The sequence below is a fragment of the Terrisporobacter petrolearius genome, assembly GCF_020748185.1.
Taxonomy (GTDB): domain Bacteria; phylum Bacillota; class Clostridia; order Peptostreptococcales; family Peptostreptococcaceae; genus Terrisporobacter; species Terrisporobacter petrolearius.
Window position 1 is genome coordinate 1 of the sequence record NZ_JAHZMO010000010.1, and the last position, 57,671, is coordinate 57,671.

The 57,671-nt window shown below is 29.0% G+C and carries 52 protein-coding genes and 3 riboswitches (1 of these 55 running past the window's edge); of the genes, 9 read left to right on the plus strand and 43 right to left on the minus strand.

Annotation, left to right across the window (positions count from 1 at the left end; all coding sequences use genetic code 11):
- Window positions 1–174 precede the first annotated feature (174 nt).
- The 12 genes from rlmD to murB all read right to left on the minus strand — a co-directional run bounded on the left by rlmD (window position 175) and on the right by murB (window position 16,110).
- On the minus strand, window positions 175–1,536 hold the full coding sequence (gene rlmD / locus K0040_RS07885) for a 23S rRNA (uracil(1939)-C(5))-methyltransferase RlmD (RefSeq protein ID WP_228108375.1): 1,362 nt from the start codon (window positions 1,534–1,536) through the stop codon (window positions 175–177).
- A gap of 74 nt (window positions 1,537–1,610) precedes the next feature.
- Window positions 1,611–2,303 (minus strand): HMG-box domain-containing protein, encoded by a 693-nt coding sequence (locus K0040_RS07890; RefSeq protein WP_228108376.1) that lies wholly within the window; start codon window positions 2,301–2,303, stop codon window positions 1,611–1,613.
- 310 nt (window positions 2,304–2,613) lie between these two features.
- On the minus strand, window positions 2,614–4,179 hold the full coding sequence (locus tag K0040_RS07895) for a sodium:neurotransmitter symporter family protein (protein ID WP_228108377.1): 1,566 nt from the start codon (window positions 4,177–4,179) through the stop codon (window positions 2,614–2,616).
- Window positions 4,180–4,479: 300 nt separating this feature from the next.
- Window positions 4,480–6,240, minus strand: coding sequence for a pyruvate kinase (gene pyk, locus K0040_RS07900; RefSeq protein WP_228108378.1), 1,761 nt, complete (start codon window positions 6,238–6,240; stop codon window positions 4,480–4,482).
- A gap of 23 nt (window positions 6,241–6,263) precedes the next feature.
- On the minus strand, window positions 6,264–7,223 hold the full coding sequence (gene pfkA, locus K0040_RS07905) for a 6-phosphofructokinase (protein ID WP_074919629.1): 960 nt from the start codon (window positions 7,221–7,223) through the stop codon (window positions 6,264–6,266).
- Window positions 7,224–7,380: 157 nt separating this feature from the next.
- Window positions 7,381–10,911 (minus strand): DNA polymerase III subunit alpha, encoded by a 3,531-nt coding sequence (locus K0040_RS07910; RefSeq protein ID WP_228108379.1) that lies wholly within the window; start codon window positions 10,909–10,911, stop codon window positions 7,381–7,383.
- An 83-nt stretch (window positions 10,912–10,994) separates the two neighbouring features.
- A complete protein-coding gene (gene whiA, locus K0040_RS07915; RefSeq protein WP_228108380.1) occupies window positions 10,995–11,969 on the minus strand; it encodes a DNA-binding protein WhiA in 975 nt (324 codons plus the stop codon).
- Window positions 11,970–11,986: 17 nt separating this feature from the next.
- On the minus strand, window positions 11,987–12,412 hold the full coding sequence (locus tag K0040_RS07920; RefSeq protein WP_074919632.1) for an NUDIX hydrolase: 426 nt from the start codon (window positions 12,410–12,412) through the stop codon (window positions 11,987–11,989).
- A 65-nt stretch (window positions 12,413–12,477) separates the two neighbouring features.
- On the minus strand, window positions 12,478–13,587 hold the full coding sequence (mgfK, locus tag K0040_RS07925; RefSeq protein ID WP_228108381.1) for a gluconeogenesis morphogenetic factor MgfK: 1,110 nt from the start codon (window positions 13,585–13,587) through the stop codon (window positions 12,478–12,480).
- Window positions 13,588–13,599: 12 nt separating this feature from the next.
- On the minus strand, window positions 13,600–14,457 hold the full coding sequence (gene rapZ, locus K0040_RS07930; protein ID WP_074919634.1) for an RNase adapter RapZ: 858 nt from the start codon (window positions 14,455–14,457) through the stop codon (window positions 13,600–13,602).
- An 18-nt stretch (window positions 14,458–14,475) separates the two neighbouring features.
- Window positions 14,476–15,192: a PHP domain-containing protein gene (locus K0040_RS07935; RefSeq protein ID WP_228108382.1), complete on the minus strand. Its 717-nt coding sequence runs from the start codon at window positions 15,190–15,192 to the stop codon at window positions 14,476–14,478.
- 3 nt (window positions 15,193–15,195) lie between these two features.
- Entirely contained in the window at window positions 15,196–16,110 is a 915-nt protein-coding gene (gene murB, locus K0040_RS07940; protein WP_228108383.1) for a UDP-N-acetylmuramate dehydrogenase, read from the minus strand.
- A gap of 530 nt (window positions 16,111–16,640) precedes the next feature.
- On the opposite strand from murB, the gene fdhF reads away from it, so the two are divergent.
- The 4 genes from fdhF (at window position 16,641) to K0040_RS07960 (ending at window position 21,348) form a co-directional block, all read left to right on the plus strand.
- Window positions 16,641–18,791 (plus strand): formate dehydrogenase subunit alpha, encoded by a 2,151-nt coding sequence (fdhF, locus tag K0040_RS07945; RefSeq protein ID WP_228108384.1) that lies wholly within the window; start codon window positions 16,641–16,643, stop codon window positions 18,789–18,791.
- 61 nt (window positions 18,792–18,852) lie between these two features.
- Entirely contained in the window at window positions 18,853–19,407 is a 555-nt protein-coding gene (locus tag K0040_RS07950; protein WP_228108385.1) for a 4Fe-4S dicluster domain-containing protein, read from the plus strand.
- 18 nt (window positions 19,408–19,425) lie between these two features.
- The gene (locus K0040_RS07955; protein ID WP_228108386.1) at window positions 19,426–20,802 is read left to right on the plus strand and encodes a [FeFe] hydrogenase, group A; all 1,377 of its coding nucleotides are present in this window, start codon (window positions 19,426–19,428) and stop codon (window positions 20,800–20,802) included.
- Entirely contained in the window at window positions 20,803–21,348 is a 546-nt protein-coding gene (locus K0040_RS07960) for a 4Fe-4S dicluster domain-containing protein (RefSeq protein WP_228108387.1), read from the plus strand.
- Between the two features lie 77 nt (window positions 21,349–21,425).
- Here K0040_RS07960 and K0040_RS07965 read toward each other — a convergent pair whose 3' ends face one another.
- Complete coding sequence (locus K0040_RS07965) at window positions 21,426–22,220, minus strand: formate/nitrite transporter family protein (RefSeq protein WP_228108388.1); 795 nt, start codon at window positions 22,218–22,220, stop codon at window positions 21,426–21,428.
- A gap of 228 nt (window positions 22,221–22,448) precedes the next feature.
- On the opposite strand from K0040_RS07965, the gene fdhD reads away from it, so the two are divergent.
- Window positions 22,449–23,246 carry a formate dehydrogenase accessory sulfurtransferase FdhD gene (fdhD, locus tag K0040_RS07970; protein ID WP_228108389.1) on the plus strand — a complete coding sequence of 266 codons (798 nt, stop codon included), beginning with the start codon at window positions 22,449–22,451 and terminating at the stop codon, window positions 23,244–23,246.
- A 173-nt stretch (window positions 23,247–23,419) separates the two neighbouring features.
- On the opposite strand, the gene K0040_RS07975 is transcribed toward fdhD, so the two are convergent.
- The 23 genes from K0040_RS07975 to K0040_RS08085 form a co-directional block, all read right to left on the minus strand.
- Window positions 23,420–25,321, minus strand: coding sequence for a molybdopterin biosynthesis protein (locus K0040_RS07975; RefSeq protein WP_228108390.1), 1,902 nt, complete (start codon window positions 25,319–25,321; stop codon window positions 23,420–23,422).
- Window positions 25,322–25,337: 16 nt separating this feature from the next.
- Window positions 25,338–26,561, minus strand: a complete 1,224-nt coding sequence (locus K0040_RS07980) for a molybdopterin molybdotransferase MoeA (RefSeq protein ID WP_228108391.1) — start codon at window positions 26,559–26,561, stop codon at window positions 25,338–25,340.
- 18 nt (window positions 26,562–26,579) lie between these two features.
- Entirely contained in the window at window positions 26,580–27,542 is a 963-nt protein-coding gene (locus K0040_RS07985) for an aldehyde ferredoxin oxidoreductase N-terminal domain-containing protein (protein ID WP_228108392.1), read from the minus strand.
- A 106-nt stretch (window positions 27,543–27,648) separates the two neighbouring features.
- Window positions 27,649–28,494 carry an ABC transporter substrate-binding protein gene (locus K0040_RS07990; protein WP_228108393.1) on the minus strand — a complete coding sequence of 282 codons (846 nt, stop codon included), beginning with the start codon at window positions 28,492–28,494 and terminating at the stop codon, window positions 27,649–27,651.
- Window positions 28,495–28,566: 72 nt separating this feature from the next.
- Window positions 28,567–29,232: an ABC transporter ATP-binding protein gene (locus tag K0040_RS07995; RefSeq protein ID WP_228108394.1), complete on the minus strand. Its 666-nt coding sequence runs from the start codon at window positions 29,230–29,232 to the stop codon at window positions 28,567–28,569.
- Window positions 29,233–29,246: 14 nt separating this feature from the next.
- Window positions 29,247–29,888, minus strand: coding sequence for an ABC transporter permease (locus K0040_RS08000; protein WP_228108395.1), 642 nt, complete (start codon window positions 29,886–29,888; stop codon window positions 29,247–29,249).
- An 89-nt stretch (window positions 29,889–29,977) separates the two neighbouring features.
- Complete coding sequence (locus K0040_RS08005) at window positions 29,978–30,319, minus strand: helix-turn-helix transcriptional regulator (RefSeq protein ID WP_228108396.1); 342 nt, start codon at window positions 30,317–30,319, stop codon at window positions 29,978–29,980.
- A 105-nt stretch (window positions 30,320–30,424) separates the two neighbouring features.
- Window positions 30,425–31,108: a HesA/MoeB/ThiF family protein gene (locus K0040_RS08010; protein ID WP_228108397.1), complete on the minus strand. Its 684-nt coding sequence runs from the start codon at window positions 31,106–31,108 to the stop codon at window positions 30,425–30,427.
- A gap of 5 nt (window positions 31,109–31,113) precedes the next feature.
- Entirely contained in the window at window positions 31,114–31,338 is a 225-nt protein-coding gene (locus K0040_RS08015) for a MoaD/ThiS family protein (RefSeq protein ID WP_206925107.1), read from the minus strand.
- Window positions 31,339–31,433: 95 nt separating this feature from the next.
- Window positions 31,434–33,269, minus strand: a complete 1,836-nt coding sequence (locus K0040_RS08020) for an aldehyde ferredoxin oxidoreductase family protein (protein ID WP_228108398.1) — start codon at window positions 33,267–33,269, stop codon at window positions 31,434–31,436.
- A gap of 168 nt (window positions 33,270–33,437) precedes the next feature.
- A riboswitch (molybdenum cofactor riboswitch) is annotated at window positions 33,438–33,554 on the minus strand.
- 108 nt (window positions 33,555–33,662) lie between these two features.
- A complete protein-coding gene (locus K0040_RS08025; RefSeq protein ID WP_228108399.1) occupies window positions 33,663–34,154 on the minus strand; it encodes a MogA/MoaB family molybdenum cofactor biosynthesis protein in 492 nt (163 codons plus the stop codon).
- 1 nt (window position 34,155) lies between these two features.
- Entirely contained in the window at window positions 34,156–34,590 is a 435-nt protein-coding gene (locus K0040_RS08030; RefSeq protein WP_228108400.1) for an MOSC domain-containing protein, read from the minus strand.
- 13 nt (window positions 34,591–34,603) lie between these two features.
- The gene (gene moaA / locus K0040_RS08035) at window positions 34,604–35,581 is read right to left on the minus strand and encodes a GTP 3',8-cyclase MoaA (protein ID WP_228108401.1); all 978 of its coding nucleotides are present in this window, start codon (window positions 35,579–35,581) and stop codon (window positions 34,604–34,606) included.
- A 48-nt stretch (window positions 35,582–35,629) separates the two neighbouring features.
- Window positions 35,630–36,130 carry a molybdopterin-guanine dinucleotide biosynthesis protein B gene (gene mobB, locus K0040_RS08040; protein ID WP_228108402.1) on the minus strand — a complete coding sequence of 167 codons (501 nt, stop codon included), beginning with the start codon at window positions 36,128–36,130 and terminating at the stop codon, window positions 35,630–35,632.
- A gap of 11 nt (window positions 36,131–36,141) precedes the next feature.
- Window positions 36,142–37,347 (minus strand): molybdopterin molybdotransferase MoeA, encoded by a 1,206-nt coding sequence (locus tag K0040_RS08045; RefSeq protein ID WP_228108403.1) that lies wholly within the window; start codon window positions 37,345–37,347, stop codon window positions 36,142–36,144.
- Between the two features lie 161 nt (window positions 37,348–37,508).
- Window positions 37,509–37,646, minus strand: a riboswitch (molybdenum cofactor riboswitch).
- A complete protein-coding gene (gene mobA, locus K0040_RS08050; RefSeq protein WP_228108404.1) occupies window positions 37,645–38,220 on the minus strand; it encodes a molybdenum cofactor guanylyltransferase in 576 nt (191 codons plus the stop codon). Its footprint overlaps the riboswitch before it by 2 nt.
- Before the next feature lie 55 nt (window positions 38,221–38,275).
- Entirely contained in the window at window positions 38,276–39,310 is a 1,035-nt protein-coding gene (locus K0040_RS08055) for a molybdopterin-binding protein (RefSeq protein WP_228108405.1), read from the minus strand.
- 278 nt (window positions 39,311–39,588) lie between these two features.
- Window positions 39,589–40,074, minus strand: a complete 486-nt coding sequence (locus tag K0040_RS08060) for a hypothetical protein (protein ID WP_228108406.1) — start codon at window positions 40,072–40,074, stop codon at window positions 39,589–39,591.
- A 446-nt stretch (window positions 40,075–40,520) separates the two neighbouring features.
- A complete protein-coding gene (locus K0040_RS08065) occupies window positions 40,521–41,213 on the minus strand; it encodes a hypothetical protein (protein WP_228108407.1) in 693 nt (230 codons plus the stop codon).
- Window positions 41,214–41,313: 100 nt separating this feature from the next.
- Window positions 41,314–42,006: a metallophosphoesterase gene (locus K0040_RS08070; protein ID WP_228108408.1), complete on the minus strand. Its 693-nt coding sequence runs from the start codon at window positions 42,004–42,006 to the stop codon at window positions 41,314–41,316.
- 56 nt (window positions 42,007–42,062) lie between these two features.
- Window positions 42,063–42,863: a GTP diphosphokinase gene (yjbM, locus tag K0040_RS08075; protein ID WP_206925097.1), complete on the minus strand. Its 801-nt coding sequence runs from the start codon at window positions 42,861–42,863 to the stop codon at window positions 42,063–42,065.
- 49 nt (window positions 42,864–42,912) lie between these two features.
- Window positions 42,913–43,824 carry an MBL fold metallo-hydrolase gene (locus tag K0040_RS08080; RefSeq protein WP_228108409.1) on the minus strand — a complete coding sequence of 304 codons (912 nt, stop codon included), beginning with the start codon at window positions 43,822–43,824 and terminating at the stop codon, window positions 42,913–42,915.
- A 21-nt stretch (window positions 43,825–43,845) separates the two neighbouring features.
- Entirely contained in the window at window positions 43,846–44,577 is a 732-nt protein-coding gene (locus K0040_RS08085; RefSeq protein ID WP_228108410.1) for a YkgJ family cysteine cluster protein, read from the minus strand.
- 90 nt (window positions 44,578–44,667) lie between these two features.
- Here K0040_RS08085 and K0040_RS08090 point away from each other — a divergent pair, with 90 nt between their 5' ends.
- The 3 genes from K0040_RS08090 to K0040_RS08100 all read left to right on the plus strand — a co-directional run bounded on the left by K0040_RS08090 (window position 44,668) and on the right by K0040_RS08100 (window position 46,947).
- Window positions 44,668–44,919, plus strand: coding sequence for a hypothetical protein (locus tag K0040_RS08090; RefSeq protein ID WP_228108411.1), 252 nt, complete (start codon window positions 44,668–44,670; stop codon window positions 44,917–44,919).
- A 406-nt stretch (window positions 44,920–45,325) separates the two neighbouring features.
- Window positions 45,326–45,655, plus strand: a complete 330-nt coding sequence (locus tag K0040_RS08095) for a hypothetical protein (RefSeq protein ID WP_228108412.1) — start codon at window positions 45,326–45,328, stop codon at window positions 45,653–45,655.
- Between the two features lie 380 nt (window positions 45,656–46,035).
- A complete protein-coding gene (locus K0040_RS08100) occupies window positions 46,036–46,947 on the plus strand; it encodes a manganese-dependent inorganic pyrophosphatase (protein ID WP_228108413.1) in 912 nt (303 codons plus the stop codon).
- A 212-nt stretch (window positions 46,948–47,159) separates the two neighbouring features.
- On the opposite strand, the gene K0040_RS08105 is transcribed toward K0040_RS08100, so the two are convergent.
- From K0040_RS08105 to K0040_RS08125, 5 genes are all read right to left on the minus strand, one after another.
- Window positions 47,160–47,684 (minus strand): peptidylprolyl isomerase, encoded by a 525-nt coding sequence (locus K0040_RS08105; RefSeq protein ID WP_228108414.1) that lies wholly within the window; start codon window positions 47,682–47,684, stop codon window positions 47,160–47,162.
- A gap of 340 nt (window positions 47,685–48,024) precedes the next feature.
- Complete coding sequence (locus K0040_RS08110; protein ID WP_228108415.1) at window positions 48,025–49,317, minus strand: M18 family aminopeptidase; 1,293 nt, start codon at window positions 49,315–49,317, stop codon at window positions 48,025–48,027.
- Between the two features lie 11 nt (window positions 49,318–49,328).
- Window positions 49,329–51,569, minus strand: a complete 2,241-nt coding sequence (gene pcrA, locus K0040_RS08115; protein ID WP_228108416.1) for a DNA helicase PcrA — start codon at window positions 51,567–51,569, stop codon at window positions 49,329–49,331.
- 315 nt (window positions 51,570–51,884) lie between these two features.
- Window positions 51,885–52,059: riboswitch (cobalamin riboswitch) on the minus strand.
- Between the two features lie 91 nt (window positions 52,060–52,150).
- The gene (locus tag K0040_RS08120; RefSeq protein WP_074919661.1) at window positions 52,151–53,938 is read right to left on the minus strand and encodes a VWA domain-containing protein; all 1,788 of its coding nucleotides are present in this window, start codon (window positions 53,936–53,938) and stop codon (window positions 52,151–52,153) included.
- Between the two features lie 18 nt (window positions 53,939–53,956).
- Window positions 53,957–54,883, minus strand: coding sequence for an AAA family ATPase (locus tag K0040_RS08125; protein ID WP_074919662.1), 927 nt, complete (start codon window positions 54,881–54,883; stop codon window positions 53,957–53,959).
- 352 nt (window positions 54,884–55,235) lie between these two features.
- On the opposite strand from K0040_RS08125, the gene K0040_RS08130 reads away from it, so the two are divergent.
- Complete coding sequence (locus tag K0040_RS08130; RefSeq protein WP_228108417.1) at window positions 55,236–56,351, plus strand: 4-hydroxybutyrate dehydrogenase; 1,116 nt, start codon at window positions 55,236–55,238, stop codon at window positions 56,349–56,351.
- Between the two features lie 43 nt (window positions 56,352–56,394).
- Here K0040_RS08130 and K0040_RS08135 read toward each other — a convergent pair whose 3' ends face one another.
- Window positions 56,395–57,003, minus strand: a complete 609-nt coding sequence (locus K0040_RS08135; RefSeq protein ID WP_074919664.1) for a histidine phosphatase family protein — start codon at window positions 57,001–57,003, stop codon at window positions 56,395–56,397.
- Between the two features lie 9 nt (window positions 57,004–57,012).
- On the minus strand, window positions 57,013–57,671 hold the 3' portion of the coding sequence (gene cobS, locus K0040_RS08140) for an adenosylcobinamide-GDP ribazoletransferase (protein ID WP_074919665.1). It continues 109 nt past the right edge of the window; 659 of the gene's 768 nt are visible here — the last part of the coding sequence; its start codon lies beyond the right edge, outside the window — the gene reads right to left on this strand; the stop codon is at window positions 57,013–57,015.

The following is a 57,671-nucleotide window of genomic DNA, read 5'->3' on the forward strand; positions in this document are numbered from 1 at the left end:
TTCTAACCATAGTATCATACCTCATCTTTTTAAGTTCCTTTCCTTAATGGTATCACACTCTATAATCAAAAAAGTGCATAAGCTGACAACAATCTTGTCAACTTACACACTTTATTTTACATTCCCTACATTACTATATAAAAATAAAAAGTAGAGAAATTAATTTCTCTACTTTTATTTTTTCTTAACTATAAGAGCTACATTTTCGATATGAACACTATGAGGGAACATATCTACTGGTTGAACCTCTAAACATTTATATCCTCTTTCATCTAAATAATTTAAATCTCTCGCTAAAGTTGATGGACTACATGAAACATAAACTACTCTGTCTGGTTCCATAGATAAAATTGTATCTAATACCTTTTCATCACAACCTTTTCTAGGTGGATCAACAACTACTACATTAGCACGTTTCCCTTGTTTATACATCTTTGGAACGACCTCTTCAGCTTTTCCCACATAGAATTCCACATTATCTAAATTATTTATCTTTGCATTTATCTTTGCATCTTTTATTGCTTCTTCTACAATCTCTATTCCATACACTTTTTTAGCTTTTTGTGCTAAGAATAACGAAATAGTTCCGATTCCACAGTATATATCAAATACTGTATCATTTTCTCCTAAGCTCGCATATTCTAATGCTTTATTATATAGTACTTCTGTTTGAACAGGATTAACTTGGAAGAATGATAATGGTGATATTTCAAATACTAAATCTCCTATATTATCATTAATTTTTCCATCTCCATAAATTACTCTATTTTCACTTCCTAATATTACATTAGTTTTTTCTCTATTTACGTTAACTACTAAAGTTTTGAATCCTGGGATATTTTCTTTTAAAACAGATGCTAATTCATTTAAGTATGGTAATTTTCTTCCGTTGGCAACTAATACTACCATAACTTCTTTAGTAGTAAAACCTACCTTTGTTACTAAATGTCTTAAAACTCCTGTATGAGTTTTTTCATCATATATACTAACTTTATAAGCTCTTATATAAGTTTTAATTATTTTAATTATTTTATCATTTACATTGTGTTGTATAATACATTGGTCTGTAGGTATAATATCATGGCTCTTCTTTTTATAAAAACCAATTACAGGCACTCCATCTACTTTTTGAATAGGAAATTGAGCCTTATTTCTATATCTAAAAGGTTCTTCCATTCCTAAAGCATTATGAATTACCACATCATCAAGTTTTCCAATTCTACTTATAACTTGTTTAACTTCATTAGTTTTTACATTAAGTTGCTCTTTGTAATCTAATTCTTGAATTTGACATCCACCACATTCTTTAAGCTCTTTGCTACATTTTCTTTCAACCCTATATGGTGATGGTTCCAGTATTTCAACTATTTCTCCAACGGCATAGTTCTTTTTTGATTTAGTTATCTTAACCTTAATCTTGTCTTTTACTAATCCGCCATCTACAAAAACCGTAAATCCTTCGAATTTACCAATTCCAACTCCACCTTGACCTATATCAACTATCTCTACAACGTACATCTTATCTTTTGACAACATAGGTTTTCCTCCGAACAATTAAATTTAGACTTCAAACATTTATTTTATCAAAAAAATAAGGACTATTAAAGTCCTTATATAAATAAATCTCTATTTTTTAATCCTAGATAAAATTGTGTACATGCAAGTATAAATAAAATAACTCCTCCTATAGAGCCTATGTACACTAGCTTTTCTGCTAAACCTTGTGATAATCCACTACTTACAATTTTGCCAACATAATAATTAAAGTTTTGCATTGCTTGGTATCCATATCTCATCCATGTAACTGCTGTCATAATTCCCATAGGAACTATACTCATACTCATATAAAATCCATTTATCGATCTTTGTTTACTACCTTTAACTCCCAATACAATTGGTACTAAAAATAATAAGGGTAACATATATCCATAAAATTGAGGCGTTAAAGCTAAAAATAATGCTGCAGTTAAATAAAATGCTAATAAATAATTTTTTAATACATTTGTTTCACCTTTAAAGTCTCTCAAAGATGCTTTTAAATATCTTATATATATTGGCAAATCATTTTCAATACCTTGAACATCTCTACCCATTCTCATATCCTTAATTAATTCTTTACCTTTTCCATTAAGCTGATTATATTGTTTACTAAAATATTCCGGTACTTCTACCTGCTCATATTCAGATTTTAACTTTTCTAAATCAGACAAATATTTTTGTCTTTTTCTTTCTTTTATACCCTTGAACTTCTTCGTTTCAGAGATTAATTGGCTAATTGTCATAACTACTAACCCTGTACTCATACAAGCACCCCCCTTTATATTTATGATACTATATAGGCATTATTACTTCTATATTTTTATAATATTATTTATAAGTTCTTTATTATATATCCTCATTATTTATATAAAGAACCCTACGTTTTGTAGGGTTCTTTTTATTTTAACTACTTTTTACTATTAAAAATCTATTTTCCGTGGCTTACTATCTTATTTAATGCCATTCCAGCAAAACCTAATATAATAACCCAAACTATTAACATAAAAACCCAAGCAAATCCTGTCATTATATTCACCATCCTTTAAAATTAATCTGTAATAAGATTAAAATTTATTAAGCTTCTACTTTATTATTTTGTATTTCAGAAGTATATTTAGATTTAATAGATTTATATGTTTGTATAAACCCAACTACCAATATACATACTACTACGGCTCTAGCAAGATTTACCCAAACAACAAACTGCTCATTACCAGCCATATAAGACGGTATTGCTTTAAAGTTACCAGCTAATGCATAGTCTTTAGTAAATATAGCTAAGAATACTATTATAGAAACTGGTGTTAAGAATTGGTGGAATAATCTAAAGAACCATTTTGGAACTTTCCATAACCCACCTTTATTTATTTCTTCTAATGCAGGGTCTTTAACTAACCAAGCTACAACTATAACTTCTATTAATCCAAGAACGATTAATAAGTAGTTACCTATCCAGTTATCAACTTCTGTGAAGTAGAACAAGTTAGCAGTTCCTGTCATTATTGATTCTAATGCTATTGGAGTACCAACTATTAAATATGCTACGAATATAATAATAGCGCCTTTCTTTCTTTGTATTCCCATATCTTCTTCTAGCAACGCAACTAAGTAGTTATACATTGCTATAGCTGAAGTAAATCCAGCAAAGAATAATAAGAAGAACCAAACAGCACCAAATATTCTACCACCAGTCATATCAGCAAATACATTTGGCAATGCCATAAATGCAAGCCCTATACTACCTTTTATCCCTTCTGGTCCAAGGAAAGCATAAGAAATAGGTATAACAGAAGTACCAGCAAGTATAACTTCAGCAAATTCATTTAATGATACTGTAGCAACAGAAGCAGCTACTATATCTTCATCTGCTTGCAAGTAAGATGCATAGTTGCAAATAATACCCATTCCTAAAGATAATGTGAAGAATATTTGACCTGTTGCAGTTACTACTGAAGCAGAAGTTAATTTACTCAAATCTGGATTCCATACAAAGTTTAATCCATTCATTGATGACCAATCAGGATTAACTGGTGCACCTAATGTTACAGCTCTTATAACTAATATGATACCAAATATATATATTGTTGGCATCATTACTTTAGCCCAAGCTTCTATACCTTCAGACACACCTTTCATAACTGCCCATCCAAGTAATGCTAATGATATTACCCAGAATATCAACATCTTAGGATCAGTTATATAATTTACAAAGAATGTAGGACCATCCACACCTACATAACCACCTGTTAGTGATTGTACTGCGTATCCTAGTGACCAACCTATTATATGAGTATAATAAGAGTTAACTAATAATGTAACTCCAAATGCTATAGCTCCTGCAAGAGCTCCAAGTATAATTGCAGTTTTTGGCTTTACAGCTTTTTTAGCTTGTAAATAAATCATTGGACCTACCGTTCCATGTCCATGTGCTCCACCATAACGCCCTATACTCCACTCTATTAACATTACAGGTATACCTATAACTATTAGAGCAAAGAAATATGGTATCATAAATGCGCCACCACCATTTGTAGCAGCTATATACGGGAATCTCCAGAAATTCCCTAATCCAACAGCATTTCCTGCCATTGCTAAGATAAGACCTATCTTAGAACCCCATTGTTCTCTGTTTTCTGCCATTTAATACTCCCTCCTTTTTATTTTTAATATGACGGAAAATAAAACCCAAAAGAAATAATCAGATTAAACCCCTTGTTTTGTCAATATATTCACATTTTTGTAAATATTCTGATTATTCATTTTATAAAAATAACCACTAAGACTTTAGTATTATCTGAGTGGTCATTTTATATAATAGTACCATCATTTACTAGAACATGCAATCATTCTCTTCGAATTATTTTTAGTCATATAAATCATGTTTTAATAAAATATTAATGTACTATATTAAAATATATTAATCATTTTCTTATTTTATTCTTATAAAACTCTACTTGAACCTCTGTATACAGCTCCTCTTGTAGTATCAACTGTTATTATTTCCCCATCTTCAACATTTGATAATATATTAGTAGCAGATACAATAACTGGTTTTCCTAAGTTTATTCCAACTATTGCAGCATGAGAAGTCATTCCACCATCTTCTGTTACAATTGCAGCAGCTTTTTCTATATATGGATTCATTTCTTTATCAGTCATACTAGTAACTAATATATCTCCTTCGTTGAAATTCTCACAAGATTCTCCACTTTTTACTATACGTACGTTACCTTCAATTGTAGTTCTTCCTATACCTATACCTTGGCATATTTCTTCACTTACAACATGCACTTTTATTAAATTAGTTGTTCCACTTACTCCAGTTGGAACTCCAGCAGTTATAACAACTAACTCTCCATCGTGGATAAACCCTTCATTTTTACTTGCTTCTATTGAGTTATCTATAAGATCATCTGTATTTCCTGCTTGTTGACAGTTTACTGTATAAACACCCCAACTTAATGATAACTGTCTACTAGTTCTTTCATTTGGAGTAGCAGCTATAATCGGAGTATTTGGTCTAAATTTAGAAACCATTCTAGCTGTATGTCCTGAAGATGTTGATGTAACTATTCCTGAAGCAGTTAAACTTTTAGCTGTTGTGCAAGTAGCATAACTTATTGCATCTGTAACATTTGTATTGTTTAATCCTTTGCTTCTTAAGATATTATCATAATCTAAAGTTTCTTCTATTCTTTTTGCTATTGTAGCCATTGTTTTAACTGCTTCTACTGGATATTTACCTGCAGCAGTTTCTCCAGATAACATTATTGCATCTGTTCCATCGTAGATAGCATTTGCAACGTCAGTTACTTCAGCTCTTGTAGGTCTTGGGTTTCTTATCATAGAATCAAGCATTTGAGTAGCTGTTATAACTGGTTTTCCTAATTCATTACATTTTTTGATCATTTCTTTTTGTACTATTGGCATCTCTTCAGTTGGTATTTCAACTCCCAAGTCACCTCTAGCAACCATTAAACCATCAGAAACTTGTAGTATTTCATCTAAATTATCCACACCTTCTTGGTTTTCTATTTTTGATATTATTTGTATATAAGTGGCATCGTTATTTTCTAGAACTTCCCTTATAGCAAGAACATCAGATGCTTTTCTAACAAATGACGCTGCTATAAAATCTATCCCTTGAGTTATACCAAATTCTATATCTGATATATCCTTAGGAGTTAATGCTGGTAAGTTTATTTTTACCCCGGGAACGTTTACGCCCTTGTGGTTTTTAACAATACCTGAGTTTTCAACTATACAGTGAATTTCTTCCCCAACAACTTCTTCAACTCTTAATCCAACAAGGCCATCATCTATTAATATTAAGTCACCTTTTACAACGTCATCAGCTAATCCTTTGTAACTAACTGTACAGATTTCTTTTGTCCCCATAACATCTGCCATAGTTATTGTAAATTTACTTCCTTCTTCAAGGAAAACTTCTGGATCTGCAAAGTTTCCAGTTCTTATTTCTGGACCTTTAGTATCAAGTAATATTGCAACTGGTTTGTTAAGTCTTTCTCTAACTTTTTTTACCGCATCCATTCTTTCCTTATGTTCTTCATGAGAACCATGAGAAAAGTTAAATCTACAAACATTAAGACCATTTTCCATTAATTTAGTTAATGTTTCTTCACTTTGAGAAGCTGGTCCTAAAGTACAAACTATTTTTGTTTTTTTAGCACTCTTAAGCATTATATTATATCCTCCTAAATGTATTATATAGATAGTATTTGAGCCATTTGATAACTTTGTTTGTCAAAATCTCTTTTCATAGCTAAAGCTTCATGTATTTCCATATCTATTATCTTATCATCTCTTATTCCTACTACCCTAGCAGATTTACCATCTAGAAGTAATTCAACTGCTTTTACTCCTAATCTACTTGCTAATAAACGATCTGAAACTGTTGGACTTCCACCCCTTTGAACATGTCCTAATACTGTTACTCTAAGGTCAACACCAGTTCTTTCAACTATTTCTTTTCCAATATCATTAGCGTTTCCAACACCTTCTGCTAATACTATTATGCTGTGTCTCTTACCTCTTTTTTTAGTAGTTTCTAATCTTAAGCATATGTCTTCTATTTTATAATCTATTTCTGGAACTATTATTGTTTCAGCACCACCAGCTAACCCAGAATATAAGGCTAAATCTCCACAATGTCTTCCCATAACTTCAACTATATTAACTCTTTCATGAGAAGAAGAAGTATCTCTTATTTTACTTATAGCATCTACTATAGTGTTTAATGTTGTATCGAAACCTATTGTATAATCTGTGTAAGCTAAATCATTATCAATTGTTCCTGGTATACCTATAGCTGGAAAACCTAAATCACTAAGTTTTTGAGCTCCATTGAAAGAACCATCTCCACCTATTACAACTAAACAATCTATTCCATATTTCTTAAGGATTTTAACTGCTTTTTGTCTACCTTCTTCAGTTTTAAACTCTTCACATCTTGATGATTTAAGTATTGTTCCACCTCTGTGTATAATGTCTCCAACTGATGATAAATTCATTTCAACTAAGTCAGATTCAATAAGACCTTTGTATCCTCTATTAATACCATAAACTTTGCATCCATAATATATGGCTGATCTAACTACAGCTCTAATAGCTGCATTCATTCCTGGTGCATCCCCACCACTAGTCAATATTCCTATTGTCTTCATAGTACTACCTCCTAATAATCCTAAGTCCTTAGAGTTGTAATTTTTTACTCCCTAGGTATATATGTTTTTATTAATTTTACAAAAACATTTTCACCTGTATATATTGTGTATTATATCACAAATTTCCACCTGTTTTTATATAAAACATCAATTTGTGCTAATTTTTAACCTTAACGTTTTCCATGCCTAATAGTTTTCGTAATTCGAATTGTAATTCAGAGTTTATACTCACTTCCATATCAGTCCACTTAAATATTCTTCGAGGATGTTCTGTGCATATGTAAACACCTTCTTTTCCCTTATGTTGAAGTAATATTTTTTCTATAGAACTGATAATTTGTTGATTTTTTACATTATCTACCTTTATAAAAATACCTGTAGCTTGTGGCTTTTTATTTTTTGTGTATACATTATTTCGATTGTTAATTTTAAAATTATCATGATCACTTATATCTTTAATTTCTCTAGCTATAAGTTTTGCATTTTCTTCCTCTTTTATACTAAGCTTACCTTTTATATAAATAATATTATCCTCATTTAAGATAGTATTATATTGTTTTAAAACTTGAGGAAATACAATAACTTCAATAGTACCATATAAGTCTTCCAACTCTAAAAATGCCATAATGTCATTTCTTTTAGTTGTTTGTATCCTCTTGTTAACAATCATTCCACCTAAAATAACTTCTTTTTCATCTAAATTCAAGTATGCTTCCATGTCTTCTTTTAAAGCATTGATTCTTCCATTATCTATAGATGTGTTATTTTTTAATTCTTTTTCATATTCTCCAAGAGGATGACCACTAACATACATTCCTAAAACTTCTTTTTCCAATGCTAGTCTTTCTCTCTCTTCAAATTCATTTACCTTAGGTATTGAACTAACTTCATGTTCAACTTCTACAATTTCTTCTCCCATTTGAAGACCATCAAACAGAGAAATTTGTCCTTTGACATTTTTCTTTCTATCCATAGATACGCTTTCTAATAATTTTTCGTATCCCATCATTAAACTAGCTCTATTATCACTAATATTGTCAAAAGCTCCACATTTAATTAAACTTTCTAATACCCTTTTATTCAAATCTTTTGAATCTAATCTTTTTACTAAATCAGCAAAATCTTTAAAGTCTCCATTTGCTTCTCTTTCTTTTATAATGTTGTTAATTACATTTATTCCAACATTTTTAACAGCTGCTAAACCAAATCTTATATCATGTCCTTCAACGGAAAATTTCCCAAAACTTTTATTTATATCTGGTTTTAATATTTCTATTTCTAAAGCACTACATTCTCTTATATATTCAACAACTTTATCTGTGTTGCCCATAACACTAGTAATTAATGCTGCCATAAATTCTACTGGATAATATGCTTTTAAATACGCTGTTTCATAAGAGATAACTCCATAAGCGGCTGCATGAGATTTATTAAATGCGTATTTTGCAAAATCTATCATGTCATCAAATATTTTATTTGCTATATCCTCTGGAACGCCATTTCTTACACATCCTTGTATTTCTAAATTCCCATTTTCATCTCCTTTTCCGTGTATGAAGTACTGTCTTTCTTCTTCCATTACATCCATTTTCTTTTTGCCCATAGCTCTTCTAACTAAATCGCTACGACCATAACTATACCCTGCTAAATCCCTAACAACTTGCATAACTTGCTCTTGGTAAACTAAACAACCATAAGAAACTTCCATTATAGGTCTTAAACTTTCATGTATATATGTTATTTTATCTGGGTTATGCTTATTTTCTATATATGTTGGAATAGAATCCATGGGACCTGGTCTGTATAAAGATATACCAGCAACAATATCTTCAAAGTTATTTGGCTTAAGCTGTTTCATGAAACTTCTCATACCTGAGCTTTCCAATTGGAATACTCCTAATGTGTTTCCTGAAGAAAGTAACTCATAAACCTTTGGATCATCATAGTCCATTGAAGAAAAATCTATTCTTTTTTTATATTTATTTTCTATTAAATCAAGGGCATCTCTTATAACTGTAAGAGTTCTAAGCCCCAAAAAGTCCATTTTTAAAAGACCTAACTCCTCTAAAGTAGTCATTGTGAACTGAGTACTCACAGACTCTTGATGCTTGTATAATGGTACGTATTCATCTACAGGATTTTTTGAGATAACTACTCCTGCTGCATGGGTAGATGCATGACGTAACATTCCTTCCATCTGCTTTGAAATATCTATTACTTCTTTAGTTTCCCCATCTTGCTCGTATAAATTTCTTAGTTCTGGATTAACTTCCAATGCTTTATCTATTGTCATTCCTAAATCAAAAGGAATTTCTTTTGCTATTTTGTCAACTTTGTTATAAGGAATATCTAATACTCTACCAACGTCTCTAATAGCTGCTTTTGCTTTCATAGTTCCAAAAGTTATAATCTGAGCAACATGATCATCTCCATATTTTCTCTTAACATAATCTATAACTTCTTCTCTTCTTTCATAGCAAAAATCTATATCTATATCGGGCATAGATACACGTTCTGGGTTCAAGAAACGTTCAAATAGCAATGAATATTTAATTGGATCTATATCAGTTATTCTCAAAGTATATGCAACTATAGAACCTGCTGCACTACCTCTTCCTGGACCAACCATTATATTATTTTCTTTTGCATAATTTATGAAATCCCAAGTAATTAAAAAGTATTCTATATATCCCATTTTTGAAATTACATCAACTTCATAATTTAATCTATCTATTGCTTCCTGTGTAGGATTATTATATCTTTCCTCTAATCCTTTAAAGCATAGCTCTCTTAAGTAACTTTCTGTTGTATAACCTTCTGGTACATCGTATTTTGGTAAATGATAAGTATTAAAATCAAATTCAACATTACATCTTTCTGCAATTTTAACCGTGTTATCTAAAGCCTCTATTGCATAAGGGAAAAGTTCTTCCATTTCTTCTCTTGACTTTAAATAAAATTCATCACTTCCAAATTTCATTCTACTTGGATCATTTAAAGTTTTGCCCATTTGTATACACATAAGTACATCATGAGTTTTTGAATCTTCCTTATTTACATAATGCAGGTCGTTTGTTGCAACAAGAGGTATGCCCGTTTCTTTTGATAATTTAACTAACCCTGCATTTACTTCTTTTTGTTCTGGCAAATTGTGGTCTTGTATTTCTAAATAAAAATTATTTTCTCCAAATATGTCTCTATATAATAAAGCAAATCTTTTGGCTTCTTCATAGTTTCTATTCAAAATATTATTTGATACATCTCCTGCTAAACAAGCCGATAATGCTATAATTCCTTCGCTATGTTTTCTTAATTCTTCTATATCCACCCTTGGCTTGTAATAAAATCCTTCAACGTAAGATGTTGAAACTAATTTTATTAAATTTTTATATCCTGTCATATTTTCAGCTAATAAAACTAAATGACCGTACTTTTTATCATAGTTTGGGTCTTTATCCCTTAAGCCACGAGATGCTGTGTATACTTCACATCCTATAACTGGCTTTATTCCTGCTTTTTTTGCTTTTTTATAAAAATCTATAGCTCCAAACATACAACCATGATCTGTTATAGCAATAGCTTTCATATTTAGCTCTTTTGCTCGCCCTATTAGTTTATCTAGTCTAGAAAATCCATCTAGTAAACTGTACTCCGTATGCACATGAAGATGAATAAAATCTTTATTCATTATCTCACCTCCTAAATTTATAAACTTATTTTATCATATTATCGAATAAAAAAAGAGGCTATATATTATAACCCCCTTAATAATTAATTTTCATTATTATGTCCACTATCAAACTCTTTACTTCTCAACTCATTAGCTATTTCTTCTAATTTTTTTAATCTGTGATTTACACCCGATTTACTAATTGGAGGAGTTAATAATTCTCCCAACTCTTTTAATGTTAAATCTTCATTCTCGACTCTTAATAATGCAATTTGCTGCAAGCTTTGGGGTAATTTACTTATACCCATTTTTCGTTCAATTAATTTTATATTTTCTACTTGTCTTACTGCCGCATTTACTGTCTTGGAAAGATTAGCTGTTTCACAGTTTACTATTCTATTTACATTATTTCTCATTTGTTTTAATATTTTTGTATTTTGAAGACTTAAAAGAGCTTGAAAACCGCCTATAAGACTTAGCAAATCTGATATTTGCTCACTTTCTTTCAAATATACAACATAAGAATTTTTTCTACATACTATTTTTGAATTTAAACCTAATGAGTTTATTAAATTCATTAAAGATTCTGCAAATTCTTCGTTACTAACAACAAATTCTAGATGATAATTTTTTTCTGGATCACTTATTGAGCCTCCACCTAGAAATGCTCCTCTAAGAAATGCCTTTTTACATTCCTCATCTTCATATACCCAAGATGGTATTGTGTGAGAAGGTAAAAAATCTTCATTTTTGTCTAATACGCCTAAAGTCTTCATTAACTCTTCAGATCCCATATCACTTTTTACAGTTAGCACATAGCTATTATTTCTCTTTAACATTTGATTTTTATTAACTATAATAGTTGTATTTATATTAAAATCAGATTTTAATATTTTAAAAACTTTTCTAGCTACTGAATTTAATTCTGTAGAAATTTTCAAGTTAATTTTTTTATACCCAGCAATTTGTATAGTACCAGCTAGTTTCGCTATTCCCGATAACTCAGCTTTTTTATAACATAAGCTTTCCGGCATTAATCTTGCCAGTTCATTTTTTGTTTCTGTAGAAAAAGACATACATACCACCTATTATCTTAGCTCTTCTTTAATCTTTTTTTTATTTCTTTTAAAGCCACCTTTATAATTTCTTTCTCATCATCATATTTTGCTAAATCAACAACCCTATCTATATGAATAAACTTAGCATCCACAAATCCTTCTTCTTTTTGTGGTACTGTGTCCATATTTTTAGACTGCATCAAATACCAAAATACAGTTTTATGAACAGCTCTATTTTCATCCCAATTTTCTTTGAAAGTATAATGTATCTCTCCAAGATATTTTAAGGTTTCGGCTTTTACTCCTGTTTCTTCTGACACTTCTCTTAATGCAGCTTCTTCGTTATTTTCGCCTTCTTCTACTTTTCCTTTTGGCAAAACCCAATCACCGTTAAACTTTCTTAGTAGAAGAATAGCATTTCCAAATAACACCACCCCACCGGCACTAATCTCTTCTCTCATAGATGTTCACTCCTTAAAACTAACATAATAATAAGGATTTCTACATAAAAATCTAAAATCCTTTTTTACCTTGCCCTGTCATAATCATGACTTAGTGCCAAATTATTAATTACTTCACATATAGAATCTGCGTGATGTCTAATATAGTCATTTTTAATTTCTATCAAATCTCCCTCGACTATTTTAATACCCATATTCTTTAATGCGATTCTTTGCCTTTTATCTAATAACACCTGATTTGCTCCGTCTTTTTTATATTTTTCAAATTGACTATCAGGTATTATTTCATCGTTAGCTATAACATAGTCAATCAAGTTCTCTTTTGTATGTTTATTTATAGCTTTAATGTGGTCTAATACATCATATCCATCAGTTTCGCCTGGTTGAGTCATTACATTAGGAATATATATTTTTGTAGCCTTGCTTCCCTTTATAGCTTCAACCACACCTTCCACTAATAAATTTGGTATTATACTAGTATATAAACTTCCTGGACCCATTATAATGTAATCAGCTTCGTAAATAGAATTAATCACTTCATTTAAAGGCTTTGCGTCTTTAGGCTCCAGGTATACTTCTTCAATTTTACTTTTTTGCTTTCTGACTTCCCTAGGAATTTTAGATTCCCCTTTTATTATATTTCCATTATTTAGTTTGGCAATTAAGTCTATACTTTCCAGTGTAACTGGTAAAACCCTGCCTGTTATATTAAAAATTTCACTTAATTTATAAACAGCCGTTTCAAAATTACCATATTGACCATTCATAGCTGCCAAAAAAAGATTTCCAAAGCTCTGTCCTTTTAGGCCACCTTCTTCAAATCTATATTGCATTACTTCTTGCATAGTAGGTTCAGTATTAGCTAGAGCTAGCAAACAGTTTCTAATGTCTCCTGGTGGTAACATTCCTAAGTCTGATCTTAAAACTCCTGATCCTCCGCCATCGTCTGCAACAGTAACAACAGCTGTAATATTAGGTGTAATCTTTTTAAGACCTCTTAGAAAGATTGACTGACCTGTACCTCCACCAATAACCACTACATGAGCCTTCTCAACTTCAATAGTCTTTCTTGTAGTATCTTTTTTTACTTGTTTTTTTGCTTTTATAAAAAAAGCTATCCCTAGAACTAAGGTTACCATGCCTAGAATATCTATAATATAAGCCAAATATTTCATAGCTGCCTCCGCCTATCTTAGCATAAAATCTCTATGCTTCTTAACTACTCTGTATCCTTGTTTTATTAATTCATCACTTATTAAGTTAGATATTGTTACAGATCTATGTCTTCCACCTGTGCAACCTATACTTATAACTAAATGATGTTTTCCTTCTTCTATATATTGAGGTACTAAAAAATTAATCATGTCTAATAATTTTTCATAAAACTGATGACTTATATCAGAGTTCATTACATAATCTCTAACATCTTGTTCTTCACCTGTTTTACTTCTTAGCTCATCAATATAATAAGGATTCGGTAAAAATCTCACATCAAAAACTAAATCTGAATCTGAAGGTATTCCATGTTTAAATCCAAATGAAACCACAGATATAGTTAAATTATTATTAACCTCTCCATTTGCATAAATTTTACTTATTTCTTCTTTAAGGTCTTTAGGTTTCATATTAGAAGTATCTATTATACAATCAGCAATTTCTTTTAATGGCTCTAAAATTGCTCTTTCCATCTTTATACCTTCTGGTATCTGTCTATTAATTGATAAAGGATGATTTCTTCTAGTCATTTTGTATCTTTTTAATAAAATATCATCCGCACAATCTAAATATAGTACTTCAAAAGGATATTGATCCTTTCTTAAAGTGTTTAAACTTTCGTGTAACGCTTCAAAAAATTTTCTTCCTCTTACATCTATTCCTAATGCTACTTTATCTATAGTTGAGTTAGATTGATAGCATAATTCAGCAAACTTAGGAATTAAAGTAGGGGGTAAATTGTCTACACAATAAAATCCCATATCCTCTAGCGCTCTCATTGCTTCACTTTTTCCAGATCCAGAAAGTCCAGTAACTATTATAAATTTCATTTATAAACTCCCTTTTTATTAAAATTTAATATTTTCTATCAGTGATAAATCAATCTTTGCTTCTTTAATAGTGTTTAATGCTAAGTCAAAGTTACCAACATTTTGTGGAACATGAGCATCAGAACCTACTATAAAAGTATTTCCTATATGCTCAATTTTTTTTAGTTGCTCTACATTTAAAAATTTATGACTACTGTTTATCTCTAATCTAGTATTTGTTTCTTTTGCAACTTTTGCAATTTCCTCTATATATACATCACCCTTGTCTCCTGGGTGAGTAATGACAAATATATCATTATTTCTCATAGCATTAATTATGGCTAAAGTATTGTATTCTTTTGACTTATTTGTTTTAAAAACATAATTATTAGCATGATTAAGTAGACCTTTTACGCTTGTTGGCTTTGATCCAAAGTGATATCCAGCCATGACATAATCTAAAACTTTTCCTATTTTATCATCATAATCAATGTTTCCTTTATCATCTAATATATTACTTTCCACTCCCAATAATATTTTTATTTTGTCTTTATATTTTTCATTGAGAAAATCTATTTCTTCCCTCATTTTAAATATATCATTCTTCTTAATGCCATAGGTTAAGTGATCATAGCTATGATCTGAAATTCCAAGAATTTCAATTCCTTTTGAAATAGCTACTTTCACATTTTCTTCTATTGTTCCTTTACCATGACTGTATATGGTATGTGTATGATAATCAGCTAGAATTTTCATTTATTAATCCTCTCCTAGAATCTTCACTTCTTCCTCTAACATTATACCAAATTTTGCATTTACTGTGCTTTTAACTATAAACATTAAGTCTAATATGTCTTTTGCATTAGCATCTCCAGGATTTATAACAAAACCACAATGTTTCTCTGAAACTTGTGCTCCTCTTAAGCTAAGCCCTCTAAGTCCACAGTCATCAATTAGTTTTGCTGCAAAATACCCTTCTGGTCTTTTAAATGTACTTCCTGCACTTGGGAAGTTTAGAGGTTGTTTAGTTGATCTTCTATTTGCATAGTCTGACATAGTTTCTTTTATTTCATCAGCATTACCTGGTTGTAATTCTATTACAGCAGATAAAGCTATATAATCATTAGTTGTTAATATACTTCTTCTATACTCAAATTTCATTTCTTCATTAGATAGCTCAAATATATTACCTTCTCTATCCATAAGCCTTACAGCTTTTACAATTTGTTTCATTTCTCCACCATAAGCTCCTGCATTCATGGCTAATGCTCCACCTAAAGTTCCTGGTATTCCAGCTGCAAATTCAAATCCTGTTAAAGAACTTTTAAGAGCATTTCTACCTAATATAGATAACAAAGCACCACTTTGTGCCTTTATTATATTTCCTTCTATTTCATAATTATTGAAGTTATCTAACAACTCTATAACTATTCCTCTTATTCCACCATCTTTTACAAGAAGATTTGAACCATTACCTATAACTATGAAAGGTATGCTTTCTTCCTTGGCAAATTTTATTACCTTACTTAATTCTTCCTCAGTCTTAGGTTTAAGTAAGAAATCTGCTGGCCCCCCCACTCTAAAAGATATATGTTTTTTCATTGGCTCATCTACCTTTATACTTTCTTCATCTAATATATTCAATAATTGTTTATATATAAATTCCTTGTTCATTATATTTTCCTCCCAAATCATACACTTTATTAATTAATAATCAAATTTATATTGTAAATATTTTTCATACTTTCAAATTATACGTTTTATCCTTACTTTTAGTATATGCTTTTACTCAAAAAAGGATAAATTTTAATCATAAAATGATTTTACCACATATTTTTATAATATTTAATGAAAATTTCTCAAATCATTAGACCTATACAAATGTGTTAATTATCTATTACATATGTATTTTAATTTCATAAAAATGTAAATTTATGAAGTAACTTAATTCTATAAATACAAAACTATTATATCTTAACTCAAGTTGAATATGAAAATAAGAGGTGATATAATAAAATTAGTATATTTTAACATTTTTATACCTAAGACTAATTGACTAATAATTTTTAATTCAATTTTTATAATAAGTCTTCATCATCATTGTATTTAATATTTAAGCTTGCTCATTTGCTCAATATTTCTCTTAATATTGAGCAAATATTATATTTATCAGTAAAGTATTTTAAAATAAGGGGGATAAACTCATGGAAAAAGAAGTTTTAACCACTTGTCCTTACTGTGGCGCTGGATGTCAATTTTACTTAGTAGTTGATGAAGAAAAAAATCAAATCATAAGAAGCAAACCTGCCCAAGGAAGAACAAATGAAGGTACATTATGCCTTAAAGGTCATTATGGATGGGATTTCCTAAATGACCCGCAAATTTTAACTCCAAGACTTACTAAACCTTTAATCAGAAAAAATGGAACTTTAGAAGAAGTTGAATGGGACGAAGCAATATCTTATACAGCTTCTCGACTAAATGAAATCAAAGAAAAATATGGTCCAGATTCAATAATGGGTACTGGTTCTGCCAGAGGTCCAGGAAATGAAGCTAACTACATTATGCAAAAATTTATGAGAGCTGCAATAGGTACTAATAATATTGACCACTGTGCCCGTGTTTGACATGCCCCATCTGTAGCCGGTTTGGCTTACTCATTAGGTAGTGGTGCTATGTCTAACTCTATACCCGAAATTGAAAATGCAAATTTATTACTTGTATTTGGATATAACGGTGCAGATTCTCACCCTATAGTTGCAAGAAGAATAGTTAGAGCAAAAGAAAAGGGAGCTAAAATAATAACTGTTGACCCTAGGGTTACAGAAACTGCAAGAATTTCTGATATGCATTTAGCTTTAAAAGGTGGGACTAATATGATTTTAGTTAATGCCTTCGGTAATGTTTTAATAAATGAAAATCTATATGACAAAGACTTCGTAGCAAATCATACTGACAATTTTGAAGAATATAAGAAAATTGTTGAACCTTATACTCCTGAATATGCAGAAAAATACACTAATATACCAGCTGACGCCATCAGACAAGCCATGAGAGAATATGCCAAGGCAAAAGATTCTATGATTCTATACGGCATGGGCGTTTGCCAATTCTCACAAGCTGTTGATGTAGTTAAAGGTTTGGCTTCTTTAGCTTTACTTACAGGCAACTTAGGAAGACCTAATGTTGGTATTGGACCAGTTCGTGGTCAAAACAATGTTCAAGGTGCTTGTGATATGGGTGCTCTTCCAGATGTATATCCAGGATATCAAAAAGTTACTAATCCTCAAATCAGAGAAAAATTTGAAAAAGCTTGGGGTGTTACTCTTCCATCTGAAATAGGTGTTAAAATTACAGAAGTTCCTCATGCTGTTTTAGAAGAAAAGAAAATAAAAGCTTACTATATATTTGGTGAAGACCCAGTTCAAAGTGATCCAGACGCTTCTGAGGTAAGAGAAACTTTAGATGCTTGTGAATTTGTTGTTGTACAAGATATCTTCATGAACAAAACTGCTCTTCATGCTGATGTTATTTTACCTGCCACATCTTGGGGAGAACACAATGGTGTTTATTCTTGTGCCGACAGAGGCTTCCAAAGAATTAGAAAAGCTGTTGAGCCTAAAGGTGATGTAAAAACTGACTGGGATATAATTTGTAGAATCTCTACTGCCATGGGATATCCTATGCAATATAATAATACGAAAGAAATTTGGGATGAGATGAGAAGTTTAACTCCTAGTTTCTTTGGTGCAACTTATGAAAAAATAGAAAAACTAGGTTGTGTTCAATGGCCATGCAGAAGTGAATCTGATGAAGATAAAGGTTCTGTATTCCTTCATAAAGATGGCAATTTCTCTACTGATAATGGTAGAGGTAAATTGTTTGCAACTGAATGGAGACCTCCTTATGAAATTGAAGATGATGAATATCCTTTCAGTTTATCAACTGTAAGAGAAGTAGGTCACTATTCTGTTAGAACAATGACTGGTAACTGTAGAACTCTTTCTCAACTAGAAGATGAACCTGGTTATTTACAGATAAATTATAAAGATGCACAAAAACTTAATCTTGAAGATAACGAAATAATCAGAGTAAGTTCTAGAAGAGGTAGCGTATTAACAAGAGCCCTAGTAACAGATAGAGTTCAAGAAGGAGCTACTTATATGACGTACCAATGGTGGGTAGGTGCTTGTAACGAACTTACAATAGCTAGTCTTGACCCTATTTCTAAAACTCCAGAATACAAGTACTGTGCTGTTAAAGTAGAAAGAATAGAAGATCAAAACTATGCCGAAGAATGCGTTAAAAATGCTTATAAAGATTTAAGAATCAAAATGGGTGTTAAAAGTATCTAATCAAGGAGACATTCAATCTAATTTTTGATGAATTAATTATATTAAAGAAAGGTGAAATAGTATGAAAAATAAATTAGGTTCATTTGTAATTGCTGACTCTAATAAATGTACTGGTTGTAGAGCTTGTGAAGTAGCTTGCTTTACTACTCATAATCAAAAAAGTAACTCTATAAGCTATACAGTTGGCACTGTAGAAATTCCTATAATTCCAAGACTTTACTTAGTTAAAGACGAAGATATTTGTATGCCTATACAATGCAGACATTGTGAGGATGCTCCTTGTTTAAATACTTGCGCTGTAAAAGCAATATCAAGAATTAATGGTATGGTAGTTGTTGATGATGATAAATGTATAGGATGTAAAACTTGTTTACTGGCCTGTCCTTTTGGAGCTATCGACTTATTAACTCAGTTTAAAGATAAAAAGACTGTTGAACAAATTGCAATAAATGAAAGCAAAAAAATAGCTTATAAATGTGATTTATGCAAAGATAATGATAAAATAGCTTGCATAAATGCATGCCCTAATGAAGCTTTAAGACTTGTTACTCCTCTTGAAGATAAAAAAGAGAAAAACATAAAAGCTGCTTTGAATTTATTGTCAGCTACTAAATAGGATAAGGGGGATAAAAGTATGATAGTTAGTATAGATAAAGATTTATGCACAGGATGTCAAGAATGCGTAAAAGTATGTCCTGCTTTTGCAATTGAAGGAGATACTGGTAAACCACAAGAAATAAACGAAGATCGCTGCGTAGTCTGTGGTCAATGTGTTCAAGTTTGTAAGTCCTATGCATCTATTATTGACCACGGTGAAGAACTTATAGAAAGTAAAAAATCTGAAAGAAAATTACCTAATGCAATTAATGAACCTCTATTTGCTGCTAATAATGTTTGTGATGTTGATAGAGTAAAAGAAGCTTTAAAAGACCCTAGTAAAATAACTATAGTTCAATGTGCTCCTGCTGTTAGAGTTGCTCTTGGTGAAGACTTTGGAATGGAATTAGGATCTTTAACTCCAGGCAAAATGGCTGCTGCATTAAAAGCTCTTAAGTTTGATAAAGTTTATGATACAAACTTTGCAGCAGATTTGACTATTATGGAAGAAGGAAATGAGTTGATCAAAAGAGTTACAACAGGCGGAACTCTACCAATGTTCACATCTTGTTGTCCAGCTTGGGTTAAATTTTTAGAAGATAATTATCCTGAATTAACAGACCATCTATCTACTTGCAAATCACCACAGCAAATGGCTGGTGCTGTTTTCAAAACTTATGGCGCTGAAATTAATAATATTGATGCAAAAGATATTTATAGTATTTCTATTATGCCTTGTACATGTAAGAAATTTGAATGTGATAGACCTGAGATGAAATCTAGTGGATATAGAGACGTAGATGTAGTTTTAACTACTAGAGAATTAGCTTACTTAATAAAAGATGCTAACATAGATTTTGATACACTTGAAGAAAGTGCTTTTGAGAGTCCTTTAGGAGTATATACTGGTGCCGGTACTATATTCGGTGTTACTGGTGGTGTTATGGAAGCTGCTCTTCGTACTGGCTATGAAGTTATAACTGGAGAAAAAATACCTAGTATAGATTTGCCTGCTGTTAGAGGCTCAGAAGGTTTTAGAACTGCTCAAATAAAAGTGGGAGACTTAACCCTAAAAGTTGGTATTGTTACAGGTCTTAAAAATGTAGTTCCTGTTTTAGAAGACTTAAAATCAGGCAAATTAAGTTTAGACTTTATAGAGGTTATGACTTGTCCAGTTGGATGTGTAAGTGGTGGTGGACAACCTAAGTTATTATTAGAAGAATATAGAGAATTAGCTTATAATAACAGAACTGAAGCTACTTATGTTCATGATAAAAATTTACCACTAAGAAAATCACATGAGAATCCTGAAATAGCTAAGATATATGAAGAGTTCTTAAAAGAACCTTTAGGAAGTGTGTCTCATCATTTATTACATACTAAATATTGTGTAGGAAAGGAAGTGGCTAAATAAATGAATTATTTTGTTATAGCCGACCCACTAAAATGCATTGGTTGCAGAACTTGTATGGTAGCTTGTGTTGTTGAACATAGCAAAGAAAATATATTCTATCAAGACCCAAAGGATATAAATTTTAACCCTAAATTAGAAGTTGTAAAAAATGCTCAAGTTAGTGCTCCTATACAATGTAGACATTGTGAAGATGCCCCTTGTGCAAAAGCCTGTCCTCACAATGCTCTTACTAAAGAAGGTAATTCTATAGTTGTTAACGAAGAAAAATGTATAGGATGTAAAAACTGTATGCTTGCCTGTCCTTTTGGCGCTATTAACTTAAATGATACAGAAAAAGGAAAACTTATTAACTTAGAAAATATTCCAACTGATAAATTATTCTGTATAGAGAAAATGGTAGCCAATAAGTGTGATCTTTGTGGAAATTCAGAAGAAGGTCCTGCTTGTATAAAAGTATGTCCTACTTCTGCATTTAGAATTTTAACAGAAGAAGATTTGTCTACGTCTATAAAAAATAAAAGAAAATCTGCTACTGTAAGGCTATAATTTCATTATTTTTTAATAAAAAATACTACCTTTTATTATACTAAAGGTAGTATTTTTATTTATAATTATATTCTCTATTATGATTCTTGTTTAGAAACCTTAGGTTCTTCTTTTAAATATGCATAATTATACAAGAAAGGTATTATTATACCTCCCCCAATTATGTTTCCAATTGTTACAAATACTAAATTTTTTATTAATGCCGCCATAGTAACTTTAGCACCTAGTAACATTCCCATTGGAATAAAGAACATATTTGCCACGCTATGCTCAAATCCACATAGTACAAATAACATTATTGGGAACCAACAAGCAAATATTTTTGATACTATATCTTGAGCAGCTGTTGCAAGCCATACACCCAAAACAACTAAAATATTACATAAAATTCCTCTAAGTATTAATGTTGCAACATCCAAGGACGCTTTTCCCTCAGCTATCGCTATGGCTTTTGTGCCTGCATCTCCTCCTAAAACTCCTCCATAAAATACTATTAGTGCTAAAATTAAAGAGCCAACTAGGTTTGCTACCCACACTATGCTCCAATTTCTTAACATTTGTGATATTGTTATTTTTTTATTCATAACAGCCAATGTCATTAAGTTGTTACCAGTAAATAATTCTGCGCCTCCAATAACTACTAACATAAGTCCAACGGGAAAGACAAAAGCTCCCGCAAATTTAGCCAAACCTGGATCTATATTCCCTAGAGTTTGGCTTATTATTGTATTAGCTAATCCTCCGAATGCAATATACATACCTGCCAAAATTCCTAAATAAATCATTGGCGATGTTTTTAAGTTAGCTTTTCCCACGCCAACATTTATCATCGTATTAGCTATTTCCTTGGGTGTCAAAAATCTCTTCTCCATAAAATTAACCCCCTTATTACAAGTTTATTACCTTTACATTAATTATAGCAATTTTTTAACGAAATATTTAGTTTTCTAACATGTATACATTATTCTTAATGCTAAAATAAATATTTTATTCGCCTATAAAGAAATTAAAACTGATACAATTAAAGTATCCAATAGGTGGCTCAATATAAATCTTATCTACATTCACTCACACCATATTTTTTTATTAGGAGGTTTTTAATGTCAAATTTAAGTAAAGAAATTGAAAATTATTTAGCAAATTACAAGTATGATTATTCTTTTGAATTTCCATTAATAAAAGTTAATAATCTAGAAAGTGTTAATTATCAAGACACCATAGTCGCAGAATTCCCTCTAGGGATAGTTGTTAATGGCAAATATGAAAATACATTTTTATGTTCACCATTTAAATTAAAAGAATTAGTTGTTGGATATCTATGTTCTAGAAATTTAATTAGCTGTAAAGAAGATATTTTAAATCTTAAAATAAATCATGATGAAAAAATTGCTTATGTAGATATTGATGATTCTAACTTTAATAATGATGAAAGCATTCTTTATCTAAATGAATATGATTTTTTAAAAGCTAATCCTATTTGTGATGATAATTTAACAATTACTGTTAGTGATATATATAAAACTATGGAAACTAATTTAAACTTATCTCAATTATTTAAAAACACTGCTGGTGTTCATTGTGTTGGTATTTATGAAAATAATAAACTAGTAATTGCTTGTGAAGATGTAGCTAGACATAATGCTATGGATAAGGTTATAGGACATTGTATATTAAATGATATTCCATTAGATAATAAAATTATATTTGTCAGTGGTAGACTTTCTTTTGAGATGATAAAAAAAGCAGCAAGAGTTAAAGTTCCTGTTGTTGTTGCTAAATCTGCTACCACAAGTTTAGTAATAGAGACAGCGCAAAAGCTAAATATTACTTTGGTTGGATTTGTACGAGGTACAAAAATGAATATTTACACTAATCCCCATAGAATATTATTCAAATAAAAAAATAAAGAAAGACTGTATTTATATAAAAACACAGTCTTTCTTCACTTTTTAGTGTAATCGTAAATACTACATAATGTTGATATCTTTTCATACATTTAAAAATAAATAATTTATTTTTAAGTGTATGATTTGTAATTACTTTATATGTATTTTTATAAATGGTTATATTATTATTTTATTCGCACTATTTCTCCCATATTTTTTAAATTATAGCCACCTAAATTTTCAACTCTCTTTCTAAAAGATTCTTTATTTATTGTACTTAACAAATGCTCTATATATTGACTTTCTAACATATCCTCTCTCAACAATAAATCATAATTTTCCTCACAAATTGGTATAAAGTCTAAATCAAAAATATGAGCTGCCGAATATACTCCTAATCCACAGTCTGCATCTCCATTATCTATAGCTTTTGCTAAAGACATATGAGTAAATTCTTCTCTTTCATATCCATTTATATCACTTTTCTTAATATTATCTTTCTTAATAAGATAATCAAATAAAATTCTTGTTCCAGAGCCTTTTTGTCTGTTTATGTATCTCACATTAACTAAATCTTTTATTGATTTAATATTTAGTGGGTTACCTTTTTTAACTATTAAACCTTGTGTTCTTTTTACTAATTTTATTAAGACTACATTTTGGTCTATATATTTATTTATAAAAGGTATGTTGTAAGTTTCACTTTCTACATCAAATAAATGTATTGGTGATATATGACTTTCTCCTTTTTTTATTGATAATAAACCTTGGAAACTGCCCACATGAGTAGAGCTTAAGTTAAGTTTACCAAAAGATTCTTTAATCAATTCATCGTTTATAATGTCCATAACTATATCATGACTTCCTATTGATATAATAGTGTTATTAATTTTACTTATATCTTTTAATAACTCTATTTCTACCTTTTCACCTTCGTCAATTCCTTCAACATTTTGAGGTACTCTAATAACCCCGTCTGCATTTACCAAAGTAGTTATAGTACCTGCACCTCTTTTTATTGGTGTTGCCACATATTGATTATTTATTAATCCTAATTTTACTCTAACAAATTCTTCATATTTTAAAGTACTCATAACTCTTTTACTAAGTGTTGCTTCTATTATTTCTTTTTTAGCGACTTCCTTATATATGGACTTTCTAATTACAGGTTTTACGATATTTTCCATAACAACCCAAGCAGAAACTGGATACCCCGGTATTCCTACTACAGCTTTATTATTTATTTTACCTAAAATAGCCGGTTTTCCTGGTTTTATTGCTAAACCATGAATGCAGACTTCTCCAAGTTCTTGTATTATATCATAAGTAAAATCTTCTCTTCCTTGAGATGAGCCAGCATTAATAAGAACCATATCACATTCATCTAATGCTTTTAATACACTATTTTTTATTTTTTCATAATTATCTTCTACTATTGGGTATATTACTGGAGCTGCTTCATACTCTAATACTAAACCTTCAAATAATCTAGAATTAAACTCTATAATATCTCCAATTTTAGGAGTTGTGTGTCTGTCTATTAACTCAGTTCCTGTAGGAATTATTCCAACCTTAAATTCCTTAAAAACTTGTATTTTATCTATTTTGCCACTTATCATAGAACCAATATCTTGAGGTCTTATTGTATGAAAAGATGGAATAATCATTTCTTTTTCTACAACATCTTCACCTAGGCATCTTACATGTTGCCAAGGTATAGTTGGTTTAATTATTTTCACACTATTTTCTTCTTTTTCAAGTAAATCTTCAACCATAATTACTGCATCAAATTCCTTTGGTATAGGATCACCTGTATCAACTACCATATAGTCTTTACTTTCTTCCAATGTAATCATATTTTGTTCATTAGCTAAAAAAGTTGACTCTGCTTTTACTGCTATTCCATCCATTGCTGAGCAATTATAAAAAGGTGCTGATAGGTTTGCATAAATTGCTTCACTACTCATTCTATTAAGTGATTTTTCTACATCAATATACTCTGTTTCTCTAAGTTTATTAATATCTAAAAACTCACAATACTTTTCAATTCCTTCTTGTAAAGGTATATTTGACAAATATTTTCCCATGATATTCTCCCCTTAATTAAAATAAATTCACTTTTACAATTTCACCCTTATGTATACCTTCTAATTCTCTATCTATCTTTAAATATCCATCACAATATGCAAAATGTTTAATCACACTTGATTTTGCAAATATTGGTATGCATATTAATTTTCCATTTTCTTCTTTTATATCTACAGCTATATATTCTTCTCTTCCTTTTGATTTATGATAATTATAAGCAAACTCACATAAAATAAATTTATTATCTTTTTTCACATTAAATAAAGATAATATGAAAGGTTTAACTATGGCTTCTACTACAAATCCACACGAAAGTGGATGACCTGGAAGACCTAATACTAATTTATCATTAACACTTGCTACTATTGTGGGTTTTCCTGGCTTTATAGCTATACCTTCTATTAATACTTTGCTATTTGAGAATGATTGTATTGCTCTTATGGTTTCATCTTTTTTCCCTACAGAGCTACCTCCTGATATTAAGACCATATCACATTCATTAATGGCCTTATCCATTAGTTTTATTATTTCTTCTAAGTTATCTTTAGCTGGAGGATATATTATTGGTTCACATGAAATTTTACTTAGCTGTCCATAAAGCATATAAGAATTAATATCTTTTATCTTTGCATCTCTTATTTCTTCATTTGGATATAATATTTCATCGCCTGTAGAAATTATGCCTACAACTACTTTTCTATATACTGGTATACGACTTATATTTGCTCCTGCTAATACGCCTATATCTCTTTCATTAATAAGATGTCCTCTTTCATAAATTATTTCTTTTTCTTTTATGTCTTCACCTATTTCCACAATTTTATCATTTAGTGATACACCTTTTTCAATTAAAACAGTATCTTCTCCTAGTTTTTCAGCATACTCTATCATAACTACGCCTTCAGCATTAGCTGGTACCATTCCTCCAGTAGGAACATAGACTGCTTCTTCTAGGTCTAATACTTTATCACATATTTCTCCCATATAACTTTCACCTATTAAATTCAATGGTACTGGATTCGATTCACTTGCTAAAAAAACATCTTTTGCTAGTACTGCATATCCATCTACTAAAGATTTTCTAAAATGTGGAACATTAATCTCTGATTTTATATCTTGGCTAATATATCTATTTACACTATTTAAAATACTAACTTCTTCCTCTCTTAATTTAAACGAAAAGTTATCTTTCATTACATTAAGTGCCTCTTTGGTGCTTACTACATCAAATAGCTTCATATTCATCCCCCTTAAATTTTAACTTTCAGCTAACTCAATCAATTCTTGTAATTCATCCCTTGTTAATATATCTTTATTTATTAAAAATCTACAAAATCCTAATTGATCAAATATATTTTCTTCATTTTTACTTTTATTTTTTAAATTAGGCTGTACTTTATATTGACTTGGATTTTTTATCATCTTATGGGCTAAGTTATAAATATCTTCTTCTTCAAAAAAATTGGCAAATGTAATACTATCCATACCATACTCATTACATAAATCATCAATTTCTTCAGCTTTTTTCTTGTCTATTCCTTTTTTAATGAGTTTTTTTATTGATGTACTTTCACAATTTATATTGCATCCATAACAACTATTTTCATCTGAAAAATATGAAGTTAAATCATCTTTATTTAATCTATCATTTATTTTCCTATTAATATTATTTAAAATAATTTCGTCCTTAAATTTTAAAACTTCCCCTTTTTTTACTACAATAGCTTTAAGATTTTTATCTCCCATAATTTTGCCTAGGCCATCTTTACCACAAGATTTTTTTTCGCCAAACATTATTTTTGAAAAGTCTAGTTTACAAGCTCCCGCTGTAGATATGCTACATACCTCTATATCATCTTCTCCTAGCATTTTTTTTATAGTTTCTTTACTATCCTTATAGTTCATAAAAAAAATATCTTTAGCATCATAAATTTCAACAAAATCCTTGTTAATATAAATAAATACAGGTGAGTATGATTTACCTTTAATCTTCACAAGATCATAATTATTACATTTTAAATAATGAGAAAAAAATCCACCGGCTTTTGATTTTATGTCATTTGAAAAAACTTCAATTCTATTCACACCTATAATATTATATCCACTTAATAAAGATGTAGAAAAACTTAAATCATCCTTTTCACTTGTTTCTCCATGATTGTTTATATACTTTACATTCGTTTCTTTACTTTCTAAATCTACTATTAACTGTCTTCTCAAATAATCCACCTCTACAAATATTTATTATAAATATAATATTCTACTTTTATTAAAAAAACCCTGTCTTTAAATGTAGAAATTTAAAGACAGGGCTCTTATTTATATATTATTCAAATACAAAGAATAAAGGTTCACCATATTTTTTCACACCATACTCTTTTATTTGATTTTGTACATCTTCTGACTTATAGTACTCAACTAATTTATTTGTTATCTCCTCTTTTTCTTTATCTAAATCGCTTATTGTTACTATGCTATAAATATTTTTCAAGCTATTATCTGCATCTTTCACTACTTCTAAATCTAAATTTTCTCTAGTTGCTAAGAAAGTACCTATATCAGTTAAGCAATATGCTTTCATTTCACTTGCCATTTGTAAAGTGGCTGCCATTCCTTTACCTACTTCATTGTAGTTTTTAAAGTTATTTTTTGTTCCACTTTCTTTCCATAAACTTTTTTCTTTAGTATGAGTTCCTGATTCATCCCCTCTTGACACAAATGCTAAATTATTATCACTTATGTATTTAAATGCTTCTGATGCACTTAATTTAGATATTTTTTTGTTATTTGAATCATCCTTTGGACCTACTATTATAAAATAGTTATACATTATTTCAGTTCTGTCTATTCCATATCCTGCTTTTATAAATTCCTCTTCTTTTTGCTTAGCATGAACAAATAGTATATCTGCATCCTTTGACTTTCCAAGCTCTAAAGCTTCCCCTGTACCTTTTGCAACAACATTTACTTTTACCCCATTTTCTTTTTCAAATCCTTTTAATGTTTCCGCTAAAAATCCTGTATCATCTAAACTTGTTGTTGTTACTAATGTTATTTCTTTTACTGTAGATACTTCTTCTTTGTTTGTATCATCAGTACTTGTAGAAGAACATCCTACCATAAACATAGAAATCATCGTGGCTGCTATAATACTTACTATTCCTCTCTTCATTAAAAATCCCCCTTAAACAAAAAATTTTATCTATAGAAAAATCATAAAAATTTATCTATCCGAACAATTTAATTACAAGATTCTCTTAAAAAATTCTACAGAGTTATATATTCCCACCAAATCTAAATTTTCCATAAATATAATTTTCTCTCCAATTTTTCTTGCTTGTATAAAGTCATGTGTAACTAATACAACAGCTCGATTTTCTTGTTTCAATAATTTAATTTTCTTTTCTACAAGTTCCCTTGTTTCAAAATCTAAACTTGCCATAGGTTCATCTAATAAAATATAGTCTTTATTTAATAATAAAGTCCTTATAAATTGTGCTTTTGCTTGTTCACCCCCGGAGAGTTTTTTAATATCTGTTTTTAGTTTATTCTCCAATTTAAACTCACTTATTAATTTATTTAGTTGGTTCTTATCTAGTAAATTTTTATTTTGGCTATATTTATAAATATAATCAAAATTTTCTTGTAAGGTTCCTCTTAAAAAACAAACTTTTTGAGGATTATATGATATGTAGCTTTGACATACTTCCGAGGAGAAGCCCTTTGACTCTATATCTATTTCTCCATTATCATAATTCGTAAGATTGTATAGTATTTTTAATAAAGTACTTTTACCACTTCCATTATGACCTATTATAGTATAAATATATCCTTTTTTAATTTCTAAATTATTTATTCTTAATGGTTTTTGATATTTTATTTTTTTCTCTATATTTTTTATTTTAATCATAAACCCACTCCAAGCTATTCATCTCTTTGTAATCTTCTAATAAAATAAGTAGACAAAAATGAAATAGATATTAGTATTGCTGCAATCATTAAAGATTCATCAAAATTACCCATTGATGTAGACTGCGCTATATATGTTGTCATCACTCTAGTTTTGCCTCTTACATTTCCTCCTACTAACATTACTGCTCCCACTTCTGATATCCCTCTACTAAAAGTAGCTATAATCACAGTTATGATATTATACTTTATTTCTCTGATAAATATAATAATCGTGTCTTTTTTACTCGCCTGAAGTATCTTACATGTATCTAATATATCCTCCCCAAATTTTTTTAAGAAGTCTAGAGTTAAACTCATACAAATTGGAATTAATAAAAAAACTTGAGCTATTATCATAGCTTTTGATGTAAATAGTAATTGGAATTCTCCTAAAGGACCTCTTCGTGATAACAGCAAAAATACAATTAATCCCATAATAACTGGCGGAGTACTCATTAATGAATTTACTACTGTTATAACTGCCTTCTTAAAAGCAAAATTATTCAAATATATCAATATACTTAGAAATACACCTATAATAATAGCTATACATGTTGCTGTTACTGTAACATATAAGGATCTAATTACAATTTCAATTACTTCCATCATTTCCATTGGGATACCCTCTCCTGATTATAAATAGTACTAATATAATTATAACACTATATTTTCGCTCTCCCAACAATTGCATACATTTTTTACCATTAACTCCTACATGACTTCATATATTCCAAAGGAGTTATTCCATAGATTTTTATAAAATTTTTATTTAAGTGACTTAAATCATAAAATCCATATTTATCTACTAAAGTATTAATATCTATTCCAATATACAGGTCATTTTTTACCCCTTCAACTTTACAATCTAATATGTACCTATAAGGAGTTACACCCACTTCTTTTTTAAATATTCGTAAAAAATAAAATTTAGATAAGTGTATATACTGACAGATTTCATCTATTGTCAATTTCTTATTTATGTTATTATTTATGTACCCAATAGATTTGGTAATATATGGATTACTATATGTTTCAACATCTAACATAATTTAAATTTATACTCCTTTCTTTATTAGACTGAAAGTTGCTAAATTCGTTAATATTTTCTATATTGTAAAATAACCTTAGTTTTTATATAGTACAAATATTAATTACTTTTCTAAATTAATAATATTAAACTCATTATATAAAAGATCTACAACAAGCATTTGATTTTGTAAAATATCACCTTTGGATAATAAAATTTTAATAACCTCACTAACTTGGATAGATGCTATATTTGCAGGAGTAAAAGAAGGATTCCCTAATTTTTTTTCTATACCTATGGAATTATTTCTATATATCCTGTTTAATGTATCATCTCCAGGCATAATCGTACATATTTGCCCAAACCATCCTGCGATAGCTCCATGAACTAAAGGAATTTTTAGTTTTTTACAATATTCTTGCAATAGTAACCTACTTTCTATACTGTCTAATGCATCAACTACTACATGATGATCCGAAATTATATTAATTCCATTATTTTCATTAAAACCATCTTCAATTACCTTTACTTTAACATTATGATTTATACTATTAATCCTTGTTTTAGCTTCTAACACTTTACTATGCCCTAAATTTTTTTCATTGGATATAATCTGCCTATTTAAGTTGCTTTCATCGAAAACATCCATATCTACAACTGTCAAATTTCCAATACCTATTCTCGCTAACATTTCAATTATATACCCACCAAGACCACCACAACCAACAATACAAACTTTAAAATATTTTAACTTTTCATTTTCTTCAACCGTCAACGTAGAAATATTTCTTGAGTATCTTTTTTCCATTTATTTTAACCTCCTCCAACAGGTGGAAATAATGAAATAATATCTCCATCATTTAGTAACCTATCACTTGCTCCATCTCTACCGTTTAAAAGCATAATGGCTACTTCTTTTTCATCTATATTCAGTAGATTAATAATATCTAAAATACTTGTATTTTCGATAATCGTAATCTTTTGCTTTTTTTCTCTTCCTTCTCTAAAAGTTGCAAATAACCTTACTTCGACCTCCATCTATTCATCTCCTTAAACAGTAATAACCCCTAACACAATTAGGGGTTATTACCTTAAATTATAGTCCAAGTCTGTCAATTTATAATATTAAAAAACTAGCAAGTTGCTCCAGCTTCAATATTACCAATATATTCGTCTAGTCCTAACTTCTTAAGTGTATCTTCAGTAGGAACTCCATCTTCATCCCAACCTCTCACACTATAGTACTCAGGTAATAATATATCTAATTCATGTATTTCACCTTTTGTTGGACCAGCTACCACAGGATCTTTTAATAATCTCTCTGGTAATGTGTCTTGAGATTTATCTATTCCTGCTTTTATGTTAAATATTTTTTCTAATGTCCATATTCTATCTCCTGCTTCTAATAAAGTTTCTGGAGTATATATATCACCACAAACAGCATTATACATTTCTGTATAATCATTTAATCCCAGTCCGAATGTTGTAAATATACATAGTCCCATAGAATCTATTACTGCAGTTAAATCATGGAAAACTTTAGCATAAGCTGGTTTTCCTTCTAATTCTAATCTATCTAATTTTTCTGGTACACCTAATATTTCTGGATTTATCATATATCCTTTAATATGACATCCACCTCTATTGTTTACTGCATAAGTTATACCATGACCTTTAACTCCTCTTGGGTCATAAGCTGGTAATTCTTGCTTCTTAACTGTCATTGCATATTGAGTAGCATTATAGCTTTCACATAATCTATATGAGCCTTCTGCTAACTTATCTCCAAATCCTTCTCTAAGACCCATTTTCTTAGTCCAGCCCACCATAGCATCTACGTCTCCCCATTTTAGAGATAGCCCGTCAGCTACTAATTCTTCATCTTTTATATATCCTCTTTGATACAGTTCCATTGCAGCAGCTATTGTAGCACCTGCTGATATTGTATCTAATCCATATTCGTTACAAAGCTCATTTGCTTCATTTATAGCATCTAAATCATAAATATCACAATCTGAACCAAATGACCATAGAGTTTCATACTCTGGTCCTCCTACCTCTCTTCCGTCTTTTAATCTTACCCATCTACCACAAGCTATCGGACATCTATGACAAGGATTTTTCTTAACTAAGCAGTTTTGTGTCATAGCCTCACCACTTATTAAATCAGCTTTTTCAGCATATGATTCTTGGAAGTTTCTAACTGGATGTATACCACTTTCGTTAATTATATTAACTAGAATAGCTGTACCATAAGTAGGTAAACCTCCGCCAGCAACTGGGTCATTTTTTAATATGTTTACTTTATCGGAATTAACTTTCTTGACTAATTCTGCATCAGCCACATCTACTTTTTTACTACCTTTGACAACAACTGCTTTTACATTTTTAGAACCCATAACAGCTCCAACTCCACCTCTGCCTGCTGCTCTATCAACATCATTCATTATAGCTGCCATAGGTGATAATTTTTCTCCTGCTGGCCCTATACACATTACATTTGTCCCAGGATGAACTTCAGTTAATGCATTTGTTACTTCTGAGGATACCATTCCCCAGTATTTTGAAGCATCTTTAATTTCTACTGTTTCATCATCTATATATAAGTAAACTGGTTTTTCTGATTTACCTTCCATTATTATCATATCGTACCCAGTTGATTTAAACTTAACTCCCCACTTACCACCTGAATTTGATATAGCTATTGTGCCTGTTAAAGGTGCTTTTGTTACAACCATGTATCTTCCCGAAGTTGGCATTGGTGAACCAGTTAAAGGTCCTGTAGCTATAATTAATTTATTTTCTTCACTTAGTGGATCTACTCTAGGGTCTACCTCATCAATAAAAGTTTTTACTCCTAATCCTCTAGCTCCGATATACTTTTGAGCTAGTTCTAAGTTTAACTCCTCCGTCTTTACTTCTTGATTAGAAAAATTAATTCTTAGTACTTTTCCAACATATCCATTCATAGTGTTATCCCCCTTAAACTTAATTAATAATTTTTTAAACCAGCTGTGATTTCAATATGTTACTTACTAAAAACATAAAATAAAAAACCATCATCCAAAAAGTATTATAATACTTCTTAAATGATGGTTATTTCCATACAAATAAGTTCTATTTGGAAAATAGACAGTATTATAATTCTACTATCTCCTTTCCATTGGGAGGCATAAAAATTTCTAATTATACCCTACTGTTTTACTAACCATAGTTAATCCTTAGGTTTGGTAAAATCGGAGAACTTTATATTCACTTTATACTTTAAATGTAGTATATATATTTCAAATTGTCAATAAATTTTGAATCTTTATCAAATATTTTCCCATGCATTATTATCACAATGCTAACATATTCAAAATTTATTTTGTTCCACATTCACTAGCTGATCCTTTTAATATATCAATCCCATGATTTAAAGCTGGCATTATACACTCCATACTTTCCTTTACAGCTTTTGGACTTCCTGGCATATTAATTATTAAAGTTTCTTTTCTTATAACTGATACACCTCTAGTAAGCATAGCTTTTTTTGTAAATTGCATACTATAACTTCTTATAGCTTCTGGTATACCTGGTACAATTTTTTCTGCTATATCTAGTGTTGCTTCAGGAGTGTTGTCTCTTTTAGAAAAACCGGTTCCTCCAGTGGTTAAAATTAAATCTACAATATTTTCATCGCATAATTGTTTCATCTCACTTGAAATCATATCTTTATCATCAGGCAAAACCTTATAATAAACTACTTTGTATCCAAAGCTAGACACTATTTCTTTTATTTTTGGACCACTTTCGTCTACTCTTTCTCCCTTAGATCCTTTATCACTCGCTGTTATTATTCCGACTCTATACATATTATTCTCCCTTAATTACAATTTCATCGCCTGGTTTTATTGTTCCGCCATGCAAAACTCTTGCAAATATACCTTCTCTTGGCATTATGCAGTCGCCCATTTTCTTAAATATCTCACATCCATTGTGACATTTCTTACCTATCTGAGTAATTTCTAAAACTACGTCATTACATTTAAATATTGTTCCAACTGGAATATTCTTAAGATCATACCCTTCCACGACTAAGTTTTCTCCAAAAGCTCCTGACTCTACACCAGCACCTAGTGCATTAAATGCCACAACCTTTTCATACGATAATAAACTTACTTGTCTATGCCATTTTCCAGCATGAGCATCATCTTGTAATCCAAAATCTTCAATGAATATTCCTTCATCTACACTCTTCTTTTGTACTCCTTTTTTTTCACTCAAACATACAGCAATAATTTTTCCCATTGTTAATCTCTCCTTATCCCCCAATTTGTACCATATTTTTATTATCTATATTTTCTAAATTGCTATCATGATAAAAGTTATGTCCTAATGGCTTATTTCTTATGGCATGATATATCATGTTTTCCAACTCTTTATCTGTAATATCACTTCTTATTGGTGCTTTTAAATCTATACCTTTATTATAATGCAAGCATAATTTTAAAAATCCATTAGCTGTAAGCCTTACTCTATTACAAGTTTCGCAAAATTCATTGCTAATAGCACTAATTAAACCTATGTATCCTTTAAATTCATCATTTTTATAATATATTGCTGGACCATTTCCTCTCTTCTCTTTTACTTTTTTAAATGAACCATATTTATCTTCCAACAGACCTAATATTATTTCATTTGATATTCCTGTATAGCTTTTACCATAACCTATGGGCATTAGTTCAATAAACCTTACGTCTATATTGTCATTTTTAGAGTACTCTGCAATTTTAACTATCTCATCTAAGTTATGTTCTTTTATAGCTAAACAATTTATTTTTACCCTTATACCTAGGCCAATAAGCTTGTTTATGGCCATAAATACATTTTCATACTTATCACGTCTTGTTATCTTAAAAAATTTATCTCTATTTAAAGTATCCAAACTTACATTAACCGCATCTATTCCTGCTTCATACAATTGATCTGCCATTTCGTATAATAGTACACCATTTGTAGTTATAGTAACTTCATCGATTCCATCTATTTTCTTTATTTCTTTAATTAAATTAATTATATCTTTTCTTACTAAAGGTTCTCCTCCCGTAATTTTAATCTTTTTAATCCCTAAATTTGCAATACATTTACAAATTCTAATAATTTCATCATATGATAAAATTTCTTCATGAGAAATATTTTCTATCCCTTCTTCTGGCATACAATAAACACACCTAAGATTACATCTGTCTGTTACTGATATTCTCATATATTCTATTTTTCTATTTAGTTTATCTATCATAAACATCCCCCATTTATAGATTAAAATATTTATTTATAAATTCATTTACTACCCATAGTTATTCATATAGTCTAATATTTTTTCAGTTATTAAATCTATATTATTTAGATCTATTAAGTTATAATTTCCATCTATAACATTTAAATCTGATAATATTCCTATTAAGTTTTTCTCATTACATACAGGTTTATTTGAATTATATTTTCTTACAATTTCTAATTTAGGATAGTTAGAAGATTTAAATCCTTCTAAAAATATAATGTCCGCTTCTGGAAACATCTTGATAAAAAAAGTTTCCTCTACAGATTTTTCTTCCTTTATTACCATAAATCTATTATTTGAAAATATAGCAGTACCAAACGCTCCAGCCTTTTTGTGTTTATATGTATCTGTTCCAACTTCATCTCCTTGAAAATCATGTCCATCATGCTTAATTGTTGCAACCTTATAACCTTTATCACAGAACTTCGGTATAAGCTGCGTAATTAATGTAGTTTTACCAGAATTTTTACATCCGCAAATAGCAATTAAAAATGGTTTATTAGTCATATTAGCCTCTCCTATATAAGTATAATATCTACTTCATCTCCTTTTAGAAGTTGTTTCGTTCCAGGTTCTATATCTATTAAACAGTTACATCCTAACATAGAAGCCATCATACCCGGAGAATGTCCACCTTTGGGAAGACATACTTTATTATTTTTATAAATCCCTCTTACAATTCTCCTTCCTTTACTTTCTTTTAAAAAATTATCTTTCATAATAGATTTTATCCTTATCTGCTTTAAATCTTCATCTCCACTTAATTTATATATTAGTTCTTTTCCCATTATTTCGAAAGTAGCTATGGCTGCAAAAGGATTTCCTGACAAAGAAAGTATTGGTTTATTTTTGTAAATAGAATATATTGCAGGTGTTCCTGGTTTCATTCTTACTCTCCAAAACAACCTTTCGGCATTTATTTTCTTTATAACTTCATGCATTATATCCTTTTTACCAACAGATACGCCTCCTGTAGTTATTATCACATCTACTTTATCTATCAAATTATTTATTTCTTTACTTACCTGACAGACTTCATCTTCTATAATTTTAGAACTAACTATTTCACATCCAAAGTCCATAAGTCTCATCGAAATAGTTATTCTATTACTATCATAAATTTTACCTTTAAATAATGGTTTCCCTGAGCTAATAATTTCATCTCCGGTGCTGATTATTCCTATTCTAGGTTTTCTTTTTACTAATACTTCTGTAATTCCCATAGTAGCTAGTAGACCAATATGTATGTATGTTAATTTTTCACCTTTAGAAATTAACTTGCTTCCCTTTTTTACATCCTCACCAGCAAAACAATAATTTTCATATTTTTTTAGTTCATCATAAATTTCCACTTCTTCCATACTGTAATTAGTATTCTCTTGTCTAATTACACAATCTGCTCCTTCTGGAATTTCTGCACCTGTCATTATTCTAATTGCTTCTTTTTTTTGTATTTCAGTATTTATATTTTCTCCAGCAAAAATCTCATCTACAACACGTAATTTAATAGGATTTTTTTTGCTTGCACCTACAGTATCCTCTGACCTCAGTGCATATCCATCAAGAGGTGACCTATTAAAAGGTGGTTGATTTATGGGAGCATAAATATCTTCTCCTATTATCCTCTCTCTACATTCTTCTATCTTTATTAACTCTGTATTATTTATTTGATTTACTGACTCTTCTATAACTTGCAAAGCAAACTCTAACTCAATATTTTCCATAGATAATCTCCTTCTGATACAAATTAAAATTTATATAATTTACTTATAACTTATAATACAACACATTATGTTTAAAGATTTTTATACAACTAAAAAAACTATGTCCTCTTGTTATTAAAAAGAAAACATAGTTAAACAGAGCTAAAGCTATAAATATATCCTTAACTAAAAATAAATTCTCTTTTCAAACAATGGAAGGCTAGCATGTTTCCATACTAACCCGAGATAAATATAATTTACCTGGCTAGATATCATAGATTGTTATCCTTAGATGTGTTAGCTTGAGAATATTAAATTTTATTTATTATAATATCTAATTAACTGGTCATATTCCTCTGGTGTATTAATATTTTTAAAAACATCATCTGATAGGTTTGTATTTTCTAATGGTATCTCAACAAAATTACTATTACGAATTAATTTTAAAGGTTTATACTCCTTGCTATTTATCAGTTCCTCCATAAAATGAATAACATTTTTTGAATATATAGCTCCTAAAGGGTATAATAATCTATCCTTAGAAAAAAGTACAATATCTACATTTTTTCTCATATTTAACCGTAATTCATTTATTAAATCCTTATTTATAAATGGCATATCACATGCTGTTATAAATAAATAATCTTCTTTGCATTTTTTAAGAGATGAATACATTCCTCCTATAGGACCAATATCATCATAAGTATCTACTATGACTGATAATCCCATTTCTTCATATTTTTTAATTTCTTCTGAAGAAAATCTTTTGTTAACTGATAAATATATAGTAGAAAAATCGTCTAGGACACTTACTATTCGTTCTAAAAATGTTTCCTCATCTATTTTTAAAAGTCCTTTTATATTACCTCCCATACGTGTATTTTGTCCACCCATAAGTATTAAGGCCCCTATGTTCACAGTATCACCTCTATATTTCTATTATAAATTTCTATATTCCTTTACCGAATCCACAATTTGGATAGTTGCAAACATCACAATTTAAACATAAACCACCTATACCTAATCTGCTTAAGTCATTCTTAGTAATTATTTCATCTGCCATAATACGAGGCAAAATTAAATCAAATATAGTTCTTTTTGCATACATAACGCATCCTGGAAGGCCAATAATCGGTATTAATTTATCAACATTTTTATAATAGGACACTAACATCATTGCCCCTGGTAGCACTGGTGCCCCATAACTAATAATATCTGCACCTGTGTCTTTTATTGCTTTAGGTGTTTTATCATCAGGATCAACACTCATTCCTCCTGTACATAAAACCATATCTGCACCTTTTTCAATAAATTCTAAAATTGCATTTGTTATATTTTTAGGATCATCATTCACAATAGCTTGTCCAAGTACTTCCACATCAAACTCTTCTACCTTTTCAGCTATTACAGGTCCAAAAGTATCTTTTATTCTCCCATAAAATACCTCATTACCTGTCGTTACAATTCCAACTTTTTTATGTACAAAAGGCTTAATACTAAGTATAGGTCCATCACAGCATAATTCTTTTGCTTTTTTCATTTTTTCTTCTTCTATTATTAATGGTATTATTCTTGTTCCAGCTAATTTATCTCCTTTTTTAACAGGAAAATTTTGATGTCTTGTTGCTATCATCATTTCACCAAGAGCATTTACTTCTCTAAGTTTATCAACATTTATTTTAAACAAACCATCTATACTTGCAGAAAGTTCTATTTTTCCTTCTTTTACATCTGATTCTTCCATATATTCATTTTTGCATATATCTTTTAATATAATTGCTGCCTCATTCTCATGAAGCATTCCCTCTTTCTTCTCCCAAACATATAAATGATCTTTACCTAAAGATAATAAAGTGTCTATATCCTCTTCTTTTACCACATGTCCTTTTTTAAAAGCGACTCCCTTTACCTTATCCTTAACTATTTGAGTTATATCATGGCATAAAACATGGCCTACAGCATCTTTAGTGTTTATCTCCTTCATTAATTCTCATTCCCCTCTATAAATTTATAACCCCTCTGTTAATTCCTATTTTTACGTATAAAAAAAGACAGATTGTTAATTCATATTTTATATATACTAAGCAGAATATATAGAATATTTATAATCTGTCTAAATTTTACTTTTCTAAAAGTGTCTTTTAGGTTCTTGTTAAAATAATCTTTCTAAATAAATTGTAATTATTACAATTTTCATTGTCAATTTAATAATTTAAGTTTGTAAAAATAATCTAAAATATTAGATAAAAACTATCATTTATATTAACAGTAGTATTTAGATGCCCCTGCTAATTGTCTTTTTGAAATAATTTTAGCCAAATTCTCTAAAACAGCAATAGTTGTTTCTTTAAAGCTGACAACAAATACAAACTTAAAGTCTGTAAATTCATCGTTAATGCTGTAAATATCACAACAGCATCTTATATTATCTACTAGATATATTTCTTGCAGTTCCGCCTCAATTTCATCAGTAGTATCTTTTAGGAAGGCTCTGACATCTTCAAAGAATAATTCGAAAAATGATTCATCTATTTCACCAGCAGATTCTTCAATAAGTTGTTTTGCTAACTCTTTTGAAAATATACTTTCAGCAAGCTTACAGTCAAATACCATTATACCTTTTTCATTTATAGTATTTGATATATCCTGTACAAAATCTATATCTTGTCTGATTTCTAATATGTCTTTAACTTCCCTACTATTAACATTAAACTTACCTTTTTTATTCTTTAATTTAAGTTGTATCATAATCTTCGCCTCCTTTTCTAATAATTAAAACTTGATTACATACTATTAATTATCTTTTAGATGTCCCAATTTTTAATCTTAGCTCTATTGTCATATTTTATGTCTTTATTATAATTATACCATTACCCATTCTTAAATTAACTGTAAGTTATTTTAAAAATTAGTTTTTACAAGCACATAATATTTTTAACCATTTTACCTTATCTATTTTATCATTACTCTCTAACATATCTATTTATATGTTAGCAAATAATCCTATATTTATGAAAAAATAATTATATCATATAAATAAGTATAAATCAAAAGGACAGTAATAACTATCTTATTCTGCGTAAAAATTAAATACTATTAATCAAATATACATTGCTACTATATTATTTAATACATTTAATGTGTTATTTTACAAAAAACCTATGATTATATATAAATAACCATAGGTTTTTTAATTACTCTTCTTTAATTGTTTCTTTTAATTCATTAATCTTATTTTTAAAACTTGTAATTTCCTTATCTGATAACTTTAGATACTCAGTTATCTTATTGATATAAATAGGGTTTTTTGTGTCTATTAAGTTTGATGAGCTTTCCATTGCTAAAGTTCTTAGTTCATAAGTTTTTCTAACATTTACTTTTGCTCTGTCTAAAATTTGAGTATATTCATCTTTAGATAAGGTTGGTACTTTCATATTATCGTATATTTCTACCACATCTTCACACATTTCTTTTGCATAAACCACATCGTCTTTTATTTGTGTTAAATTCTCCAACCCTTTTTGCAAATTATTAGTGTAAGGAAGACATTCTCTCATAGGTATTAAAGCAATTCTTTCAATTGAATAAATATCTTTCTTAAATTCGTCTATTTTTTGCAAATCTGATTTTTTTATATCTTGTTTATTATAAATAGTTTGTATATTATGTTGATCTAAATAAGTTTCTAACACTAAGTCATCTTCAAAGTCTAAAGTATCTTCTAAAACCCTAAGACCACTTAAATATATATTTGTGATTACCATTGTTGTCGATAAAACAATATAAATACTTCCATAAATACAGGCTCTTTTAAAACTTTTATAATTTTTAAATAGCACTGTAAGTGGTATAAGATATAAAAGTATGAATACTAATATCCATCTCATTTATTAACACTCCTTTTTAAATTAAGTAAAATTGCCAATATTAACCACTTAATTTATTTCTTGACATTATGTTTTATAGTATTTACATTTTTCTAATTTCTTACTCCATTATTTTTATTGGTTTAAAATCTATATAATCACTTGAAGCCAATATATACTCCACATTATTTCTTTCTCCTTTTAGACCCATTTCAAAGGACTCTGTTCCATGAAGGTGACCATATACAACTTTTTTAACCCTGTACTCTTCAAAAATCTTTGTGAACTCTGATTCTTCTAGTTTGTCATTAGTCGGTGGATAATGAGTTATAACTATTAACTCTTCACAACCATCTTTTATAGCTGCTTCTAAGGACATTTTCAATCTTAGTTGTTCTCTTTTATATATTTTTTCATCATTGTCATCAAATTTCACTTCATTGGGGCAAAGCCATCCCCTAGTACCACAAATTCCAATATTTTCGTATTTGTAATAACTATTTTGTAAAAAAGTAATTTTTTTATAAGCTGATTTTAATTTACTTAGTGATGACCACCAAAAATCGTGATTTCCTTTGATAAAAATTTTCTTACCTGGTAAATTATCAATTATATCTAAATCTTCCTTTGCCTCTTCCATATTCATAGCCCAAGAAGTATCCCCTAATACTAGTACTGTGTCGTCTTCTTTTATAATTTCTTTCCAATTGTCTATTATTTTATTTTGGTGATTGTCCCAGTTATCTCCAAATATATCCATAGGTTTATTTACCGATGTGGAGAAATGTAGATCACCTATTGCATATAAACTCATACTTTCATCCTTCCTTATTTTAAAAAGCTGCCTTAAATTAATTAAGACAGCCCCCACTAATCATTTCTTTTTTTATTTTTATAATACTGTAGTATTTCTCCTATTTCTTCTTTCAATGCTACAATTTCTTTAATATCTCTTTGACTATCTATTCTATCAAGCCTTCTTTGATAGTTTATAGCTCTACTAATTTCCCCTAAATCATATAGCTCTTGTATCTTTCCTAAAACTTCTCTAATTGTAAGTGACTTTGCTTGATACATAACTTGAGCTTTCATTATTTCTTCTCGAATTTCGCTCATTTCTTGGTCTAATAAAAATGCAGCATCTGCAGCTCTTCTAAGTCTATTGGCTACATCTTCCGGTATGTAATGTTCATATTTATATTTTAAAGAATGCTCTATAGTTGCCCAAAAGTTCATGGCTAACGTTCTTATTTGAATCTCGCATAATATTTCTTTATACCCTGCTATAGAGTTAATCGGATAATTAATTATAACATGATAACTTCTATATCCACTATCTTTAAAGTTAGTAATATAATCTTTTTCGTATACTACAGTCATGTCAGTTCTTGATTTTATCAAATCTACTAAAGTATATATGTCTTCTACAAACTGACACATAATTCTTATCCCAGCTATATCTTCAATTTCTCTTTCAATATCTTCAGCTTCTAATCTGTTGGCTTTAGATATTATGGATGATATTTTTTTTGTCCTACCTGTAACAAATTCTATAGGAGAATACTCACCCTTTGTAAGAAACTCTTTTCTTATATTTTTAAATTTTATTTTTAGTTCTTCAACCGCATGTTCGTAAGGAGCTAATACTTCATCCCATTTTTCATACTTCATATTATTCACCCTTTATACTAGTTTCAAATCATATATATTTTAACATAATTTATGCTTTTTTAGAATAATAAAGCATTTCTCCCAGCTCTATACTATAATTTATCTGATTTAAATCACATAAATAACTAATTATAGATACTATACTACTTCTAAAAAAGTGATACTCCGTATAATTGCAACTTAAATTATTATTAATTATTATATTTTTTAATATATCATCTATAGTCATAGGTAATTTTAACAAGTCTTTCACCTGACTCACATATTTATTAATTGCATTTCTATGAGCATCTATAATACTTTGGCTATCTGATTTTGAATAAATTTCTTTGCCATGACCTAAAATCATAAATTCAAAATCCATGTTTTCTATTCTATCAATAGAATTTAAATATTCTTCTACATCATATAATAGAAGTAATTCGAATTTATTTAATATGTGAATTCCTACAAACAAATCTCCTACAAATAAAACCTTATCTTGCGTTAAAATTCCAATACTTCCTTCACTATGTCCTTTTAGTTTAATTATCTCAATTTTTTTATTATTTAATACTAGATTACCTTCTTCAATTGTATCATCCACTTTAGTTGAATTGTTTTTTTCTTCAGATACTTTAAATTTCCAAAATTTATTAGCCTTTCCCCCCACAGTATAATCTGCAAATTTCCTAGGATTGTCTATAAATATCTTAGCTTCTGAAGATGATAATATTTGGATATTATTGTCAAATTCTTTCAGTTTGCTACATCCACCATAATGATCCCCATGCTCATGGGTATTAATAATATATTTTATATTCATATTATTTGCCTTTAGCAGGTCCATCATCTTACTTGGCCTTATTCCTCCAAGACCTGGGTCTATTATCAAGGCCTTATTATCATCTAATTTAATTACACCTGTATTTGTTCCCCCCTTAATGTAATAAGTGTTTCCATTTATATTTGTTAATTTCACTTATCCCACCTGCCAATTCTTTTATTTGATTAGTATTCTTTTCAGTCTACTTATTGTTCTTTTTGATGTATCTCTTTCCTTAGAAATCCTTACTTTAATATTATAAGACATGTTTTGGTCTAATAGTGAGTCAATAAAGTATTCTACAACCCCTCTATCTCTAAATTCTATATCAATCACTCCCTTTGAAAAAAGCCTAGAGTCTAACACCATTATATTATCAGCAAAATTTAATCTTTCACTTTTAGACAAATATCTATTTTCTGGCATAAATTCTTCACAATATTTTATTTTGTAATTTACTACTTCATCACTTATATTAATACCATATTTAACTTTCATAATATTTTTGTACTGTTTATTTTTATCTGTCACATCTTTTAGATTTTTATTATAATCTTCTTTTTTCCAATGACCAAATAGCCTACAATTTAATGGTCTTACTTCATAAATTTCACATCTATTATTTCCATCTTTGAAAGGACAACTTTTCTTTTCTATAAACTCTAAAAAATAATAATCTATTATTTTATCAAGAGATTTTTTTCTTAGTTCATTCTTATCTTGTAAATAGTTAAATATATTTAAAAATTCTATTAAATTAATTCCAACAGATTCCATACAGCAGTTTCCACAGCCTGTACAATCACCCTTTGGTAAAGTATCATATATATTATTAAGCTTTTCAAATAGTTGATTTTTTTTAGCATAATCTATGCTTTTTAAAGTATCTTTATTATTTATACTAGCCATTGTACATTCTCCTTGTTATAATTATTAGGTTAATACAAAAACTTATTATATCACATTTATTACTATAAATTGTAGGAGGTATCTTACTAAATGAACAGATATACAAAAATTATTAATATGATGGAAAGTTATTTCACTAAGGATTTTGATAAGGCTAAAAAAGGAATAACTAAAACCAGAGAAGTAAAAGAAGAAACTGTTAAAAAAGCTTTCTTAAAAGGAAACACTGAAGTTTTAGTTATATTTGAAGATTCTGGACGTGAAATACTTATTGATGATTTTTCTTCAGATGAAGATATAAAAAAATATTTAGGAGCTTCTTTCATAAATCCTAAAAGATAATCAAAATTCCGAAAGTTATCATACTTTCGGAATTTTGATTTTTAATTGGAAAAACAAAATTATGTGGAATATCAATATGAATAACAGATTATCCATATAATTAAATGGATTTTTTTATTTTTCATGTATAAATTTTCATTTCAAAGACAATAATATTAATGTAATTTAAATATTTAACTCAATCTCCCCCAATATAAGCTTTCATTTCCCCAGTGGAAGCTACGTTTTTTGCTAAATAGAGAAGAATAAATTTATTCTTCTCTATTTTTTTATTAAAACCGGTTTATGTTATTATTTTAGCAATCATTAAGTATATAAATTAAATTTTTGTTGATAACTTATGATAATATAATTTATATTGTATACTAAGCATATGAATATAAATACTTATTTGAGAGGTGAAACAATGATTAAAATAGGAAAATTAAAATTAGATAGTGATTTCGATTACAGAATAATAAGAGAAGAAGATAATGATGTAGATTTGTATATAGATATAAATTATAGATGTGTAGATATAAATGTTGGTGAATCAGAAATGTTTAACTCTAGAATTCAATTCCCATATGTTAGATCTATTCTTCTAAGAATCAATAAAGAAGACCACTTAATGACAGTGCATCTTATGAGAGATATAGATTTATTTTCTGCTTTTGCAAACTTTGAAGTAGATTTTTCTAATAGCATTTTTAAAATTAAAAACCTTCAAGAGAAAGTTATTATAAGTAAAAATTAAGGGGAAAAAATTAAGGGGGCCTTAACAGGCCCCTATTTTTATTTATTTCTTTATTTATAATTCAATTGTAATACCAAAATTTTCTCATGTCAAGAAATTTTCTGAATATTTTAAATTTTTTGTTTATATGTATTATTTTTTTATATATATTGATAAATTTTTAACGTTAATATTTAATAATTTATCAATTATTTGTTATTACATCTATAATAATCGACAATAATAAAATTATCATCTATTAAGATTATTGTCAGTGTTAACAAGATTTTGATATAATTATTGTTATATAAAATAATATCACATATTAATTTCCATATGTGATGTTAATAAAAATACAATAAATTAATTACTATTCGTAATTTATGAGAGGAGTTTTATATATGAGTTTATTTGTTTTTGGACATAAAAGTCCTGACACTGATTCAATATGCTCAGCAATATCATTAGCATATTTAAAAAAACAATTAGGTACTGAGGCTAAAGCTTATGCTTTAGAGGAGCCTAGAAAAGAAGCTAAGTTTGTTTTAGACTATTTTAAAGTAGATGCACCGGAGGTATTACCAGTTGGAGCAATAAAAGGACAAGACGTTGCTTTAGTAGATCACAACGAAGTTGCTCAGACTGCTGATGAAATAACAGAAGCTAATTTAGTAGAAGTAATAGATCACCACAAAATAGGATGCCTTTCTACTGATCTTCCAATATCCGTAAGAATGATGCCTGTTGGATGTACTTGTACAATAATATACAGTTTATATAAAGAAAATAATGTGAAAATACCTTATGAAATAGCTGGATTATTATTATCTGCAATATTATCAGATACTTTAATATTCAAATCTCCAACTACTACTGAAAAAGACAAGGAAGCTGCTTTAGCATTAGCTGAAATAGCTAAGGTTGACTACGAAAAATATGGAATGGAAATGTTTAAAGCAGGTACTTCATTAGAAGGATTCTCCATAGAAGAAATAGTAAATATGGACTTTAAAGAATTCGATATGAGCGGTAAAAAGGTTGGTATAGGACAAGTTATGACTTTAGATATAGATGCAGTTTTATCTAAAAAAGAAGAATTTTTAACTTATATAAATGCAACTAAGTTTGATCTGTTAGTGCTTGCTATAACTGATATAATAAACGAAGGTTCTTACTTAATATACAAAGGTGAAGATAAAATAATATCTGAAGCTTTCAATGTAAATGCTACTCAAGGTGTATTTGCTGAAGGTGTTGTTTCAAGAAAGAAACAATTAGTACCTAAGTTAACTGATGCAGTTAATAATATGTAATCCAAGTATATAAAAATACAATTTATTAAAAGCAAAAAATGACACAGATTAATCTGTGTCATTTTTTATTTTTAAATCATTATCTCGTAATAATATTATTACAACGGTTTATTTCTTCTGGTGTTTGTGTTTTGTTTTTAGGATTTACTTTAAATATTGTAAATCATGTAACACAAGTTGTAAATAGTATTTATTTCTATTTTTTACATTTATTACATTTTTTCTACTTCTGGATAATCAACTCCGAACTTTTCAACTGTCATAGTTTTTATCATTTGATCGGCTTTAGGTTTATCTCCTCTATCAACTGGAGTATCTGCTATTTCATCTACTACATCCATTCCTTCTATTACTCTACCAAATCCAGCATATTGTCCATCTAAGTGTGGAGAGTTTTTGTGCATGATGAAGAATTGAGAACCTGCACTATTAGGCATCATAGTTCTTGCCATAGAAATTACTCCTCTATCATGTCTTAAATTGTTAGCAAATCCGTTGCTGTTAAATTCACCTTTTATTGAGTATCCTGGTCCACCCATTCCAGTTCCTTGTGGGCATCCACCTTGAATCATGAATCCTCTTATTACCCTGTGGAATATAATTCCATCATAATAATGATTATCTATTAAGCTTATAAAGTTATTTACTGTGTTGGGAGCTATATTAGGATATAACTCAACTTTTATAGTTTTTCCACTTTCCATTTCTATAGTTACTATAGGATTTTTATTTTCCATATTTATACCTTCTTTCTTTGGTTGTTATGTATTTTCATATATTATTATATACTAAGTTATAAAAGAATAACTACTCTATTATTATTTTATCATATTTAAAACAGTTTAATTAATGTTTCTGTGGATATCTCTGCATTTTTATCCACAATATCCACACCTATTAAATTTCAAAGTTTCCTACTATATTGCAAAGTTTTTATTTATATATAAAATTAAAACATTACGTTTTATTGCCATTTTATCCACACAGTTATCCACTTATCTACAACTTATTAACATTTTATTCAGTCTTTATCCACATTTTTATCTGAAATTTACAGAATTTTTCACCATTATTCTTTTATATCTGATAAAATTCGACAAAGGTCTTATATATATTAAAATGGTCTTCTACACTTCCAAGTTCTCTTACTGAATGCATAGATAATATTGGACTACCAATATCCACAGAATTAATATCTAAATGTGTCGATGAAATTGGCCCAATTGTTGATCCACCTCTTTCATCAGATCGGTTCACAAATTGTTGATATTTAACTCCACATTTTTCGCATATATTTTTATATACTCCTGATGAGAAAGCATCACTTGTGTAGGCTTGATTTGCACTAATTTTTATTACAGGCCCACCACCCATAATAGGCTTGTTTGTTGGATCATGCTTTTCAACAAGATTTGGGTGAAGAGCATGAGCTAAATCTGCAGATATCATAAAAGATGAATAAATAGCTGAAAAGAATTCTTCTCTATCTTTGCCTAAACTTATGCAAATTCGTTCCAGTAGGTTTAGTAACATATTAGAGTCAGCTCCTTGCTTCGTAGAACTGCCTACCTCTTCATTGTCAAATATGGAAGCTATATTTATACCATTTTTTCCTTTTGAATCTATTAATCCATGTAAACTTGCATGAGCCATAGACAAATTATCAAGCCTAGAAGATGATATAAATTCTTCACTTGGTCCAATTATACTTCCTTTTTCATATTCATATAAATACAAATCAAAATCAAGAATTTCCTTTTTATCCACATTTAATTCTCTACTTATTTCATTTAATAGAAAATCATCTTTTTCTAGTGTATCATTGATTAATCCAACTAAAGGTAATGTATCTTTTTGCTTATTAAACTTATATCCATCATTTATACTTCCGTTCATATGAATAGCTATATTTGGTATTATACAAACTGGTCGATTTATATTTATTATCTCTTCTCTTGGGTATAATACATTTTCTGATTTTAATACTACTCTGCCTGCAATAGACAATGGTCTATCAAACCAAGTACTTAGTATAGCCCCGCCATAACCTTCAGTATTTAATTTCAAATATGCATTCTCCACTGTCATCTCTGCTTTAGGTTTAATTCTAAAAGTTGGTGAGTCACTGTGAGATCCTATTATTCTAAATCCATCTTGCATGTTGTCAGAGTTTATTACAAGGGCTGTTAATGAGGATGAATTTTTTGTTATAAAATACTTTCCACCAACTTTAAGTTTCCATTTCTCATTCATTTTCAATTCATTAAATCCATTTTTTAATAATAAATCTTTGCTAGTCTCAACTGCATTAAATGCAGTTGGACTATCATAAATATAATCTATTAAATTCTCAGCAAATTGTTTTTTCATAGCTCCTCCTATTAAACTAAATCTAAAGTCGTGTATTCTTTATTTATAGTTTTTATACCTTGGTTATCAAAAGCTATAGTCACATCTGGGCCTTTTAAAGCTACTACTGTTCCCAAGCCAAACTTTGGATGATGCACTTTAGCTCCAAGTTTTAAGTCATCTATATTACTTTCATTTGATGTATTTTTTATAGTAGCATTTGCTTTTTTAGCAACTTCAACCTTATTCATATTATTCATTTTATATTTTTGAGTATATTTATCAAGAATATTATAATTTGCCTTAGAGAAAGATAATTCTTTTTGGTCTTTATTTAATCTTTCTATACAATCACCTGGTAATTCCTCTATAAATCTAGATGCAATTGAAGGATTAGTTCTTCCATATAAAGTTCTCTTTCTTGTTAAAGTTAAAAATAATTCTTCCTTTGCCCTAGTTATTCCAACATAGCAAAGCCTTCTTTCTTCTTCTATATCACTATCTCTCATTGATTGTATCGCTCTAGCAATTGGGAATATTTTTTCCTCCATTCCCGCTAAAAATACTACTGGGAACTCAAGACCTTTTGATGAATGTATTGTCATTAAAGAGACTCTATCTTCAGATTCTTCCTCGCTATCTGGTTCAGCACTAAGAGCTATTCCTGTTAAAAATCCTTCTAAACTCTTATCATCGCTTGAACTTTCAAATTCTAAAGCTACTGATATAAGTTCTTCTAAGTTTTCTAATCGATCTTCTCCTTCGTTATTTTTTTCTTTTAGTAATTCATCTTTGTATCCTGTTACATCCAATACTTTTTCAATAACTTGACTGACACTATATACATCTGTAAAACTTCTTAATGTAGACATTAAATCTACAAATTCACTTATACTAGCCCTAGCTTTTCTTGATATATCAGAATTATCTTCTATATCAATTAATACAGAATAAATACTCTCTTCTTTTAAGCTGGCTCTATCTTCTATTTTTTCTATAGTTCTAAGGCCTATTCCCCTTCTAGGAACGTTTATTATTCTTTTTAAAGATATATCATCTTGAGGGTTTTGTATTACTCTAAGATAAGCTATAATATCTTTTATTTCTTTTCTTTCATAAAATTTAATACCACCATAAATATTATATGGTATTCCTGACCTATTTAATGCATCTTCCACAGAACGAGCTTGTGCATTGGCTCTATATAAAACTGCAAAGTCTTTATAATACCTATCTTCATATCTTTTCATATATGATATAGTATTTACTATAAAATCACCTTCATCAATTTCATTTTCTGACAATTGGATTTTTATTAGCTGTCCTTCTTTTTTATCACTCCAAAGTCTTTTTCTTTTTCTTTCTGTATTATTTGCAATAACATGGTTAGCTGCATCTAGTATTACTTGTGTTGATCTATAGTTTTGCTCAAGCTTTACTATTTTAACATTGTCATAATCCCTTTCAAATTCTAGGATATTTCTTATGTCAGCTCCTCTCCAACCATAAATACTTTGATCATCATCTCCAACAACACAAATATTTTGGTGTTGTTTTGCTAATAATTTTATTAATTCATATTGTGCTTTACTTGTGTCTTGGTACTCATCTACCATTATGTATCTAAATTTATTCCTATAAAAATCTAACACATCTGGACATTCTTTAAACAGTTCGACTGTTTTCATTATTAAGTCATCAAAATCTAAGGCACTATTTCTTTTTAAACGATCTTGATACAGTGCATAAATTTCTCCTACCTTTGTTTTAGATATGTCACCTTCATTTAATTTTAAGAATCTTTTAGGAGAATACAATTTATCCTTTGCATTAGATATGCAACTTAATACATATTTAGGATCAAATGCTTTATCACTAATATCTAATTCTCTCATACAGTCCTTAATTAAAGTAACTTGGTCTGGACTATCATAAATTACGAAACTTCTATTATAGCCTATTTTATTTATACTTTTTCTAAGAATACGAACACAACAAGAATGGAATGTTGTAATCCACATTTCCTTAGTGTCTGTTCCTTCTAAAGTTTCTTCTACTCTTTCTCGCATCTCATTTGCAGCTTTGTTTGTAAATGTTATAGCTAAAATATTTTCAGCTTTAACATCTTTATCTTCCATAAGATAACCGATTCTAGTAGTTAAAACTCTCGTCTTTCCCGATCCAGCTCCAGCAAGTATTAAAACAGGTCCCTCTGTATTTTCTACCGCTTCTCTCTGAGCTGGATTTAATTTTTCTATTATATCTGAAATCATATCTATCCTCCTATAATGCTCATATAAATATATTTTAATCTAATTCTATTTTTTCTTCAAACTCCATAATACTATAATAATTCCCATGAATAAAATATAAAATACTTAACCTGTAAATTATCATAAAAAAAGACCTTAGGATTTTGGAGAATCCTAAGGTATAGGTTAAGGGTTATTCTATTTTCAAACTATTTTGAAATAAAATAGGTTGAGGGCTTATTCAAGTTCATAAGAACTAAAAAGTGCCTAACTTCAAGTTAGGCACAATATCTTCAAATAAAAATTTTTATTAAGATATTTCTCCTACCCCGAAGAAATCACTTTATATTGTAGGCAGGTCTCCTGGCTTTGCTTCATTCTACTCCTTTCCCTTCCCATGTTTCCACAGTGGTTAAAAGTTTCGTCCACATTACAGTAGCGGGGGCTGCAAAGGTATCTCACCTTTTTCCCTATTAATCTTAGTTTAAGAACCTAAAATACTTTAATTAATTTAATTTTTTAACTAAGATAAGTATAGCACATACAAAAGAATATTTGTTAATTTTTAACAATTATTTTATTTCATATTTTGCTAAAATATCTTAATTTTTTATTATTTTTTTCAAATACATAGCAACTATATCAGAAAATCTTTCTATATCCTTAGTGTAAATAAAATCCTGACCATAAATTATTTTTTCTGCTTCTAAATCTTTTTCTTTCCCAGTGAAAACCCCTAATACAAGTATTCCCTGTTTTCTCGCCTTTCGAACTTCTAAAGCCGTATCTTTTACTGCTATCATTCCTTTATAAGAAGCCTCTCCTCTTAAACTTCTTGATCTATCTTTTCCTATTTTCACATCATTGGGTTTCCCATCACTAAGTATTATAAGTATTTTATTTTCTTCTTCTCTTTCTAATAAAGAATCACTTGCTGCCTTTATTGCTAGTCCATCTCTATTATTTCCTGCTGCAAAATACTCAAATATATTTTCACAAGAATTAATATTATCATTATAATCTCTATATCTTTTTAATATAGTATAATCTAAAAAACTTAAATATCCCATAACTCTGTTGGGAATTCCAACTGATGTAAGAGCAGTAGCAATTATATATGCCTGTATTGCCACATTAAACTGGTTTCTACTTTGTGAACCACTGGCATCAAGTAATATATCTATAACATACTTTCCTTTTTCATTTCTTATATCCTTATAAAAAACTTTTGAATTGTTGCTTCTTCCTATTCTCCAAGCTCTATTGGCACAAATAGTTCCTCCGTCGGAATAAATTCTATCAATAGCACTTTCTTCTATTAATATTCTTGATATGCTTTCTTTTAATTTATTAATACTTCTTTTATGTAGTTTAATATTATTTCTATATTTGTATAAATTGTTTTCTTTTTGTCTCGTAACATATTTTAACTGAAAAACATTGTTACATTCACTACGTAATACTCCATCCGTAAAATGAACCCTACACCCTTCATGAACATCTCTACAATGTTTAGTTTCAATTTTCCTTATTTCACTTTCACTTAGAAATGCTTTACCATAGTAATATTCTACTTTATCATATATTTTTTGAGCCATAACTTCATCCACATATATAACTCTATTTGAGGATTTTCCTAGATCTCCACTACCCATTTCTCCTAAGTTTTCAACCAGCATGGTATTACTTATATTATTAATTTCACTTTCTATGGTTTCTATTTCCTCATCCATATATAACTCCTCATACATAAAATCTGAGAAAGTATCAAAGTCCACATTTACATTTTTTATATCTTGTTCATTTCCTTGTGAAATTTCTCTTTGAGAGTTTATTATAAACTCAAAATAAGTTAAATAAATTTCATCTAATCTTTTTAAGATATTCATCAAATCATCGTTACAATCAATAGATTTTATATCTTTCATTATTCTTCTTGTCAAACCATCCACTGCAGGGTGTCTGTTCATAGCTTGAAGAATAAATGTATATCTTAATGTCTGTAATATATCTTCTTTGTTAATTTTACTATAATTAACAAGAATGTCTTTGTATGCTTTACTTCTTATTTCTTCAACTCCTGGTCTTTCATTTATTACTTTATCTTCTACTACAGAATTAAGCACAAGTTCTATCAAAGTGTATAAAATATCTTTATCGTAGGATTTTTTTATTCTACTGATTATATATTTTTTGATTATATCCCAATCTAAGTACTTTCTTCTTGCTCCAGCGATTATACCAAAATACAAAGAAACATCTTTGGATGAATAATCTTTTTCACTTGAGTCTATGTCTTCCTCGTACATACCAGAAACTGTCCATGCCAAATTATTTACTCTATTTTCAAATTCGTAGTTATTATATATCCAATTAGTATTTGCACTCATTTTATCACCTACTTCAGGTTATTTTAACTTAGGAAATATATCTTTACTTTCCCATTTCTCTGGTATTCTTGTCCTAATAATATCATCCACAATTTCTTTTTCATAAATATCAAAAGTCTTTCCTGTAAGACCCATATTAATAGCAAGGGTTGGTCTAAGCCCTCTTTTAATAGTTTTTAGAGCACCTATTAATCCTCTTAAATCAATTGCCTTTGTAGATATCTCTCCATTTTGAGATTTTAATTGTAAATCTAAAAAAATTCCTGCAAATTGATTTAATTTTTCTTCATCAGTACAAGGAAATTCTCTTTTCAAAATCATCATTAATTTATCTTCATTTACTGCTGGAATATCTATTACTAAAAATCTAGAAACTAAGGCCTCGTTTAATTCTTTTGTACCTGCATATTCATAGTTCATAGTACCTATAAATCTAGTTGCTGGATGAAGGTTTATTCTTTCATATCCTGGTACATCTATTACTCTTCTGTAATCTAGTGCAGAATGAACAACAACTATTGCGTCATTTTTAGCCATATTTATTTCATCAAAAACACCAAATCCACCATGAATGGCACATTCATATACAGATCCTCTTCTAAGTTTCACTTCATTATCTATAAAAGTATCTGTTCCAATTAGTGATGAACTATCTGTGTTTATATGGAAGGAAGTGTTCCACTGAGGCCTTCCAAATATCTCTGATAAATTATCCGAAAGTAAGTTTTTCCCCGTAGCCTTAGGCCCAGATAATAATATATTTTCTTCTTCTAAAATAGCAGATATACACATGGACAAAATATCTTCACCAATATAAAACGCCGGCGATTTTGTAACCCTGTGCTCTACTTCTTTATCAACTTTAAATTCTTTTCTAAAATGTTGTACATCCCCTATAAGAGACTCACTTACCCCTTGAATTCTTAAGTTTTCTATTATATCCATAATAATCTCCTTTTGTAAGTAATACTTCTTATTATTATATCCTTTAATTTTACACTTAATAAAAGTATAGTCTATTTGTTTAAAATTCAGTAATATTTTTAGCACTTAATAATAATAAAAAAGAGTTGCAAGATATTTTTGGGTTTATCTTTTTCAACTCTTTAATTATATATTTATATTGCTATTTCTTAATTATCCACCAAATCAATAATTATAGTTGATTAATTATAAAACCCAACAATTAACTTTTTATTTACACATATCTTTCACAAATAATACTACTAAATATATTATGATATAATTATCATAATACGATTCATAATAAAAATTGAATTATTAGAAAGGATTACATATGAAAAGCTTTAAATTATCTCCAGAAATACTTACTTTTAATAAGTGTGAAGAATTTTGTTTAAAATTCAATATAAATAAAAATGACTTAATAATAACAAATGAATATATTTACAAACCATTTTTCGAAAATTTTATTGAAGATGCTAATGTAGTATACAGAAGAGACTTCGGTAGTGGAGAACCTACTGATATAATGGTTGAAAAAATATATGCTCAAGTTAAAGAGACTGATTATAAAAGAGTTATAGGAATTGGTGGAGGAAGTATTTTAGATGTTGCAAAACTTTTTGCTTTAGAAAAACTTTCACCTGTTTGTGATTTATTTGAAAAGAAATTTGAACCTGTCAAAAATAAAGAACTAATACTTATTCCTACGACTTGTGGTACTGGTAGCGAGGTTACTAATATATCTGTACTTCATTTAAACTCTATAAACAGCAAATTGGGTCTTGCTCATGATTCAATTCTAGCAGACTATGCAGTGTTAATCCCTGAGCTATTAAAGGTTTTACCTTTTAAAGTTTTTGCTGCAAGCTCAATAGATGCTCTTATTCATGCAATCGAGTCTTTTGTATCTCCAAAAGCCTCTATTTTTACAGAAATGTACTCTATAGAAGCTATAAAAATGATTATTAATGGATTTAAAAATATTGTTGATAATGGAAGAGATCATTTGAATAATCTTCTAGATGACTTCTTAATCGCTAGCACTTACGCTGGTATAGCTTTTGGTAATGCCGGTTGTGGAGCTGTTCATGCAATGAGTTATCCTTTAGGTTCAATTTACCACGTTCCTCATGGAGAATCTAATTATGTTTGTTTTACAGAAATTTTTAAAACATACGAAAAATTAAATCCAAGTGGAAAAATCCAAAAACTCAATAATATTTTAACCGAAATTCTTAATTGTTCTGAGAAAGAAGTCTTTGAAGAATTGGATAATCTACTTTATAAAATACTTCCAAAGAAATCTTTAAAAGGCTATGGTGTCACAGAGGAAGATTTAGTATCTTTTACTGAAAATGTTCTTATTAACCAAGGTAGATTAATGGCAAATGCCTACACTCCCTTAAGTAAAGATATTGTTTATAATATTTATAAATCTTTATACTAATAATAAAGAGAACCTACTATCAAATTAGGTTCTCTTCTTAATTTTACATATTCATATATGATGTATCATTTAATTTATTAATTACCGCAAAGTTATTATCTACTTCTATCTCTGTTATAGACCCATTATCTATTTTAAAATTCCAATGATATTTATAATCATTACATATAAGATAAGAAATTATATTCCTAATTGTACCTCCATGAGAGCAAATTAATACTGTTGAATTATCATTATCATTTATAATTTTACTCATTTCATTTTTTACTCTTGTAAAGGTATCTTTCAAGCTCTCACCATTAGGATACTTATATTCAAATCCTTCTTTTATCATTTTTTCAACTTCTTCAGGATATTTTTCTTCAATTACTTTAAATGATAGTCCCTCAAAGTCACCAAAATTTATTTCATTCAATAGACTAGTCTCTTCAGTTTGAATGTTTTTAATCTCAGCCAATTTTTTCATTGTATCTTTTGTTCTAGACAAAGGTGTAGTGTATATTTTATCTATATCTTCATCTTTTAAATACTCTGCAATCTTATTTGCTTGTGACCTTCCTTTTTCACTTAATATACTATCTTTAAATCCTGACAAAGCTCCACCTTCATTACAAACAGTTATACCATGTCTTACCAAAATTAACTTTATCATTTCATCACCTTAAATTAGAATAGCTATATAGGAAAATAATAAAAATATTAATTCTCCTAACTCAATAGTACATCCCAATATATCTCCTGTTACACCATCAATTTTCTTATAAATATGATTTTTAAATAAATAATCAAATAACATTACTATCACAATTGATAATAATAATTTTATTATATTTAAAGTAGTTGATAAAAATAAGAATTTAGTAATAACTACAAGAATAGCAACAGTATATAATATTGCTGTTATAAACATACCTTTAGTTGCTTTACCAATAAATACATTTCCCATGCCTACTTTTCTTGGTGTCACAGTTTTATAAAGCATAACTATAACTCCCAAACGAGATATCATAGGCATAAATATAACTAAGCACATAAGGTTGCTATTTATAGCAGAATTCAATAATCCTATTTTTATTAATACTAAAAATAATATAGCTAGAAGAGAGTTAGTTCCCAATCTGGAATCCTTCATTATCTCCAACATTCTCTCTTTATCTCTGTTACTATATATGGCATCAAATGTATCTCCCAAGCCATCAATATGTAGACCACCCGTTAAAATAACTTCACCTGCTACAATTATTATAGATGTTATAAATGGATCAAATATTTGAATTGACAAACTTCCTATACTAAAAGAAATCAACCCTATTACAAATC

Bases quoted from the DNA above. Each gene is read 5' to 3' on its own strand.
- rlmD (WP_228108375.1), bottom strand. From the start codon at position 1,536: ATGTTGTCAAAAGATAAGATGTACGTTGTAGAGATAGTTGATATAGGT.
- K0040_RS07890 (WP_228108376.1), bottom strand. From the start codon at position 2,303: ATGAGTACAGGGTTAGTAGTTATGACAATTAGCCAATTAATCTCTGAA.
- K0040_RS07895 (WP_228108377.1), bottom strand. From the start codon at position 4,179: ATGGCAGAAAACAGAGAACAATGGGGTTCTAAGATAGGTCTTATCTTA.
- pyk (WP_228108378.1), bottom strand. From the start codon at position 6,240: ATGCTTAAGAGTGCTAAAAAAACAAAAATAGTTTGTACTTTAGGACCA.
- pfkA (WP_074919629.1), bottom strand. From the start codon at position 7,223: ATGAAGACAATAGGAATATTGACTAGTGGTGGGGATGCACCAGGAATG.
- K0040_RS07910 (WP_228108379.1), bottom strand. From the start codon at position 10,911: ATGAATAAAGATTTTATTCATCTTCATGTGCATACGGAGTACAGTTTA.
- whiA (WP_228108380.1), bottom strand. From the start codon at position 11,969: ATGTCTTTTTCTACAGAAACAAAAAATGAACTGGCAAGATTAATGCCG.
- K0040_RS07920 (WP_074919632.1), bottom strand. From the start codon at position 12,412: ATGAGAGAAGAGATTAGTGCCGGTGGGGTGGTGTTATTTGGAAATGCT.
- mgfK (WP_228108381.1), bottom strand. From the start codon at position 13,587: ATGAAATATTTGGCTTATATTATAGATATTCTAGGCATGGTAACCTTA.
- rapZ (WP_074919634.1), bottom strand. From the start codon at position 14,457: ATGAAATTTATAATAGTTACTGGACTTTCTGGATCTGGAAAAAGTGAA.
- K0040_RS07935 (WP_228108382.1), bottom strand. From the start codon at position 15,192: ATGAAAATTCTAGCTGATTATCATACACATACCATATACAGTCATGGT.
- murB (WP_228108383.1), bottom strand. From the start codon at position 16,110: ATGAACAAGGAATTTATATATAAACAATTATTGAATATATTAGATGAA.
- K0040_RS07950 (WP_228108385.1), top strand. From the start codon at position 18,853: ATGAAAAATAAATTAGGTTCATTTGTAATTGCTGACTCTAATAAATGT.
- K0040_RS07955 (WP_228108386.1), top strand. From the start codon at position 19,426: ATGATAGTTAGTATAGATAAAGATTTATGCACAGGATGTCAAGAATGC.
- K0040_RS07960 (WP_228108387.1), top strand. From the start codon at position 20,803: ATGAATTATTTTGTTATAGCCGACCCACTAAAATGCATTGGTTGCAGA.
- K0040_RS07965 (WP_228108388.1), bottom strand. From the start codon at position 22,220: ATGGAGAAGAGATTTTTGACACCCAAGGAAATAGCTAATACGATGATA.
- fdhD (WP_228108389.1), top strand. From the start codon at position 22,449: ATGTCAAATTTAAGTAAAGAAATTGAAAATTATTTAGCAAATTACAAG.
- K0040_RS07975 (WP_228108390.1), bottom strand. From the start codon at position 25,321: ATGGGAAAATATTTGTCAAATATACCTTTACAAGAAGGAATTGAAAAG.
- K0040_RS07980 (WP_228108391.1), bottom strand. From the start codon at position 26,561: ATGAAGCTATTTGATGTAGTAAGCACCAAAGAGGCACTTAATGTAATG.
- K0040_RS07990 (WP_228108393.1), bottom strand. From the start codon at position 28,494: ATGAAGAGAGGAATAGTAAGTATTATAGCAGCCACGATGATTTCTATG.
- K0040_RS07995 (WP_228108394.1), bottom strand. From the start codon at position 29,232: ATGATTAAAATAAAAAATATAGAGAAAAAAATAAAATATCAAAAACCA.
- K0040_RS08000 (WP_228108395.1), bottom strand. From the start codon at position 29,888: ATGGAAATGATGGAAGTAATTGAAATTGTAATTAGATCCTTATATGTT.
- K0040_RS08005 (WP_228108396.1), bottom strand. From the start codon at position 30,319: ATGTTAGATGTTGAAACATATAGTAATCCATATATTACCAAATCTATT.
- K0040_RS08010 (WP_228108397.1), bottom strand. From the start codon at position 31,108: ATGGAAAAAAGATACTCAAGAAATATTTCTACGTTGACGGTTGAAGAA.
- K0040_RS08015 (WP_206925107.1), bottom strand. From the start codon at position 31,338: ATGGAGGTCGAAGTAAGGTTATTTGCAACTTTTAGAGAAGGAAGAGAA.
- K0040_RS08020 (WP_228108398.1), bottom strand. From the start codon at position 33,269: ATGAATGGATATGTTGGAAAAGTACTAAGAATTAATTTTTCTAATCAA.
- K0040_RS08025 (WP_228108399.1), bottom strand. From the start codon at position 34,154: ATGTATAGAGTCGGAATAATAACAGCGAGTGATAAAGGATCTAAGGGA.
- K0040_RS08030 (WP_228108400.1), bottom strand. From the start codon at position 34,590: ATGGGAAAAATTATTGCTGTATGTTTGAGTGAAAAAAAAGGAGTACAA.
- moaA (WP_228108401.1), bottom strand. From the start codon at position 35,581: ATGATAGATAAACTAAATAGAAAAATAGAATATATGAGAATATCAGTA.
- mobB (WP_228108402.1), bottom strand. From the start codon at position 36,130: ATGACTAATAAACCATTTTTAATTGCTATTTGCGGATGTAAAAATTCT.
- K0040_RS08045 (WP_228108403.1), bottom strand. From the start codon at position 37,347: ATGGAAAATATTGAGTTAGAGTTTGCTTTGCAAGTTATAGAAGAGTCA.
- mobA (WP_228108404.1), bottom strand. From the start codon at position 38,220: ATGGGTGGACAAAATACACGTATGGGAGGTAATATAAAAGGACTTTTA.
- K0040_RS08055 (WP_228108405.1), bottom strand. From the start codon at position 39,310: ATGAAGGAGATAAACACTAAAGATGCTGTAGGCCATGTTTTATGCCAT.
- K0040_RS08060 (WP_228108406.1), bottom strand. From the start codon at position 40,074: ATGATACAACTTAAATTAAAGAATAAAAAAGGTAAGTTTAATGTTAAT.
- K0040_RS08065 (WP_228108407.1), bottom strand. From the start codon at position 41,213: ATGAGATGGATATTAGTATTCATACTTTTATATCTTATACCACTTACA.
- K0040_RS08070 (WP_228108408.1), bottom strand. From the start codon at position 42,006: ATGAGTTTATATGCAATAGGTGATCTACATTTCTCCACATCGGTAAAT.
- yjbM (WP_206925097.1), bottom strand. From the start codon at position 42,863: ATGAAGTATGAAAAATGGGATGAAGTATTAGCTCCTTACGAACATGCG.
- K0040_RS08085 (WP_228108410.1), bottom strand. From the start codon at position 44,577: ATGGCTAGTATAAATAATAAAGATACTTTAAAAAGCATAGATTATGCT.
- K0040_RS08090 (WP_228108411.1), top strand. From the start codon at position 44,668: ATGAACAGATATACAAAAATTATTAATATGATGGAAAGTTATTTCACT.
- K0040_RS08095 (WP_228108412.1), top strand. From the start codon at position 45,326: ATGATTAAAATAGGAAAATTAAAATTAGATAGTGATTTCGATTACAGA.
- K0040_RS08100 (WP_228108413.1), top strand. From the start codon at position 46,036: ATGAGTTTATTTGTTTTTGGACATAAAAGTCCTGACACTGATTCAATA.
- K0040_RS08105 (WP_228108414.1), bottom strand. From the start codon at position 47,684: ATGGAAAATAAAAATCCTATAGTAACTATAGAAATGGAAAGTGGAAAA.
- K0040_RS08110 (WP_228108415.1), bottom strand. From the start codon at position 49,317: ATGAAAAAACAATTTGCTGAGAATTTAATAGATTATATTTATGATAGT.
- pcrA (WP_228108416.1), bottom strand. From the start codon at position 51,569: ATGATTTCAGATATAATAGAAAAATTAAATCCAGCTCAGAGAGAAGCG.
- K0040_RS08120 (WP_074919661.1), bottom strand. From the start codon at position 53,938: ATGAGTGCAAATACTAATTGGATATATAATAACTACGAATTTGAAAAT.
- K0040_RS08125 (WP_074919662.1), bottom strand. From the start codon at position 54,883: ATGGATATAATAGAAAACTTAAGAATTCAAGGGGTAAGTGAGTCTCTT.
- K0040_RS08130 (WP_228108417.1), top strand. From the start codon at position 55,236: ATGAAAAGCTTTAAATTATCTCCAGAAATACTTACTTTTAATAAGTGT.
- K0040_RS08135 (WP_074919664.1), bottom strand. From the start codon at position 57,003: ATGATAAAGTTAATTTTGGTAAGACATGGTATAACTGTTTGTAATGAA.